The 57,568-nt window shown below is 61.0% G+C and carries 48 protein-coding genes and 1 pseudogene; 14 read left to right on the forward strand and 35 right to left on the reverse strand.

From position 1 onward, the window contains the following. Positions 1-95 precede the first annotated feature (95 nt). Together AC04PT_RS19165 and AC04PT_RS19170 are read left to right on the forward strand one after the other, a co-directional pair. Positions 96-953, forward strand: coding sequence for a 5-deoxy-glucuronate isomerase (locus tag AC04PT_RS19165; RefSeq protein WP_482875398.1), 858 nt, complete (start codon positions 96-98; stop codon positions 951-953). Then, positions 950-1,780, forward strand: a complete 831-nt coding sequence (locus AC04PT_RS19170) for a class II fructose-bisphosphate aldolase (protein ID WP_482875399.1) — start codon at positions 950-952, stop codon at positions 1,778-1,780. Before AC04PT_RS19165 ends, AC04PT_RS19170 begins: the two co-directional genes overlap by 4 nt. Before the next feature lie 97 nt (positions 1,781-1,877). On the opposite strand, the gene cuyB is transcribed toward AC04PT_RS19170, so the two are convergent. Genes cuyB through cuyA form a run of 3 tightly spaced genes read right to left on the reverse strand, consistent with a single transcriptional unit; the run spans position 1,878 to position 4,779 of the window. Continuing rightward, positions 1,878-2,570 carry a cysteate racemase gene (cuyB, locus tag AC04PT_RS19175; protein ID WP_482875400.1) on the reverse strand — a complete coding sequence of 231 codons (693 nt, stop codon included), beginning with the start codon at positions 2,568-2,570 and terminating at the stop codon, positions 1,878-1,880. Further along, positions 2,567-3,754, reverse strand: coding sequence for a DegT/DnrJ/EryC1/StrS family aminotransferase (locus AC04PT_RS19180; RefSeq protein WP_482875401.1), 1,188 nt, complete (start codon positions 3,752-3,754; stop codon positions 2,567-2,569). Before AC04PT_RS19180 ends, cuyB begins: the two co-directional genes overlap by 4 nt. A gap of 11 nt (positions 3,755-3,765) precedes the next feature. Continuing rightward, positions 3,766-4,779: a D-cysteate sulfo-lyase gene (gene cuyA / locus AC04PT_RS19185; protein ID WP_482875402.1), complete on the reverse strand. Its 1,014-nt coding sequence runs from the start codon at positions 4,777-4,779 to the stop codon at positions 3,766-3,768. 257 nt (positions 4,780-5,036) lie between these two features. Between cuyA and AC04PT_RS19190 the strand changes: the two are divergent. Continuing rightward, a pseudogene (locus tag AC04PT_RS19190) lies at positions 5,037-6,047 on the forward strand (IS30 family transposase). Between the two features lie 296 nt (positions 6,048-6,343). Here AC04PT_RS19190 and AC04PT_RS19195 read toward each other — a convergent pair. From AC04PT_RS19195 to AC04PT_RS19315, 25 genes are all read right to left on the reverse strand, one after another. Next, positions 6,344-8,071 carry a hypothetical protein gene (locus AC04PT_RS19195; RefSeq protein ID WP_482875403.1) on the reverse strand — a complete coding sequence of 576 codons (1,728 nt, stop codon included), beginning with the start codon at positions 8,069-8,071 and terminating at the stop codon, positions 6,344-6,346. Next, entirely contained in the window at positions 8,064-9,068 is a 1,005-nt protein-coding gene (locus tag AC04PT_RS19200) for a glycosyltransferase family 2 protein (RefSeq protein WP_482875404.1), read from the reverse strand. The genes AC04PT_RS19195 and AC04PT_RS19200 overlap by 8 nt, the downstream gene beginning before the upstream one ends. A gap of 153 nt (positions 9,069-9,221) precedes the next feature. Continuing rightward, positions 9,222-10,853, reverse strand: coding sequence for a PQQ-dependent sugar dehydrogenase (locus tag AC04PT_RS19205; RefSeq protein WP_482875405.1), 1,632 nt, complete (start codon positions 10,851-10,853; stop codon positions 9,222-9,224). A gap of 22 nt (positions 10,854-10,875) precedes the next feature. Next, positions 10,876-12,153 (reverse strand): hypothetical protein, encoded by a 1,278-nt coding sequence (locus AC04PT_RS19210; protein WP_482875406.1) that lies wholly within the window; start codon positions 12,151-12,153, stop codon positions 10,876-10,878. A 76-nt stretch (positions 12,154-12,229) separates the two neighbouring features. Further along, positions 12,230-12,988, reverse strand: coding sequence for a methyltransferase domain-containing protein (locus AC04PT_RS19215; protein WP_482875407.1), 759 nt, complete (start codon positions 12,986-12,988; stop codon positions 12,230-12,232). Continuing rightward, positions 12,978-13,355, reverse strand: a complete 378-nt coding sequence (locus tag AC04PT_RS19220) for a GtrA family protein (RefSeq protein WP_482875408.1) — start codon at positions 13,353-13,355, stop codon at positions 12,978-12,980. The genes AC04PT_RS19215 and AC04PT_RS19220 overlap by 11 nt, the downstream gene beginning before the upstream one ends. A gap of 1 nt (position 13,356) precedes the next feature. Beyond that, entirely contained in the window at positions 13,357-14,319 is a 963-nt protein-coding gene (locus AC04PT_RS19225) for a glycosyltransferase family 2 protein (RefSeq protein WP_482875409.1), read from the reverse strand. Positions 14,320-14,380: 61 nt separating this feature from the next. Beyond that, a complete protein-coding gene (locus AC04PT_RS19230; protein ID WP_482875410.1) occupies positions 14,381-15,331 on the reverse strand; it encodes a type II secretion system F family protein in 951 nt (316 codons plus the stop codon). A gap of 3 nt (positions 15,332-15,334) precedes the next feature. After that, on the reverse strand, positions 15,335-16,312 hold the full coding sequence (locus AC04PT_RS19235; protein ID WP_482875411.1) for a type II secretion system F family protein: 978 nt from the start codon (positions 16,310-16,312) through the stop codon (positions 15,335-15,337). Further along, a complete protein-coding gene (locus AC04PT_RS19240) occupies positions 16,305-17,732 on the reverse strand; it encodes a TadA family conjugal transfer-associated ATPase (protein WP_482875412.1) in 1,428 nt (475 codons plus the stop codon). Before AC04PT_RS19240 ends, AC04PT_RS19235 begins: the two co-directional genes overlap by 8 nt. A 21-nt stretch (positions 17,733-17,753) precedes the next feature. After that, positions 17,754-18,341, reverse strand: a complete 588-nt coding sequence (locus AC04PT_RS19245) for a L,D-transpeptidase (protein ID WP_482875413.1) — start codon at positions 18,339-18,341, stop codon at positions 17,754-17,756. Further along, a complete protein-coding gene (locus AC04PT_RS19250) occupies positions 18,338-19,489 on the reverse strand; it encodes a P-loop NTPase family protein (RefSeq protein ID WP_482875414.1) in 1,152 nt (383 codons plus the stop codon). Before AC04PT_RS19250 ends, AC04PT_RS19245 begins: the two co-directional genes overlap by 4 nt. 36 nt (positions 19,490-19,525) lie before the next feature. After that, entirely contained in the window at positions 19,526-20,128 is a 603-nt protein-coding gene (locus tag AC04PT_RS19255) for a TadE/TadG family type IV pilus assembly protein (RefSeq protein ID WP_482875415.1), read from the reverse strand. 47 nt (positions 20,129-20,175) lie between these two features. Then, on the reverse strand, positions 20,176-20,613 hold the full coding sequence (locus AC04PT_RS19260; protein ID WP_482875416.1) for a TadE/TadG family type IV pilus assembly protein: 438 nt from the start codon (positions 20,611-20,613) through the stop codon (positions 20,176-20,178). Between the two features lie 150 nt (positions 20,614-20,763). Next, a complete protein-coding gene (locus tag AC04PT_RS19265; protein ID WP_482875417.1) occupies positions 20,764-20,964 on the reverse strand; it encodes a hypothetical protein in 201 nt (66 codons plus the stop codon). After that, entirely contained in the window at positions 20,942-22,372 is a 1,431-nt protein-coding gene (locus AC04PT_RS19270; RefSeq protein WP_482875418.1) for a type II and III secretion system protein family protein, read from the reverse strand. Before AC04PT_RS19270 ends, AC04PT_RS19265 begins: the two co-directional genes overlap by 23 nt. Positions 22,373-22,464: 92 nt before the next feature. Then, a complete protein-coding gene (cpaB, locus tag AC04PT_RS19275; RefSeq protein WP_482875419.1) occupies positions 22,465-23,595 on the reverse strand; it encodes a Flp pilus assembly protein CpaB in 1,131 nt (376 codons plus the stop codon). Positions 23,596-23,850: 255 nt separating this feature from the next. Beyond that, positions 23,851-24,063 (reverse strand): Flp family type IVb pilin, encoded by a 213-nt coding sequence (locus AC04PT_RS19280; RefSeq protein WP_482875420.1) that lies wholly within the window; start codon positions 24,061-24,063, stop codon positions 23,851-23,853. Positions 24,064-24,634: 571 nt separating this feature from the next. Then, entirely contained in the window at positions 24,635-25,096 is a 462-nt protein-coding gene (locus AC04PT_RS19285) for a prepilin peptidase (RefSeq protein WP_482875421.1), read from the reverse strand. Positions 25,097-25,129: 33 nt separating this feature from the next. Beyond that, entirely contained in the window at positions 25,130-25,651 is a 522-nt protein-coding gene (locus tag AC04PT_RS19290; protein ID WP_482875422.1) for a tetratricopeptide repeat protein, read from the reverse strand. A gap of 123 nt (positions 25,652-25,774) precedes the next feature. Then, complete coding sequence (locus AC04PT_RS19295) at positions 25,775-27,481, reverse strand: hypothetical protein (protein ID WP_482875423.1); 1,707 nt, start codon at positions 27,479-27,481, stop codon at positions 25,775-25,777. Positions 27,482-27,575: 94 nt separating this feature from the next. Further along, a complete protein-coding gene (locus tag AC04PT_RS19300; protein WP_482875424.1) occupies positions 27,576-29,150 on the reverse strand; it encodes an NAD(P)/FAD-dependent oxidoreductase in 1,575 nt (524 codons plus the stop codon). Between the two features lie 13 nt (positions 29,151-29,163). Then, positions 29,164-29,664, reverse strand: a complete 501-nt coding sequence (locus AC04PT_RS19305; RefSeq protein WP_482875425.1) for a GtrA family protein — start codon at positions 29,662-29,664, stop codon at positions 29,164-29,166. Between the two features lie 135 nt (positions 29,665-29,799). Then, positions 29,800-31,296: an ATPase gene (locus AC04PT_RS19310; protein WP_482875426.1), complete on the reverse strand. Its 1,497-nt coding sequence runs from the start codon at positions 31,294-31,296 to the stop codon at positions 29,800-29,802. Between the two features lie 89 nt (positions 31,297-31,385). Next, positions 31,386-33,389: a hypothetical protein gene (locus AC04PT_RS19315; RefSeq protein WP_482875427.1), complete on the reverse strand. Its 2,004-nt coding sequence runs from the start codon at positions 33,387-33,389 to the stop codon at positions 31,386-31,388. A 723-nt stretch (positions 33,390-34,112) separates the two neighbouring features. On the opposite strand from AC04PT_RS19315, the gene repA reads away from it, so the two are divergent. The 5 genes from repA (at position 34,113) to AC04PT_RS19340 (ending at position 41,325) form a co-directional block, all read left to right on the forward strand. Next, positions 34,113-35,315 carry a plasmid partitioning protein RepA gene (gene repA, locus AC04PT_RS19320; protein ID WP_482875428.1) on the forward strand — a complete coding sequence of 401 codons (1,203 nt, stop codon included), beginning with the start codon at positions 34,113-34,115 and terminating at the stop codon, positions 35,313-35,315. Then, positions 35,315-36,277, forward strand: coding sequence for a plasmid partitioning protein RepB (gene repB / locus AC04PT_RS19325; protein ID WP_482875429.1), 963 nt, complete (start codon positions 35,315-35,317; stop codon positions 36,275-36,277). Before repA ends, repB begins: the two co-directional genes overlap by 1 nt. A 228-nt stretch (positions 36,278-36,505) precedes the next feature. Beyond that, entirely contained in the window at positions 36,506-37,597 is a 1,092-nt protein-coding gene (gene repC / locus AC04PT_RS19330) for a plasmid replication protein RepC (protein ID WP_482875430.1), read from the forward strand. Positions 37,598-37,844: 247 nt separating this feature from the next. Further along, on the forward strand, positions 37,845-39,503 hold the full coding sequence (locus tag AC04PT_RS19335) for a pilus assembly protein TadG-related protein (RefSeq protein WP_482875431.1): 1,659 nt from the start codon (positions 37,845-37,847) through the stop codon (positions 39,501-39,503). Positions 39,504-39,726: 223 nt separating this feature from the next. Next, positions 39,727-41,325: a pilus assembly protein TadG-related protein gene (locus AC04PT_RS19340; RefSeq protein ID WP_482875432.1), complete on the forward strand. Its 1,599-nt coding sequence runs from the start codon at positions 39,727-39,729 to the stop codon at positions 41,323-41,325. Between the two features lie 193 nt (positions 41,326-41,518). Here the strand turns inward: AC04PT_RS19340 and AC04PT_RS19345 are convergent, their stop codons facing one another. From AC04PT_RS19345 to AC04PT_RS19360, 4 genes are read right to left on the reverse strand one after another with little or no spacing between them, the layout of a single operon-like run. Then, the gene (locus AC04PT_RS19345) at positions 41,519-42,076 is read right to left on the reverse strand and encodes a sarcosine oxidase subunit gamma family protein (protein WP_482875433.1); all 558 of its coding nucleotides are present in this window, start codon (positions 42,074-42,076) and stop codon (positions 41,519-41,521) included. A gap of 9 nt (positions 42,077-42,085) precedes the next feature. Then, entirely contained in the window at positions 42,086-45,076 is a 2,991-nt protein-coding gene (locus AC04PT_RS19350) for a sarcosine oxidase subunit alpha (protein WP_482875434.1), read from the reverse strand. Continuing rightward, positions 45,073-45,375, reverse strand: coding sequence for a sarcosine oxidase subunit delta (locus tag AC04PT_RS19355; RefSeq protein ID WP_482875435.1), 303 nt, complete (start codon positions 45,373-45,375; stop codon positions 45,073-45,075). Before AC04PT_RS19355 ends, AC04PT_RS19350 begins: the two co-directional genes overlap by 4 nt. A gap of 12 nt (positions 45,376-45,387) precedes the next feature. Then, positions 45,388-46,641 (reverse strand): sarcosine oxidase subunit beta family protein, encoded by a 1,254-nt coding sequence (locus tag AC04PT_RS19360; protein ID WP_482875436.1) that lies wholly within the window; start codon positions 46,639-46,641, stop codon positions 45,388-45,390. A gap of 97 nt (positions 46,642-46,738) precedes the next feature. On the opposite strand from AC04PT_RS19360, the gene AC04PT_RS19365 reads away from it, so the two are divergent. The 4 genes from AC04PT_RS19365 (at position 46,739) to AC04PT_RS19380 (ending at position 51,419) form a co-directional block, all read left to right on the forward strand. Further along, positions 46,739-47,776 carry a GlxA family transcriptional regulator gene (locus AC04PT_RS19365; protein WP_482875437.1) on the forward strand — a complete coding sequence of 346 codons (1,038 nt, stop codon included), beginning with the start codon at positions 46,739-46,741 and terminating at the stop codon, positions 47,774-47,776. Positions 47,777-47,938: 162 nt separating this feature from the next. Beyond that, positions 47,939-49,180 (forward strand): aromatic ring-hydroxylating oxygenase subunit alpha, encoded by a 1,242-nt coding sequence (locus tag AC04PT_RS19370; RefSeq protein ID WP_482875438.1) that lies wholly within the window; start codon positions 47,939-47,941, stop codon positions 49,178-49,180. Between the two features lie 4 nt (positions 49,181-49,184). Further along, positions 49,185-50,276: an FAD-binding oxidoreductase gene (locus AC04PT_RS19375; protein WP_482875439.1), complete on the forward strand. Its 1,092-nt coding sequence runs from the start codon at positions 49,185-49,187 to the stop codon at positions 50,274-50,276. Between the two features lie 138 nt (positions 50,277-50,414). After that, the gene (locus AC04PT_RS19380) at positions 50,415-51,419 is read left to right on the forward strand and encodes a LacI family DNA-binding transcriptional regulator (RefSeq protein ID WP_482875440.1); all 1,005 of its coding nucleotides are present in this window, start codon (positions 50,415-50,417) and stop codon (positions 51,417-51,419) included. 81 nt (positions 51,420-51,500) lie between these two features. Here AC04PT_RS19380 and AC04PT_RS19385 read toward each other — a convergent pair whose 3' ends face one another. The 3 genes from AC04PT_RS19385 to AC04PT_RS19395 are packed head-to-tail and all read right to left on the reverse strand — an operon-like array spanning position 51,501 to position 54,659. Beyond that, positions 51,501-52,634 (reverse strand): Gfo/Idh/MocA family protein, encoded by a 1,134-nt coding sequence (locus tag AC04PT_RS19385; protein ID WP_482875441.1) that lies wholly within the window; start codon positions 52,632-52,634, stop codon positions 51,501-51,503. An 11-nt stretch (positions 52,635-52,645) separates the two neighbouring features. Then, positions 52,646-53,539 (reverse strand): TIM barrel protein, encoded by an 894-nt coding sequence (locus AC04PT_RS19390; protein ID WP_482875442.1) that lies wholly within the window; start codon positions 53,537-53,539, stop codon positions 52,646-52,648. Between the two features lie 16 nt (positions 53,540-53,555). Further along, positions 53,556-54,659, reverse strand: coding sequence for a Gfo/Idh/MocA family protein (locus tag AC04PT_RS19395; protein WP_482875443.1), 1,104 nt, complete (start codon positions 54,657-54,659; stop codon positions 53,556-53,558). 149 nt (positions 54,660-54,808) lie between these two features. Between AC04PT_RS19395 and iolD the strand changes: the two genes are divergently transcribed. Then, entirely contained in the window at positions 54,809-56,671 is a 1,863-nt protein-coding gene (gene iolD, locus AC04PT_RS19400) for a 3D-(3,5/4)-trihydroxycyclohexane-1,2-dione acylhydrolase (decyclizing) (RefSeq protein WP_482875445.1), read from the forward strand. Beyond that, positions 56,671-57,568: PfkB family carbohydrate kinase (locus tag AC04PT_RS19405; RefSeq protein WP_482875444.1), on the forward strand; the 898-nt coding region annotated here is incomplete at its 3' end. The genes iolD and AC04PT_RS19405, both read left to right, overlap by 1 nt.

The raw sequence follows: 57,568 nt of genomic DNA on the forward strand, positions 1-57,568 counted from the left end.
AGCCCGGTTGCGCGCCGGCGATGCCCCGATCCTCGCAGCTTGAAGACTTCCTCGCCGAACACCCCGGCCCGACCGACACCTGAAAGGAGAGGCCGATGCACATCGCGCCCCATGACAATGCCAACAAGCCCATCGTTGATGTCGATCACGACCTGGTGCCGCTGAACTACTTCAACATCGTCACGCTCAAGCAGGGCGAGACCTTCGACTACGCCGTGCCCGGCTACGAGACCTGCGTCGTCCCTGCCACCGGCACGGTCGATGTCGATGTCGACGGCGCGGGCTTTGCCAAGCTCGGCAATCGCGGCGTCGATGTCTGGGACGGCGAACCCGAGGGGGTCTATGTCCCCGTGGGCGCGAAGACCCGGATGACATGTGTCAGCGAAGCGACGGAGGTTTTCATAGCCGGTGCCAAATACGAAAAGGTTTTGGAGCCCTTCGACGTGCGAGAGGCGGAACTGGACCTCGTGCAATATGGCAGCGATGACACCAAGACCCATCGCAAGATCAAGCACATCCTCGGCGCCAATCAGCACGGCAAGGTCGGGCGGCTTCTGGTCAGCGAGCTCTACACGGTGGGTCAGGGGGGCTGGTCGGGCTTTCCATCGCACAAGCATGACACCGACCGGCACGACGATACGGGCGAGTTGATCGAGACGCGCCATGACGAGACCTACAATTTCCGGTTCCGCCCAAAACATGGCTCCGGCTTGCAGATGCTCCAGCGCGCCGACAACGAGCCGGGAGATGCCTACCACATCATGGACCGGTCCACGATACTGATCGACAAGGGCTATCATCCCTGCTGCGCGCTGCCGGGCTACGAGATGTACTACTTTACCATTCTCGGAGGTCTCTCGCAGCGCTCGCTTAAACAGTATTTCCATCCGACACATGCCGATCAATTGCACACGATACCTGGAATCATGGACATGGTGGCGAAGTTCAAATGAGCCTGGTGACGCTCGCCGAGGTGCTGCAACCCGCATTACGCGGCGGCTATGCGGTGGCCGGTCTGGTGACGCTGGGCTGGGAAGACATGCGCGCCTATGTGACGGCGGCGGAGGCCGAGGACTGCCCGGTGATCCTGCAAGCCGGGCCGTCGTGCCGCGAGCATACCCCCCTTCCGGTGCTGGGCGCGATGTTTCGCCATCTGGCAGAGGGTGCCTCGGTACCCGTGGTGGCGCATCTCGATCACGGCTACAGCGCCGAGGATTGCCGCATCGCGATCGACAGCGGCTTTACTTCTGTGATGTACGACGGGTCGCGCAAGCCGCTGGCACAGAACATCGCGGAAACCGCCGCCATCGCCGAACTGGCCCACGGCGCCGGCGTATCCTGCGAGGGCGAGATCGGCTTTGTCGGATATTCCGGCGGCGAAGGCTCAGCTGGGACGAACCCGGACGAGGCGGAGAGGTTCGCGCGCGAAACCGGGGTGGACGCCATGGCCATCTCGGTCGGCAACGTGCACCTTCAGCAGGACAAGGAGGGCGGGCTGGACGATGCCCGCATCCGTGCCATCGAGTCAGTGACCGAGGTGCCGCTGGTGATCCACGGCGGTTCGGGCGTCCCGGTGGCGCAGCGGCAAGCGCTGGCCCGGGGCTCGGCGATCTGCAAGTTCAACATCGGGACGGAGTTGCGTATGGCCTTCGGTCAGGCACTGCGTGACGCGGTGACGCGCGATCCGGACCGTTTTGACCGGAACCAGATCCTCAAGGAGACCCACGGCCCGCTGGTCGCGTCAACGCGGCGGGTACTCGAGGCGTTCAAACCTGCGTAGACTATGCTGTCTCGCCGTTTGGCGCTTGAGCCGTGGCTTGGCGGCTCTGGTATGGCCTTCCAAGCCTTGGACGCGGCTGCTGCGTGCGGACATGGCGTCAGTCTCCCCGGGTGTGGTCACGGATCGCTTCGGCCAGCACGTCGAGCGTGTCGATAAGCGGGACTGGGGCAGGAAGGTCCGGTGCGAGAAGCGAAAACTCGGAGCAGGCGACAAAGAGCATTGAAGCGTCCTTGTCGGCAAGCTCGGCGGCCGCATCGATGAGGGTGGCGCGGGCCTCAGCGGTGGCACCGTAAGCCTTGATGGATCGTATCGCGGCAAGCATACGGTCCCCGTCGTCCGGCCAAAGGGCTGAGATGTTGGCGCGCGAGAGGGCCGGGTCGAATACGCCGGTGAGGCGGACCGCCGGGGAGGCGAGGAAGCCGATCCTGTCTCCAGTTAAGGTTTCTGCCGCGCGGGCGACGGAGAGCGCGACCATGTCGAGGAAGGGGATGGAGACGGCAGCCTTGATGGCCGGCGCGTAGTGATGCGCTGTGTTGCAGGGCATGGCAAGGGCGGTGGCGCCGGCGGCTTCGAGGCGGCGGGCCATGTCCGCGAGGGTCGGGGCGGGATCGGCCCCGGTGCCCTCGATCAGGTGGGCGATGCGCGAAGGGACCTGCGGGTTCATGTCGATCAGAAGCGGCAGGTGGTCCGCGTCGTCCTTGGCCTCGACGGTCGAAAGCAGGCGTTGTTGCAAAAGGATGGTGGCTTCGGGGCCCATGCCGCCGAGGATGCCGGTCACGCGGCGGATCATGTAGCGACCTCGGTGACCGCTTCCACGATCAAGTCTCCGATCAGGGCGCAGTCGTCTTCCGAGAAGCTGAGCGGCAGACGCATGTCGAACAGCGTCGCCATGACACGATCGGTCTGCGGCAGGTCCTGAGCGGCAACGTAGTGCCAGGAATGGTGTGACGAGGTGAAACCGGCGGGTTCCTTCGCACCGAACCATTTGAGCTCGACACCACGGTCGGCGGTGGCGTGAAGCAGAGCGCGACACTGGTCGGACGTGAAGTCCGGCAAGCGGAACTGGATCGATGAGCCGACATGCGTTTCAGGGGTGGGTATCGCGATCGGGGCGATGCGGTTGTGCCCCTTCAGGGCGCGTTCGACGATGCCATACCGTGTATTCCAGCGGGCGACGTTGCGATCGAGTGCAGCCAGTTGCGGGCGCAGGATGGCGGCTCGGAGCGCGTCCATCCGGGCCGAGCAGTTCGGCATCTCGTAGCGGGCCTGCGCGAAGGCCTCCGGGTCAGGCCCCGCACCGTGGCGCTCATAGAGCATGTAGCTGCCCGACAGCATGGTGGCGCGGGCGGCCAGTTCCGGATCATTGGTGGTCAGAAAGCCGCCTTCGCCGGAGTTCATGTGCTTGTAGGTCTGGGTCGAGAAGCAAGCCACCTTGCCGAAGCTGCCCGAGCGGCGGCCGTTCCAGCGGGCGCCCATGGTGTGTGCGCAATCCTCGATCACTGTGATACCCGCAGCATCACATAGCGACATCAATCGCTCCATGTCGCAGAGGTGGCCGCGCATGTGGCTGAGCAGAAGCACGCGGGCGCGGCCGGACTTGGCCTCCAGATCATTCAGGTCGAGGCGAAGATTGTCATCGATCTCCACCAGTATCGCCTCGCCGCCCACGGCACGGATGGCGCCGGGAACGGGTGCGAGGGTGAAGCCATTGGTCAGCACCGGATCGCCGGGCCGGACGCCCACCGCGCGCAGGGCGATTTGCAGCGCCTGCCCGCCCGAAGTGACGGCAAGGCAAAAGCCGCTACCCTGCCAGTCGCGGTATTCCGCTTCCAACATCGCGACCTCGCCCGCCTCGCCCTCGGTGAGGTTGTAGCGGTGCAGCCGGCCCGATTGCATGACCGAAACGGCGGCGGCGACCGCCGCCTCCGGGATCGGCTCTTGCTGTGTGAACGTGCCGGTGAACCAGCGTGGCATGGCTGTGGCCCTCAGATCTCGACCCAACGGTCGGCGTGATCGAAAGCGAAGTCGTAGCCGCCGAGCGCCGCCGCGCCGCCCGTGTGCAGGAAGACGACCCGCTCGTCCTTGAACTTACCCTTCCGGGCGAGGTCGATCAGCCCTGCGGCGCCCTTGGCAGAATAGCAGGGGTCGAGCAGGATTCCCTCCAGTTCCGCGAACATGCGGATCGCCTCGATACCGCTTTCGGTCGGCAGGCCATAGCCCTCGCCGACGTAATCGGTATTAGCCATCACATCCTCGCGGTTCACAACGCCGGGACAGTTCAGCTTTTCTGCGGTTTTGCAGGCAAGGTCATAGACCATTTGTTCCTGCTTCGGCTGCGACGCGCGGGTGCCGATACCCAGCACCGGAATCTGCGCGTTCATGGCACACATGCCCGTCACAAGCCCGGCCTGTGTGCCGGATGAGCCGGTGGCATGCACCAGACGGTCAATCTTCATACCCGAAGAGTTGACTTGGTTCAGCAACTCGAAAGCGCAGTTGACGTAGCCCAGCGCGCCGGTCGGGTTGGAGCCGCCGCCGGGGATGACATAGACCTTGCGCCCTTCAGCGCGCATCTTCTCGGCCGCGCGCTCCATCTCACCGGGCATGTCGTGGCCTGCCGGGAACTTTTGAGTGGTTGCACCATGCAGATGATCGAGAAGCACGTTCCCGTTGGTGTTGTAGTTGGCGTTATTGTAGCCGGTGCGGTCCTCAAGAAGGATATGACAATCCAGCCCCAGCTTGGCGGCATAGGCGGCGGTCTGTCGGCCGTGGTTCGTCTGGGTCGCGCCTTGCGTCATCACCATGTCGGCACCCTGTTCGATGGCCTCGGCCATCAGGAACTCCAGCTTGCGGGTCTTGTTGCCGCCGGTGGACATACCGGTGCAATCGTCCCGCTTGATCCAGATCTCCGTGCCCAGCTCCCTGGACAACCGCTTCATCGGCTCCAGAGGCGTGGGCAGATGGGCAAGGTGGACGCGGGGAAAGCGGGAGAGGTGCATGTTAGGTTCCTTGTTTCGACAGAGCAGGACGGCTCAGGCGCGCATCCTGCTGCAATGGGGATCATAAGGCGAGGGGGCAAGGCAGCTTTTCCCTAGCTTCATGGAGAGTGAGAGGCCGTTTTAGGAAGAGTTGTCCCCCTCCGTACTGGCCCTAAATAACATAATGTTGATTATCGGGAACGAGCTCCGATGAAGGTGGATTCACAAATGAAGTGCAAATTCTGTATCAAGCCAGAGGTTTGCATGGAGATCGATGAATGGGAAGCCACTACTCTCACCTGACGCTTGAAGAGAGACGCAAGATCGACAAATGGCATGACGCCAAGATGCCGGTGCCTGAGATTGCGGATCGGCTGGGCCGTGCGCCATCGTCGATCTACCGGGAACTGAAGCGCAACGTCTACGAAGACACCGAGATCCCCGAGTTGAACGGCTACTACTCGGTGACCGCGCAGAACGCTTATGAACGCCGCCGCGCCATCCATCGCAAGCTGATCGTGAACCCCGCTCTGAAGGCCGCCGTCGAGGATCGCCTGAAAGCCGGGTGGTCCCCCGAACAGATCGTCGGCCGGATGCGACTGGAGCGCCACCCCATCCGCGTCCGTCACGAGACGATCTACCGTTTCGCCTACTCAAAGGACGGTCGCGCCGAAGCCTTCTATCGGCATCTGCCCGAGCATCGCAAACGCCGCAGACCGAGGGGTTATCGACGGCACCATCGCACCCACATCTTCGACAGTCAGAGCCTGTCGCACAGGCCCGAGACGGTCTCCGAGCGCAGCGAGTTTGGCCATTCGGAATGTGACCTGATGATGTTCCGCAAGGAACACGGCAAGATCAACGTCACCTCCCTGGTCGAGCGGGTCAGCCGCTACACGGTGGTGATGCGAAACGAGGACCGCCAGTCGAGACCGATCATGGAAGCCCTGATCGAGGGCCTCGCGCCCCTTCCCGCCGATGCGCGCCAGTCTATCACCTTCGCCCGCGGCACCGAATTCTCGGCCTGGCGCAAGCTGAAGGACGGGATCGGCGCCGACAGCTGGTTTTGCGATCCTTAGGCGCCATGGCAGAAAGGCACGGTCGAGAACACCAACAACAGGCTGCGAAAGTACCTTCCCCGCTCGACCGAACCGACCGCGCTGACAAATCGATATTTGAGGTCGATTTGCCATCGCCTAAATTCAACGCCGCGCAAATGCCTTGGCTATAGAACGCCTGCGGAAGTCTTTGAAAGCGAACTGATGGCCATTCGAAATGGAATAGAATAGAAATGATATCAGATAGTTGCACTTCGTCGTGAGTTCACAGAACGCCTCGTCGAGTCAAAGAAACCAATAGCCTCTGACGCCAGCTTAAGCGGGTCTAACTGTGAAACCACCGTAGTAGAAGCAGCATGGCGCGCGGACGCAATCGCGCAGAAACCAATGCTGCAAATCGAACTAAGGGCGCGTTTACTCGCATTAAACCCTTTTCTCCCAAGTTCGAACCCAATGCTGGATTACGCTCCAAGGCTCGAGAGCGTAGAAGGCTGATAAGTCATTGATCCCAATCGAACTCAGCCCATTCACAGATACCACAATGGCTGGAACGGGCCTTTCATCTTGTGTTCGAAGGGCGGCACCGGCAGGTGATCGCCCCAGCGCAGGACCACCTCGGCGTCGCGGGTGCCCGCGACCCGATGCAGACCCCGACCAAGTTCAACGAGATCGCCTGGACGATAGGAAACGCCGTCGATCTCGACCGAGCCCCCCTCGACGGTGTAGGCGCCAGGAACAAGATGGTCGAAGGTCAGCGGCTCCGTCCCGGGTGGAATTCGGCGTCCGGCGACCCAGAGAAGGCCCCAGTGATACACATAGTTGTCGCGCAGCGCCTTGGAGTCCTCGGGAAAGAAATACACGCCTTCGGTTTCTCCTTTGACGGCGCTGCGAAGGTAGAGATGGTTGCCGATCAGAAGCGGAATGGTCTTCTGCTCCATCTTTGCGCGTATCTGCGGCACGCCGCGCCTATGATAGCCCTTCAGCCCCCAGCCGGAGAGCATGAAGTGCATCGCGCGGTCGTAGTCCCCAAGCTGGCCGGAGAAGTCGATATAGGTGACAGGCTCGGGAAAGAGCTGCCGGGCGACAGCGTTGGTTTCGCGCTGGCTTTCCAGGATGCTCCGGTCGGCCTCTATCCGCAGGAAGGAGATCGCGGTGGCGATGAGGACCGTCAGCGCCAGCGTCACGAAGTATCCAATCTTGCGCAGAAACAGCCGCTCCATCCCCGGTGATAGGGCCACCAGCACCGGCGGCAGCAGGAAAACGAAGAAATATTCGTAGCTGTTGCGGTAGATCAGCAGCACGACGAGCGGCAGCAACAGGCCGGCCATTGCCACCTGTTGAGCGCGCGACACCTCCAGCCTGCGCCAGTTCCAGAGCGTAAGGACGAAAAGCACCGTGATATGCGGCGCCAGGATCAGCTGGAAGATCAGCGCCCGTTTCTGTGGCAGGAAGCCTTCTGAGAAGACGACGCTCCAGGCGGAAGTCACGGTGGCCGCGCCGGATTGCAACACGGGGGCCGCGATGAATGTGCCGTGCCAGGAAAACAGAAGCGCAAAGGCGGCGAAGCAGACCGCGAGACAGGCGAGGATCTGCGCGGCCACCCTGCCCTTGCGCTTTGCCTCGCAGAAGCGCAGCCAGGCGATGCCGGCGAAGGCAGGCGCGTAGAACACCGACTTGATGGTGACAAGAAGTGCCATCGCGGCGAGCGTACCGCAGGCCAGGATCGTGAGCGTGGTGAAGGGCCGGCAGGCAAAGAGCCACATGGTCCCCATCAGCAGGACGGTGGCCACGGGATCGAACCGGAACGACATGCTCTGCGTCACCACGTATCCGCCCGATATGTAGGTCAGCGCCACCAGAATCGCAGCGTTGCGCGAACAGAACTTACGCGACACCGCATAGATCGCGAGGGCCGTGCCGGTCTCAAACAGGACCATAACCAGCCGCGCGGCGTGGATGTGGTCGATCACGTCGCCGGGCAGAAGGGTGATCCAGCGGAAGAAATGCATCATGAAGCTTTGCAGCGACGATGTCAGCGTGCCGTCGACCAACTGCATCAGCACGTGATAATGGTGGAACTCGTCCCAGTTGATGCCGCGGTTCAGGGACGCGAAGACCTGCCCCGCGAGGATGATCGCCGCTGCATAGAGGCCAAGGACGACTGTCTGCCGCCCGGCGGCCGCCGTCTTTGCCCTCGGGTCGGACACGGCTTCGTCGGACAAGGGCGCCTCCGCCTCCGGTGCGAGGTCACTCATTGCCGGACACCTTCCTGACCGTTTCGACAGTGGTCTCGGGTTCGACCGCAGCGCTCCGGTCTTCCAGCTGCCTCACATGTTCCAGCGTGCGCTCGATCAGCTTGCGGTTCGCTCCGATCAGGTCGGCAAGGATCGCCATCAGGCTGGTGATCGTGCCCAGCACCAGAAGCGCGCCGCCGATGACCAGAGACTGAATATGCCCGGTGCTGTCGCCGACCAGCCAGAACCAGAGGAACCGCAGGATCGGCAGCAGCCCCAAGACGAAAGCCACCAGCCCGATCGCCGCGAAGGTCCGCAGCGGATTGTACATTGCATAGGCGCGCAGCATGGTGATCGCGGTTTGAGCGACGAACCCGGGCAGCGACCGGAACAGCCGCGAGGGGCGTTTTGCGGCATGGGTCCGGACAGGCACGCTATCGATCGCCATGCGTTTGCGACCGGCCTGGATCAGCATGTCGGTGGTATAGCTGAAATGGGAAGTGATGGTAATGCGCTGCGCCGCCTCACGGCTGAGGGCGCGAAAGCCGCTGACCGCGTCGGTGATTTCGGTGCCCGACAACTGCCGCACCACAGCGCTACCCAGCCGCTGAAGGCGCCGCTTGAAGGGCGTAAAATGCGGATTGTCGGCGACGCCCCGGTCCCCGACGATGATGTCCGCTCGACGCTCCAGGATAGGCCGTACAAGAGCCTCGATGTCGGCGCCCTCGTATTGGCCGTCGGCATCGGTGTTGACGATGATGTCCGCGCCCTCGGCCAGCGCCCGGTCGAGCCCGCTCTGGAAGGCGGCGGCCAGCCCGCGGTTGCGGCGGTGCGTGACGACATGATCGACGCGCCCGCTGTCCCGCGCGATCTTGCCAGTGCCGTCCGCGCTGCCGTCATCGATGACCAGAACCTCGATAACGTCAATCCCCGAGATATGCCGCGGCAGCCGCTCCAACGTCGCCGGCAGGTCACCCGCCTCGTTGTAGCAAGGGATCTGTATGATCAGCTTGGTCATCGCTCAGCCACCACAAGGCATTGGTCAATCGCCTCGGCATTCCTCGCTGCGCGTGGCGTTCCTGGCAGCCTAGCGGGGCGGTCATCCGTCGCGCAACAGGCGTGACCCCCGAGGCACAAGTTCGTTGCCCGCTGTCGCCGGTTGAGCTGCATCCTATTCTGCCTCCTGCCTGAGCGCGATCATCAGATCGGCCATGGCCGCCGCGGCCGGGGCGGTCAGGCCGGGGTTCGGCATCGAGGTGCCGGGCGCGAAGCCCTCTGGGTCGCTGAGAAAAGCGACCAGCGACGCGCGGTCCCAGGTTCCACCCTTTGCGCGCAGCGCAGGGCTGTAGTCGAACCCCTCCTGCGCGGCCACGCTCCGCCCGTAGACATGGCCGATGGCCGGCCCTCCTGCCCCATCGAGAACGCCGAAACCATGGCATTCCGCGCAATGGTCCAGCGCGTCAGTCAGACGCCGCTCCAGCGTCGCGTCCAACCCCAGCCCCGTCGCTTTAGCCGTCGCGAAGTCGAAACTGGCGTCGGTCTCATCGACCTTCAGCTTCAGGACACGCCGATCGTCCAGCCAAAGCGCTAGCGTGTCGCCATGCTGGTGCACATAGCGGATGCAAGCGCCCACAGGGATCCGCTCCGCGAACAGGACCCGGCCGTCGCGGATGCGCATCCGGATCAGCATGCGCCCAGCAAGGGTCCCTGCCAACAAATCGCCATCCCAAGCCGAATGAAACCTGTCGATCCGCGTCAAGGAGCTGACCGCGACCGAGGGCAGCCAGGCATAGACGGGTGGTTCGAACTTGGGATGTCGACCGTACTCGAGGATATTCGGCAGCGGCAATTTGTTATAGCGTGTGCCCAGCGACACCTGCGGCCAGCCGTAGTCCAGCCCCTCTCGGATGAGGTTCAGCTCGTCGCCGCCACGCCGACCATGCTCGACGATCCAGAGCGCGTTGTTTTCGCCAAGGACGATTCTCTGCGGGTTTGAATGCCCGCGGGACAGAATGCGCGCCTCGCCTGTTTTAGGGTCGATGGCGAGCACCTTGCCATAGTCGTAGGCTGGGTCCTGCGAGACCACGATCGGCGCATAGTTGCCATCCAGCGCATAGTCGCCTGACGCGAGGAATATGGTGCCGTCGGGGCCCACCCGGAACCGCCCACCCGCCATGTGACCGTCTATCGCACGGCCTTTCGGCTTCGGGGCGAGGCAAGGCTCGGTCGCGAATATCTGCTGCCAATCATCCTTGCGCACCACGATGTCCAACGCCCGCGTTGCGCCTTTCAATGGGGCGACGGCCAGCGCGGTGCGATAGCAATTCTCATCCGCAACCCATTTTGTGAAGGACACGATCAAGCGGTCGTCATGTACATCGACGTCATTGTAACGAAAGAAGTGGTTGCTGAAGACAAGGCTGGGCGTCTGTTCGGCGAAGTCGAGCATCGCATCCCAGCCATTCTCCGGCGCGTCAATATCCAACTGCTCCGCCTCATCGCCACTCACCTCGAAAAAGGTGCCGTCGTGGGTCATGACCAACAGGTCTCCGCTATACGAAGTCAAAGCACCTCCCGCACCCGATCGCCCGGACGGTACGCGCAGCTCGGTCACGTCGAAGTCAAAGAAGATCGACGACAGGCGGGATTGTATCGGCGCCGCATGCGCGGCAGGCTTGCGTCCCTCGACGATGTCCCGGATACGGTCAAGATGGATGAGCGCGGCTATCCCGCTACCCGCCAGCAGGCCGACCAGGACGATCCCCACGCTCAGCGCTACCAGTCTCCACCCGCGTCCGGTCATGTCGTGTGCACCCTTGTCATGTTCACCGAGCCACCTGGAACGCAGTCACGGCGCCATTACGCGCGACATCGAGGCCGGACATGACGGAGGATTGCCAGTCGAATGTTTCGGGGTTCGGACAGCTTGCGGGGACGCGCTGGCAGAGCCGCGGCGACTTACCCGAAAGGTTGTGCAGGCGATAGGGGAAGTCCTTGTCGTGGAAAAGCAGTGATCTACGGGCAGACGGCAGTGTCAACGGGTCGCCGTAGACATAGACCTCGCCGGGTGCGGCCGTTACCAAGGCCGCCAAGGCCCGTGTTTCGGCCTGCCAAGTCTCAAACCGCCTGAGGAAAAGCCCAGCATCGGCCAGTTGTGCAATGCACAGCAGAAGGATGACGACGCGGCCCGTCACATAGTCCCGGTACGCGAGTACGAAGATCGCCGCCAGCGCCACCGTCACGAAAACGAAGGCATAGGGCGTCATCCCAATGCCGCTGATCGCCACGAAAGACATGAGCGGCAAGGCGCACAGTACCGCTGCGCCTCCAAGGCACAACAAGGTCAAGGGGCTGTTCCGACCAAGCAGGACAATCGCCGGCAACAGGAAAAGCAGGTAGACAAACGACGACCGGAGAAAGATTAGCGCGTTTGGCCAAGCTTGTATAAAGGGCGACAAGAAACGGACGGTGAAGCTTTCGCTGATCTTGAACCGCCAGCTTTCCACCTCCGCAATCATGGCCCCGTCGGCGTAGGCGTTGAGTAACAGGCTGACGCAGACCGCGCTCACCACCCCTAGACCCAGCACTCCGACAGCGTGAAAAAACCTTCGGACCCCGTGCATTGCCTTGTCTGCAAAGCAGGTCAGAAGCGCCAGCACTGGGAATGTCGTATAGCAAAGAAACGTGAGCACCGCGGTGGGAAACAGCAATGCCAGACGTGTGCGCGGCGGCGCTCCGATGCTCAGGACACCATACATGGCCAGTATCGCTATGCCGGGAAGCAGCGTGTTGAACCAAAGCGCGTGAAGCACTGACAGAACATTGCTGGCCACCGCGAGCGAAAGCGCCAAGCCTATCCAAGGCCGCCCCTCCGCCAACTGCACTACGAAGGTGCCGCACCACAGGCTCCAACAGGCCATGTAAAGCGCGAAATTTATCGGCGCCGGCCAGAGCCAGTCCCGCGTGTGCCAGAGATACGTAATCCAGCGTAATTCTCCGACGGCCTTCGGGAAATAGCGCGCGGCGTCGCCTTGAAGCGCCGGATAGTCATCGTGCCGAACAAAGGGATCCACGAATTGCGGCCATGCGATGACTACCAACACCAGAAAGGTTACCACCGCGGCCACCAGCCAGCGTGGCCCTGAGATCGCCCGCGCGCGCGGAGATGCACCAAGCACGCTAGACCCCGGCATGGTCCGCACGCCTCAGCGCCCTGATCCTGGCGTTCAGCATCGCGATACCGTTCACCGCGCCGCGCGGCAGGCAGCGCACGATCGCGCGGCGCAGATGCCAAGCCAAGCTGCCACCCTGCGGCAGGCGTACTTCGCCGGGAACACGCGTCTCGAGGATCGCGCGTGATGCGCGCTCAGCCCCGGCGGCATTGAGATAAAGCAAACTGTTGTAGCGATACCAGGGCTCCACCCCCGGCATCTGTGCGACACGCGGGCGAATGAAATCGTACACGGCGTAGCCCTCGGAGGCGAAAAGCGACCGCCAGTAGTCGAGTGGCCGTTCGTTGACGTGCCACTCGCCGCCCTGCCCCGGCTGCGCGGCAGAAAACAGGATGCAATCGCCATGTGCCACCAGCGACCTGACCAGGGTTGCGGCGGCCTCTTCGGGCAGATGCTCGCCGACCTCGAGGCATTCGACCAGGTCGAACCTCCGACCCAGGCTCACTGGCGTGGTCAGCTCGGCAGCATGAAACGTGTCAGACGGGATGTGCAGGGTTTCCGGCTCCACGTAGGCACCATCGACGCCTCGGGCCTCTGATACTCCCGCCCTTTGCCATTCGTCCAGCCAGGTGCCACGCCCGCAGCCGATATCAAGGACGCTGGACACCGGCATCTCCGGGCTCAAAACCTGGATGAAGGCCCGCGCCGAGCTGCGCGCGCCGGACTCGATGTAGTCGAAGAAGCGTGGCGAGTAGTCATGGCTCATGCGCAACCTCCGGCCGATAGACCCATATGCGGAAGAGAACCCAATTCAGCACTGGTAGCAGTGCCGCCACGAGCAACGCTGATGCAAAGGCGCTGATCCCGAAGGCCGGTCCGAGAACGACCGTCATCATCGTCGAGAAGATGAAGCCAGCGCCGATGACAATGAGAAAGCGCAGGCCCTGTCCGCGCCGCAGCGGTGAGACCCCGTAAGTATAGACCGAATGCATCAGGTACTGGAGCGCCACCGCAGTGCCGTAGGCAAAGGCATTGGCCGCGAACTCGGCCAGGCCCAGGTGACGCGCCAACGGGTACATCACGACGTAATACCCGGTCACGCAAAGGCCGGTCACGATATACCTGATTGTCATTCTACCGGGCATCGGCATCACTCGGTTCGGACGCGATGTCCGCTGCCGGCCCTGTCTGTTCCGCAACAAGGTAAAGCGGTCTGTTCTTCACCTCCGTAAAGATCCGCGCCACGTATTCGCCGATAATTCCGAGCGACAGCAGCTGGACAGAAGAGAAGATACTGACCGTAAGCAGGATAGAAGCCCAGCCCGGCGCTGTGTTGAACATGAAATACGAGGCAAGCACATAGACGCCGACCAGCAGGCTCAGCCCGATGGACATCAGTGCGAACGCGATGGCAAGCCGTATCGGCACCGTCGAGAACGTGGTGATACCGTCCAGTCCGAAGCGGATCATCTTGAACAGTGAAAATTTGGTCTCGCCGGCAAATCGTTCATCGCGATCATATTCGAGGCCGATCTGACGATACCCTACGAAGGAGAAAAGACCGCGCAGGAACCGCGTCCGCTCCGGCATCGCCAGCACCGCATCAAGCACCCGCCGGTTGACCATCCTGAAGTCGCCGACATCGCGGGGGATTTTGTTGTCGGTCAGTACGCCGATCAACCGGTAGTACAGCAGCGCCGTGGACTTCTTGAACCACGTCTCGCCGTTGCGCACGCGTCTGCGCCCATAAACCACGTCATATCCCTGATCCATCAAGGCCATCATCTCGACGGCCAGTTCCGGCGGGTCCTGCAGATCGCAGTCCAGCATCACGATCCGGTCGCCGCGCGCGGCCTCGAGCCCGGCATCCAAGGCCGGCTGGTGTCCCCAGTTCGTCGATAACCTGATGCCACGCAGGCCGGTGATCTTATGGCTGTGATCCGAAATGATGTTCCAGGTGCGATCGTTCGACCCGTCATCGATCAGGATGATCTCAACTTCCACACCAAGCTTGCCCCGGGTCGCCTCTATGCGGCGCAGCAACTCGGGCAATGTGTCCTCTTCATTCAGACAGGGTATGACGAAGGACAGAAGCATTAACGGCTTGGCGGACCAGAGGCCGTATGACCGATTGTGAAAAAAACCCTGATGTGCAGCGTCATTTCGGCCCCAGTGAACTCAGCATTTCGAGGATGACCAAGAGGATTGGTGCAATGACGATGATCAGGCTCACCGGGAACATGAACAGGGCCATCGGGAAAAGCATCTTGACCGGCAGAGCATTGGCTTTCTCCTCGGCGCGAATGATCCGCATGGTGCGCATCTCCTTGGCAAAGGTTCGCAAAGTCTTGGTCACGCTGGCGCCCAATTCCTGCGATTGGCGGAAGAGGACCGCCAGCGTACGGGCCTCTTCCACCTGAATGCGATAGGCGAAATTCTGCAGCGCCTCATGGAGTGGCCGGCCGGCCCGAACCTCAAGACTGATGATGCTGAGCTGGATGCCGAAATCCGGTGTCGTCACGAGGAATTCCCGAGTGACCCGGTCTATGGCCGCATTGATGCTGAGCCCGGCATCGACGCACACCAAAAGCAGGTCCATGAAGTCCGGGAACAGCTTGCGAAACTCCCGCGTCCGCTTGTTGCCCATGGCTTCCAGAACCATCGCGGCGACCATGTAAAACAACCCGCCAATTACCAGCGCCACGGCCAGCAGAAGGGGAGCACTGACAGAGGGCAGGATGAAGGGGACGCCAAACTGTACCGTGAGAAATGTCCCAAGTGCACCGAACAGCCGGATCATGTTGAAGACGGTGACCGCGCGAGGCTTGAAATAGCCGGCCCGCACCAACCGCATGCGCGTGCTGTTGATGGTCTCTTTCTGAGTCACTTCCAGGAAGTAACGAATTTCCTCGTTGCCTGAACCGAGGAACTTATCGATCTCCTGACGCGACATCCCGTTCGGACGCCGCACCTCGTCGATGTTGCGATAAATGTCGCGTCGCCGATTGACGAAACTGATGACGGTGAAACTGAGGATCAGGACGGAGACGAAGACCGCCAGCAGGATTACATTTTCATTCAAACTGTGTTCTCCGCCCTGCCCGGCCAATTTCTAGAAGTCAAAGTTCACCAACCGCCGAATGATGATCATGCCCATCATGATCAGGAACAGACAAATCCCCACGATCAACGTGCCATAGCCGCTTTCCCAAACCAGATCGAAATAGGTTGGCACCATGGCCTGCAGCATGAAGAACAGGAAGAAGGGGAAACCGAGCATGATCCAGGACGTGATCCGACCTTCGGCCGAGATCGCCTTTACCTTGGCCTTGATCATCAGCCGGTCGCGGATCATCTGGGCGAGGTTTTCCAGAATTTCCGACAGGTTGCCCCCGGTCCCGCGTTGCACGGTCACGGTCACGGTCAGCAGGTTCAGCTCTTCTGCCCCCACGCGGTCGACCATGTTGAGCATGCCCTGTTCCAGCGAAGACCCGAAAGTCAGTTGGTCGTTCAGGATACCGAACTCCGAACCGATCGGGTCAGGCATCTCACGCGACACAAGCGCAATTGCGGCGTTCAAAGGGTGTCCGGCGTTCAGGCTTCTGACGATGATGTCGATAGCCGGAGCAAGCTGTGCGGTGAAGCGCTTGATGCGCCGCCGACGGACATTGAACACCAGCCCGACCGCCACCGCGACGCCGAAGATCACGGCAAAAGGCAGGCGATAATAAAGCGGCGCGCCCACAACCAAGGGTGAGATGATCAGTCCGATCATCATGAAAGCCAAAATATAAAGCACCCGACGAAACACGCTTATCTCGAGGCCACTCTGGCTCATGATCCTATTGAAGTACCCGCCCAGCGACTGGTTGCCGTCGCGACCGCCCATGCCGCGCCGTCTCAGTAGGTCCGAATAGGCCGTGTTTTCGTTCTTGGCACGCCGCTTAAGCGCCTGAAGGCGATTCTTGATGTCGCGGTCCTTACGCCGCGACGCGAAGGCCGAGCGCAGCACCGTGTCCATCATCAACAGCGCTGCAAGAAAGATCATCCCGTAGAGCGTGTAGGGATTGTTCAGAAGCTTATCAAACATCCATCAGGACTTTCGATGGATCAAAGGCGTTGTTGTCCAGATGCAGCCCCAGCGATGCAAGGTCTTCCATGAAGGATGGCCGGATCCCCGTGGCCCGGAATTCGCCATGCAGGCCGCCCTCTTCGTCGATGCTGGTCCGGCGGAAGGTCATGAGTTCTTGAATCTGCACCACGTCGCCCTCCATGCCGGTGATCTCGGCGATCGAGGTCACGCAGCGTTTGCCGTCGCGCAGGCGGGCCAGCTGAATGATCATGTGAACAGCCGACGTGATCTGGTTGCGGATGCTGAGCTGCGACATCGGCATCCCGGCCATGCCCACCATCTGCTCCATACGGCCCAGCGCGTCGCGCGGGTTGTTGGCGTGGATTGTCGACATGGATCCTTCGTGGCCGGTGTTCATCGCCTGCAACATGTCAAACGCCTCACCGCCCCTGACCTCGCCGATGATGATGCGGTCGGGACGCATCCGCAGCGCGTTCTTCACAAGGTCGCGCTGCAGGATCTCGTTGCGGCCGTCGACTGTTGGGGGGCGCGTTTCGAGACGCACCACATGCGGTTGCTGAAGCTGAAGTTCGGCGGCGTCTTCGATGGTTACGAGGCGTTCGTTGTGAGGGATATAGGCCGACAGCGCATTGAGCATTGTCGTCTTACCCGAACCCGTCCCGCCCGAGACGATCAGCGAGACCTTGGCTTCGACTGCCGCAGCCAGCAGTTCGGCCATCGAACGCGGGATCGCCTTGCTGTCGACCAGCTTGTCCAGAGAATAAGGCTTCTTGGCGAACTTCCGGATCGACACCTGCGGCCCGTCCACCGCCACCGGACGCACCGCCACGTTGACCCGGCTGCCGTCCTGAAGACGTGCGTCCACCAGCGGTGAGCTTTCATCAACGCGACGGCCGACAGAGGCCACGATCTTGTTGATGATGCGCAGCAAGTGGTCTTCGTCTTTGAACCGGACCTTTGTGCTTTCCAGGTTGCCAAAGCGTTCAACGAACACCCGGGTCGGTCCAACGATCAGGATGTCCGACACCGTATCATCGGCCAGAAGAGGCTCGATCGGGCCAAGCCCCAGCATCTCGTCGCCGATGTCCGAGATCAGCACATCCAATTCGTGCGAGCTTAGCGGGAAGTTGTTTTCCTTGGCATAGCTGCGTACCAGCGGGCGCAGCTCGTCGTGGATCTCGTCTTCCTCCATTGTGTCGAGGATCGAAAGGTTGATCTTGTCGAGCAGGAAACGGTGCATATCCACCCGCTCGTTGACGAAATCCGGCGGCTCATATTCCGAGTGGACAACGATCTTGCCCTTCTGGCCGTTTGCCTTCGGCGTTAGCGAATCGTCGAGCACCAGAACCTGGGAGAGGTCAACATTCTTGTCCGCCTTCACCTCGGGTTCGGACTTTCGGAAGAATCTACCGGCCATGCGTTTCCCCTTTTTCCCGCCTCAGCGGACAATCACCTTGGTTCCGTTGCGGACCTTGCCAAAAAGCTCAAGCACGTCCGTATTGGTCAGCCGGAAGCAGCCCGAAGTCTCGTATCCGCCGATGGTGCCCGCACTGTTCGTACCGTGAATGCGGTAGAGCGTGTCCCGGCCGTTGGAATACAGATAGATCGCGCGCGCCCCGAGTGGGTTGTACGGTCCCGGCGGCACGTGGGGTGGCAGCGACGGATCGCGCTGGCGCATCTCGGCTGGAGGTCGCCAGTCAGGCCACTCCTTTTTGCGACCCACATAGGTGGTCCCGGTCCAGGAAAATCCTTCGCGCCCTACCGAGATCTGGTACTTCTCGGCCTTGCCGCCGGTCAGCACACGATGCAACGTGCGCGCTTCATTCGAGATGATGATCGTGCCGGGCGCCTCGCTGCTTTGGAAGGGAACCACCTGCATGGTGCGCTGGCCGTGGCTGCGCGGGACCTTCTTCATCTCGGCGCTTGCCCGCCTCGGCACCAATGTCAAAGACGCGGCAACCCCGGCTAGACCGGTGACAAAAGCTCGACGAGTGACCGTCGATGACGTCAAATCGCTTGTCTTCATTGCGCCTCCTGCGGTTTTTCCAGACCGATCGATGTCATGTATTTTATCAGGCGCCTCAAAAATCCCGCTCTGCTGCTGATCTCGCTCGGCGGTACGCCGCGATCCATGCTTTCGCCCAGCAACCCGGAATCCTGCGGCAAGCTGTAGGTCGGCACGTCGCCCAGAAGCTCGCGCACCTTGCGCTTGCTGATGCGCTGGCCGAAGAGGCTGGATTCCCACTTGTTGAACACGATCGTGACGTTGAACTTGTCTCCACGCATGTCGCGGAGCATTTCCAACATCTCGAGCGTATGGCGCAGCGCCGGCAGGTTCAGCTCGGTCACCAACGTGCACGAGTTCACCTCAGCCAGGACGTCCTTCTTCCATTCGGTCTCGTAGTAAGGAATGTCGAGGATGGTCAGATCATGTTCGACGCTAACCGCATCGAGCATCCGCAGCACCAGTTCGTAGCCGTTCAACTCGGTGTTCAACTCAGGCCGCTTGAAAGAGTAGATGTAGAAACCGTGGTCGTGCCGCTGCTGGATGACTCGCAGGAATTCGGCGTCGATACGGCGCGGCGCCGAGGCGACGCTGCCCAGATTGAAATCGTTGACCATGTTCAGCAGGTAGCTGCAGTTCCCGGTCGAAAAATCGAGATCGAACAGCGCCACCGACAGCTTCTTCTTGCGGTGCATCTTCGTCGCGGCAAGGTCCGCCATCGACAACGCCACGGTGGACGCCCCGACCCCGCCGACCGATGACACCACCGCATGAACGCGGTTATGCGTGGCCTTGCTGGCCTTCACCGCGTTGGCGATGGATTCCATCAGGTCCTCGGCTTCCATGGGCTTGCACAGCCAGTCATGGATATTGAGGTTGAACAACTTGCGGGTCTGTTGCGGCGTCAGCGGTTGCGAGGCGACGATGACCGGAACTTCCGGCTTCTCCGAGCACAGGTCCATCAGCATGTCGGATTCGATCTTGCCGAGGTCCTCTGCGTTGACGATCACGATGTCGGCGCCGACTCGATTGAGCTCGTCCCGCGCGCTCTCTGGCGAGACCGGGATCAGGGTCAACCGCTGAGAGGTATCGAGAATGTCTTCGATGTCGCTTGAATTTGCATCCGCTGAGGTAACGATCAGAATGCGTGCTGCGGGAACTGTAACCATGTTATCTGTTCGTCCTCGGGTCTTCTTTTATGGGCTTCATGGGCAATTGGGCCAGCCTGCCGCGGTCGGTTCCTTGCAAGACAGCATGTCTTCGCTCGTGATCGATACGGTATGGGGCGGGAAGGTTATCGAGCCGATGCCCGGAAGCAGACCCGCCAGGAAAAGGTAATCGAAAGTCTTGTCGACAAGCTCCAGCCGGATAGTCACCACTGGTCCCTGCGGACGGCCGACGTAGCCCAGCCGGGATCGGACATAGGTCACGCGGATGTTGTCGGCGCTCAGGAAGCGGGCCGCATCGCAGATGCCGGGCTGGGTGCCGTTCGGCACTTGCTGGCACGATCCGTCGGACCCGGTCATGAGATAGGCCATTGCGGTACCACTGTCGGCATCGCAGGTCGCGCCTGTGCACGAGACGCTGGGCATGGCCGACGGCACGGCATCTCCGATTGGCGTCGCCAGATAGCCGGCGTCATTCGTCAACGCCGATATGTCGACCACCGGCCTTGAGACCGCCGCCAGCCGCGCGCCGATCTGCAAGCCCTTCACGGTCTGGTTCCACTGGATCATCATGAAGCTGAATTCGATCATCGCGGCCAGCATCAGCAGAACGATGGGCATCGCAAGAAGCGCCTCGGTCATCGAGATACCCGCTTCGTCCCTGCGAAACCCGGAAAGGTTCTGCCAGACTACCATCCCTGATACCTGATCTCGTAGGAGTAGGAGATAGTCGGAACCACCTTGAGAACCGCGTTGAACACTGGCGTCCCACGGTAGCGTACTTCGCCATAGACTATCAGCTTGTCCGTCATGCCGGGCGTTGCCGGCGCGGACGTGAATATGCTGTTCGGCGACACGACGAGTTCGGCGCTGTTGTCCCATCCGGGGACGCGCTGACTCCCTTCGTTCGGCCGGGGGTCACCGTAAAAGGCAATATGCTCGGCGATGGCGCGGTCACAGGTGTTGGGGGTGGCCGTGCCGCTCACCCACTGACGACATCGTGACAGATATCGCGCGGCATCACGCACACCGATCTGCAATTGCTCGCGCTGCCAGAGCATGTTGCCGAATTCGAGGATTCCGAAGGTCGCGATGGTGAGAACCGGAATGGCAATGAGAGTTTCCACGAGTACGGTGCCCGTCTCGTCGTTGGCAAATCGTGGCTGCCGTCGAAATCTCATGACTCGCCTGATCACACTCTCACTTCTTTAAAATTAACCAATGAAATGTGACTGCCAGAATACTCCGCCAGCCACGAAAAATCCATGCCGTAACGGCTAGCCGCCGTGGCCGACTGTCGAGTGGTACGCCGATGGCGGCCACGTTTGTAGTTCCTGGATCGACGTATTGGCATTGTGGGCATTGCCGGCCCGGAATGAAGCCGTATCCCAGTTGTTGAGATAGTCGGCACAGCCGCTCGCCATCGTGACGAGCAGCAGCGCCGCCCCCAGGGATTTACTTCTTCTTGATGATGCCATCTTCGAACTCCAGATCAATGATATGGCCATAGGGTCCGACGACACCATGCCCTTCGCGGAACCGACGCAGCAGCTTGCGGTCCACTTCCAACATCCCCAGGAGGAACAGCTCTACATCGTTGCTGGACCGGGTCTGATCCAACGGCGATGACAGAGGCGTATTCGGCCCCACCGGCGCAACCAACCGCGGCGTCACAAGGATCACCAGGTCGGTTTCCCGTTTCTGGAAGCTACGCGAGCTGAACAGGGTGCCGAGGATCGGCACCTGTCCCAACCACGGCAGTTGGTCGGTGTTGCGTGAGTTGTTGGCTTGCAGCAGGCCGGCGATCGCAAAGCTCTGGCCATTGCGCAGGGACACCGTTGTCTCGGCGCTGCGTGTGATGAACGCGGGCTGACCGTTCACTGTCAGCGACGGGTCGATATCCGAAACCTCGGGAGAGATCCGCAGGCGGATCATCTGGTCATCCAAGATTTGCGGTAGGAAGTTCAACCGCACACCGTACTGGCGATATCCTGTCTCACTGGCCACGTTGCCATTGTCGTCTGTTCTGGTCTGCGCGATGGGAACCTCGCCGCCGACGACGAAGTTGGCCGCAATTCCGCTTGTGGTGACAAGCTTGGGATTTGCAAGCCGGCGAGCCAGGCCCTTGGCTTCCAAAGCATTGATGACAAAGTCGATCTGGATACCGGCAATCTCCAGCAACGATCCGACCGCCGTACCGAAGGGAATGCCGAGCTGGCTGTTGGACGAGCCGCGACCGGTTTCGAAGGCAACCGTTCCGTTATCGCGCGTGCCGTCCAGACTAATTCCCAGCTCGCGGCCAGAGCTGCGATTGACCTCAAGGATACGCACGTCGAGCTCGACCTGCTGCGCTGCCTTGACCTTCAGCGCGTTGATTACCGGCTGATCGGTGAACTGCCCGGCAAGTTGAAGAACGCGCGCTTCGTCGACGTTGTCCTTGACGACACCGGCCAGGCGGATGCGGTTATTGACGTTCTGCACGCTGACCTGGGCACTGGGCACCGACTGGCGGATCGCCTGCTCCAGGTCGGTGAAATCGAGCAGAACCTTCACGTCGATCACTTCCAGAAGCTGCTTGTCGACGGAATACAGGGTGATGTTGGTCGCGCCTGTAGACTTGGCCTGGATGTACAGCGACCGGTCGGTCAGCGGGAACACATCCAGCACACCCGTGTTGCCGATCAGGATATCGGCAAAGTCAGCATTGGTCTCGACGGTGATCGTCGTCCCCGGGGCCAGTTCGATTCTGGATACTACACCATCGTCAATGATGATGCTTCGAACCTGGGCATTGGCCTGCCCCGTCATCAACAGCGAAAGGACACTCAGCACGGCAAATGCTGCGGCCACGTTTTCAAAGGCTTGCTTTATTCGTTTAAAATGCATCTCACGGTCCCATTTCGAGCCCCGCAGAAACCCTGATGCACGTCTTGAAGCGACAGCGGCAGATCCTCGCCTGCCTTACTGTCCCGATGTCCCTATTCGGACTGCACCAGCTCTTGCTGTTCCTGCTCAGCCTCTCCCATTCCCTCTATGATCACATTGCCATCTGCGTCGACGAGCTGTCCAAATCGGTTCACCTTGTACTCGGATCGCGCCCCGTTCCTGATCACGGCAACCGTGCTCTTGCTGGGAATGATCACCGGTGCAGGCACCTCTTTCTCGACTTCTACGATGACCTCTTTGATCACTTCTTTTTCGATTATTACAGGTTCTTGGGGCTCAGGGGCATTCTGCATTTCCTCTGCACGCTTAGAAACGTCTTGAGAGAGGCGTTTCAGCCACGTTTTGAAGGTATCGGGTTCCTGTTCGGCTTCCTCAGCGGCAAGCTTCTGAAGATTTGCCGCCACCAGATCGTCCGCGGGGTCGGGTTGTTCGCTCAGATCGCCGATGGTGACACGGTCAAAATCCTGGAAATCGGTCGATGTCAGGTTGCGCAGAGCCAGCGACAGGGTGCCGACCTGCGACGCGAGGATGAGCTTCTGGGCTTCCTTTGTGTCGACTTCGAAGGTCACGGTGCGCACGACGCTGGGGTTGTCCTTGCGGTCATCGGCGATCTGGTCGATGGCCAGCACCTTCATGCCCTGCAAAAGGACGTCGACATAGCCGCCCCGGGTCAACATGATGTCGACCCGGTCGCCCGGCAGGACGAAACCCGCCACGCCACTGACGTCGTTTACGCGGACAGATATGGCCTTCTTGCCCGGCGTCAGCGCAGTCGACAGTTTCGCGCGCTGGCCAGGCTCGGTCACCTTGTTCTTGAGAATTGGCTCGCCGACCGCGATCGCGGTCAAGGCGTAGCGCGCGGTATCTTCGGTGTCGCCGACGACGAGGTCGCTGATCTTTTGGTACGAACCCTCAGGTCGAAGCTCCTCGGACCATTCGATCTCTCGAACCTTGGCGACATTCATGACCTCGCCAAAGCCGATGGGTTCGGCCGCGACGACGATGGTGTTCTGCGGTTCGACCTTTACGGGCGTCGCCTGCTGGCGCTGCAGCATGTCGACCAGCTGCTGACGTTCCAGGTTTAGCCAGTTCTGGGCGCCGAACACGGCTGCCACGGCAAGAATGATAGCAAGGATGAAGCTGAATACGGTTGAAATGCGCAACGGACTGCTCCAGTCATTAAGGCCTTTTGGCCGATACGCATCTGTGACTGAAACATCGGTTCTGAATCGGTGCCGATCTTGTGTTCAGATCACAAACGTAAATGCGACCAAACTAAGACAATGTTAACAGAAATGTGCCCTCGCGTGTTATCACTTCATTCCTGTGAATGTGACCGCAAAGCCCATATGCCGGGCTTTGCGGTGTCATTTACGCCGGCTGTGAAAACGGTCGTACGACAACCGGCAGAACCCCTGTTACAGGGTGGGCGGCGCGTTCAGGTTTTCGATGAACGTGTTCCAGAGAGCCCATTGATCGCCAAGGGCTCCGCCAAACGCCAGAACTGCAAAGACGACCGCTGCGGTAAGAAGCCCGAGAAGGATCAGGTACTCGGTTAGAGCCAGTCCTTCCTCGTCATCACGAAAACGACGCGCAACGTCGCCGATGGAGTGGAAAATGTTGAGAGTCATCAAGTCGCTCCTAATGCGTTTGTCTTGCGCCCACCTGCTTTTAAAAAAACCGACTAAGGATTTCTCTACTTAAAGAAACTTCCCGCATGGGGCGCTAATGAGCGCGGGACTTCACGATGCTGCCAAGCAACCTTCGCAATATCAAGACTTTATTAAACTTTCCTCATTACCGCAAACTAACGCATCATTTGTCACGTTTGGGCCGCATTTGCGCCATATCGTGTACAAATGCTTGTGCGAACGTAACAAACGGTGAAATCAGATGCAGGCTGAGATTGCAGCGCTGACAGGATTTTCATTCATTGGTTGCAAGCTTCTGTTTTCGGCTATCAGGCCGAGGTCGGAGTGATTCGCCGCCGAAGGTCCTCTTGGACCGGGTTGCCCAATTTGGCGGCCATAGAACCCACCGGTGCAACCGAATATTTCGTCTGAGCGTAAGGCATCGGGATACTCACCACTACCATCCGCTACAACGAAGACACGTTCCTCCAACGCGCGCCCTCAGAAGCGCTCTGAAATCATGGACGCGGCTGCCAACACATGATCCATGTTGGACCTGCGGAATGTTATATCAAGTTCCAAGTGCCTGCGTCACGAGAACGGGCACTGCCGCCGCTGCCAAGACCACGGCATAGGGCACCTTTCCGCTGGTTCCCATGCGGGCGACGCGTGCGAATAAACCTCGGTCAGGCGCACACCGCTGGGCGAGACGGATCGACAGAAACATCAGGGTCGAGACTGCGAGGAGCAGAATGCAGAACGGACCAAGACCGTCGATCCCCAGAAACATCCCGATTGGAAGCATCAACTTCACATCGCCCGCTCCCATGGCGCGTCCTAACCACATGACCAGACCGATCCCAAACAGCAGACCGCCGGCGAACATATCGGACCAGAACCCGCTGCCGCCCTGCGCTGCCACAAGGACCGCATATAGGGCCAACATCGCCAGCACCGACTTGTTGCGGATTTGCAGGTGTTTCAAATCGTAGAATGCGATGAACAGCAATAGCGCGGCCGCAACCAAGGTCACCAGCCGCGCCGTTAACAATTCATCGCTCCTAGATCAGATGCCGTGCAGATCACCCGGCGCACGTCGCGGATAGGTCACCGAATTGCGCAGCATTTCGAGGTTGTTCGCCGTGGTCTCGTTCGATGGATCAATCTCGTAGGCCTTCAGGAAATAGATCCGTGCCTTCTTCAGATCACCGCGGAGCAGCATCGAATAGCCGTAGTTGTTCAGATACTGGATGCGGTTGCCGATGATCGGGCGAAGTTTGCCATACGCGTAGTCGGCCTTGTCGAACTTGCGCAGCATGTCCGCCGACGCGGCGAAGCCAAGCCAGGCGTTGGGATCAGTCGGCACAAGGTCCAGCGCCTTCTTGTAGGTCCTGTAGGAGTTGCCGTAGTTGCCTTCCTTGAACTGCGCCTTCGCCGCGATCAGGAGGTTTTCATCCGGATAGTAGTTGCGGTTGGCGGTATCGAGGATGGAATGCTTGCCGTCGCTGAACGCCGCGAAATCTGCGAAGGTCGTATTCTCGCACGCTGTCAGGAATGCAGCCACGAATATTGATAGCACTAATCTCATGTTGAACGCCCGTCCCTCATCACCGCTCAATTAATCCTGAGCGTCGGGTTTCGAAAATAACAGGATGGTTCCATTCCGCAGAGTGATCAGAGGCAGAATCCTCGCGATTGCGATAATTTCGCATCACCTGTCGCGGAGCTCGTGGCAGTCATGCACTCGCCAGGTTGTCTCATCCTTCATGCCGTTGCCGGTCCAGACGCCTTTCACAAAGCGCCCGAAATCCACCGGGAGCGTCCAAGTCTGGCCCGGGCCGCCAGTTCCTTCGTCCAGCAGAACCAGGAGGTCCAGATCCGGTAACGTCTTGCAGACCTGGGCAAGAGTTACTGCATCCTGTTTGCCCCCATCGGCGGGCATGTCCGGGCAGCCGGGCACACCGGACACCCGGAAGTCACCCGTGCCGAGAGGCCGCAGACCGTCAGCCCGCCGCGCAAACTCCATCGCCTGATCACGATAGAACACGACCCCGGCTTTCTGACGGCAGGAAAAGAATTGCGGGACATGGAGCCCGAACCACATCGCTTCACGCCCGCCCTCCCAATAAACGTTCGCGCCGCGGAGGGTCGCGGCCATGTAATCGGGCAGGACCGGCGCATCGGACCATTTTCTCCAATCAGTACGTGCGTCCCAGAAGCTGACAGCGGCGGCCACGCAGCCAAGCGACACTAACACCCGTGACCAAGCGCTGAATTGTCGGAAAGAAGCTAGGAACAGCGCGGCGACAGCCAAGGACAGATGCCGCCAAACCTCTGGTTCAGGCCGCAACGAAAACGGCAAACTTGCGACGACCATCGTGGCCACTGCCGCCAGCGCCGCCGAGGCCCATCGACCGTAAGCGCCCGGCAAAGCGGAAAACAAGACCGCCAGCCCGAACAGGCTTGAGGCAACCGGGGTTATCCCGACGATGTGTTCCGTGATCGAAGCCAGAACCGCGATCCGCCACAGCACCGCGTTCGGCCCCTGCATTGCCATCACCGCCGCCGCCAAATTGCCCAGTAGCGTCAGCAGCCAGAGCGCGCGCCAGGTCTGAAGCGCGACAATCAGCCTGTTCTCAAGGACAGATCCCCCGATTAGCGCTACACCAAAACCAAGCGCGGCAACCAAGAGGCAAGCACCCGCCATGGCCTTGATCGGCCCCTTGCACTGTGTGGCGGCAAGCGCAAGGGCCACGAGTGGAAGAACGGAATGCAGGTAACTTCTTGGCAGCCACGTGTCGGGGAATGTCACGTGAAGTGGATGGCGCACGATATGTGCCCACTCCGGATCAAGGCGCTGCAAGAGCCAATGGAAAGGCGGGATACCAGCAATCGCAAGAGCAAGGGTCAGCGCGGTTCCGGCGGCTAGCGTCACCCAGAACACCCTGACCGGGCGAAGCAGCAGCCGCAGCCCGACGATGCCCGCCGGCAGCGCCATGAGAGGGTGAATTATGGCACTGACCAGCCAAGTTGACAGACCCGCAGCGCTCTGTCCCCGGACCAGCAGTCCCAGGAACACCATCGCCGCGGCTTCACTAAAAATTCGCGGCGTCACGAAGGCTTCGGCATATTGCAGTGAGCCGAGACCGTATGCAGGACTCATCAGAAGGACACAGATCATGATGATCGGCAGCCGTTCAAACCCATATCCCAATGCCCGGACAAGATATGCGAGCGCGGCTGTCCAGACTGCGAGACCGGCAGCCCAACCCAGGAAATGAGCGTCTGACGGCCCCAGTGACGAGACCAGAGGCGCGTAAACGGCGTCAAACAGAGAGAAATTCTGTTGATTGCCGTACTTGAAGGTCAGGTCCTGATCCAGCGCCTCCGCCCCGCCGGACCGAAGCGCCTGTGCCATGTAAAGCTCGGCGTCGTGACGGATACCCTGATAAGGCCTCGATGCTATCAGCGCAGCAATGATCGCCGCCAAAGTACTGAGCCTGCGAACAGGCTCAGCGGGATTCATGGTAATCTTGTTCCGTGTTCACGCGCCACAACTCATCCCGCGTGTCGCGCCCTTCGGCGATACCGTCCACCGCGACCATGGCCGTCAGGATCGAATGATCCTGGTTGTTGTAGCGGTGCATCCCATTGCGCCCGACGCAGTACAGGTTCTCAAACCGCGAGACGAAATCTTGTATCTGGTCGAATCTGTCGTAGCTGCCGAAGTAGGCCGGATAGGCCTTTCGGGTGCGTACCACAACGTGATCGGCCACATCCCCTGCCCAAGCGACGCCCAGCTTTTCCAGCTCAGAAACACCAAAATGCGCCAGTGCATCGTCGTCCATGGTCCAGAAATCATCGCCCTCGTCGACGAAATATTCCATCCCGATCCAGATCGTTTCGGGATCGGCCACCAGATAGGGGCTCCAGTTGTTGAAAAGCTGCAAGCGGCCGACCTTGACGTCGGAATCTTGCACGTAAATCCAATTGTCCGGCACCTTCTCGGCCAGTTCGTGAGGGGCCACGCCACCATCCAGAGCCAGCCTTTTCAGCAACACGCCCACGGTGATGAAATCGCGATAAGGCAGGTCGCGGGCCACCTGTGCAACGGGCTCGGGTGCAGGTGGCTGCCAACCGCCGATAAGCTCTTGCACCGGCATCGACGAGAATACCATGTCGGCAGGCACCTCCCGGGTGCCATCCTCTGTCTCGACCGTCACCGATGTCATGCGCCTTCCGTCATGCTGTACCGCGACAACCCGAGCGCCGAAGGTCAATTCACCGCCGGCCTCGGTCACCTTGCGTGCCACCACCTCCCACAGCTGCCCCGGCCCGTGCTTGGGATAGAGAAAGCGTTCGATAAGACTGGTCTCGACTTGTTTCTGGCGCACGCCGCCGCTGTCCGATTTCAGCTTGCGAAGCATGTGGCGGATCAACGACTTGATCGACACCCCCTTGATCCGCTGGGCCCCCCAATCGGCGGGGATCTCGGTACATGGCACACCCCAGACCTTTTCAGTGTAGTCGCGGAAGAAGGTGGCGTATAGTTCACGTCCGAACCGATTGACGACAAAGTCTTCCAGCGTCACTTCTGGCTTGATCGGTTTCAGCCGCGCCATGCCGTAGCTGCCGACGATCCGCAGACTGCGCGCGAGGCCGAGGTTGCGAAAGGTCGCCGGCCGAAGCTTCAGCGGATAGTCGAAGAACTTGCGACCATAGAGAATGCGCGACACGCGATTGCGCACCAGCATGACTTCGTCGACCTTGTCAGGATCCGCAGCGCCGGGCGCCACGTCGCGGTGCTTGTTCTGGTACGAGACAGTGATGCTCTCACCCTCCCCTGCCCCGCTCTGCAGCGGCAGCACCTTGGCCCACCAGTCCATCACACGGTCCGACTTGGAAAAGAACCGGTGCCCGCCGATGTCGATCCGGTTGCCCTTGTAATTCACCGTCTTGGAAATGCCGCCGACCTGGGTATCGGCCTCGAAGATCAGCGGCTTGATATCCGTCCGGGTGATCAGTTCATGTGCTGCGGTCAGCCCCGCAGGTCCTGCGCCGATGATCACGGCGATGCGCTGCGCCACCTTCCCGCCCGCCCTACTGCCCGGCGCCGGCCGGTGTCAGCCGCCCGGCATACCTGGCGGCCCGAAAGCTGATCAATTTATGCGCAAAGAAGGAATAGAAGGCGGTCAATCCAACCGCGATGCCATGTGCCATGGTTTCAGACATGAGCAGCGAGGACAGCGATGCCGCGGCTTGGGTCATCAGACCAGCGGCCCAGGTGTCCAGTGCGTGCGCGATACCGGTGGTCAACAGCACTCCGCCGATCGATACGCCGAAGAAGTCACGCAATTCGCTGCGCGGATCGCGCCCCGAGGCCGGATAGGTGAACCGCCGGTTCAGGGTAAAGCTGACGCCCATCCCCGCAAGGAACGCCGTGGACACTGCAAAGGCGAAAGACGCTCCCTCGTCAAAGCCGAGCGGCCCATACAGGAGGTAGCCCACGATCATGTTCACGAGCGCTGCGAGGCCAGAACACAAGAGAAATCGCTTGATCAAGAATTGCTCCCACAGGAACGGATGACAAATGCATTGCAATTCTTAACCTTTTTGCGTTCTCAGACAACAGTTTTGCCAAGAACAGTGCGTTTTCAGTACGTCATACTTATAACGCGGACGCAATCCGTCCTGGCTGCCGCGTCAGCGCAAGGTCGGAATCAAACGTTCAGCCGGTCATTCTGGACGGATGTTGCGCTTCCTGCTGGCGGCGACGTTGCGCCAGGCGAGGTCCAGCAGCTCCATGCTGAGCTCGGGTTCGCGGTCAAGGTAGCGGCAGGCCGCCAGGATGTGCTGCGACAAGAAGCCGGGGTGCGCACCCGAGGTGACAAATCCGCCGTCCTCGTAGCGTTTGGTGAAGAATTCATCCATCACCGGCTGGTTCCACTCAAGGTCGACAGTCGCGCAGACATCTTGAAAGATCTTCATGTAGTCTTCGCGTGTCGGCGACGGCACGAAGATCTTGAAATAGATACGGCGCAGCGCGGCGTCGTCGCCCAATTCCTCGGGCAGCATGTTCGACGAGAACACCACGAGCTGGTCAAAGGGCACGGTAAATTTCTTGCCGGTGTGCAGCGACATGATGTCGAAGCCCTTCTCAAGCGGCACGATCCAGCGGTTGAGATAGGCCTGCGGAGTTTCCAACTGGCGACCGAAATCGTCCAGCACGAAGATGCCGCAGAGCGCTTTGAGGTGCATTGGCGCCTCGTAAAAGCGAGCGGTCTGCTCGAACCGCAGATCCAGCATGTCGAGCGTCAACTCGCCGCCCGCAATCACCACTGGTCGGTGGCACGGCATCCAGCGCGGGTCCAGTCGCGGCCCGTCCTGCGGCATTTCGAAAGGTTCATGCAGGGTTTCGTCGAAAAACTTGATGATCTGGTTGCCGACGAGGATGGCATGCGGAAAATAAACCCGGTCACGCAGCGATTTCCCCAGCGCCTCCGCCAGTGATGTCTTGCCATTGCCGGGTTCTCCCCACAGCAGCATCGAACGGCCGGAGTTGGCGGCCGGGCCAAGCTGAGCCTTGAGGATGTCAGGAATAACGAGGTGCGAAAAGGCCACATCAAGTTCGCTGCGGTGGATTTCCTCATTCATGATCGACTGACGCCGGATCTGGTTCTCGAACATTTCCAGCGTCACCGGCGCCGGGCCGACATACTGCGACAGCAAGTTGGCTTCGCGGGCCCATGCATGTCCAAGGTCGGTCAGCGAATAGCGCACGTCGGACTTGATGTCCTCGCTCTCGAGTCCTTGCGCTTCGACCAGCTGCTTCTGGCTCATGATCTTGATCAGCTGACGCACCACCAGCTTGGGCAGGCAAATCACCGTTGCTATCTGCAACGGGGTCATGGTGCCGCCTTCCTGCATGATCTTGCAGGTCAGGTTCAGAAGATAGCTTTCGGTCAGGCCCGTCCCTGCAATATCCTTGGGTGGGGACGGATACTCGTAGTTCTTGGACTCGCGATCAACGACAAGACCCTCGGTGTCGTCGTCTACCGCATCCTGAACGTCTGCGAGATCAGGTGTTTCGGGCGTCTCCAGTTCAGGTGTTGAGGTTTCGTGCGCGTGGGAATGGTCTGGTTCGGCGGCCTCCGGCGCAGGCACCGGTTCATCCAGAACAAGCGGTGTTTCGACTTTTTCGGCGGTGTTGCGACTGAAGACCTTCTTAAACACGGGCGTCACCTTTTCGCGGCCAGGCCCGCGCTGCGGGCAAATGATGATTCTTCAAAGGCGGGCCACCCGTCAAGGCAAAGGAGTGTTTCCTATTCGAGCGGCGCGTTCTGTAATGGCACGATTTCCTCCGACAGCGGTGCCTCGGAGTTAGACCCGTCAGTTGGCACCGGCGCTAACTGATCCGGTGTCTGTTGCGGGTCTAGTGGAACGTCCGGCTCCACCGGCGCGGGCGCGTCTCCGTCTACGGCGACCTCGGACTGGTCCGGCGCAGGCGCGTCGAGCAGATCGCTTCCCAACACCGGCAGTTCGTTTGACCTAAACAGCACCCGCAGGCGGCTGTCCGCGAGGGCGAGGTCAGTCAGCCCCTCGAGCGTCTCGCCACGTGCAAGGCGCGTGCCGGCGCTGTCGTCCGAGCCATAGCGCGATCCGCTACACACCACGACAAAGTCCGCCCCCAGTGTTTCCATGCCCGCGATCAGCGCTTCAGGCGTACCGCTGTGGTACTTTACGCCGTTGTCGTGGGCATCACTGCGGGTGTGATATGGGGCCGACGTCACCGAATGACCGGTGTAGAAGATCAGTGGCACCGAAAGTCCCAGCGGGGTCAGCGCCAGTCCGTTTGGTACTTCGTCCACAGCGCGCAAGTCCTGCGGATTGTTGCAAGCCTGATCCTGCGGGGTCCGGCTACTAGGCGGCAGGGCCTCGTTCCACTTGTAAAGTATCGGCGGGTAGAAGAAGAGTGCGGACAGACCGATCACTATGAACGGCTTGAAGATGCGCCGGAACCCACCCCAGGGACGGTTTACGAGGCGCTCGATCACCAAACCGTAGCCCAGCGGCAGCACAACCAGCCCCCAGATCAACGCGCGCAGCTGGAACGCTGCACCAAGAAGTCCCAGCAGAACGAACACTGCCACCAGGTCTTCGCCTTCGTCGCGGGGACCGAACAGCAGGAACGGCAACAGGATCAGGTAGGGCAGATAATGGGTGATTGCCGATCGGGGGTTGTTGGCAACCAGGTCCCAAGCGGCGGTATTCTCCAGTATTTTCGATACGATGTCGGCCTGCACTCTGTCCGGCATATTGACAAAAGGACCGGCCAGGCAGGGTGCCACAACGAAATAAATTAGTCCCGCGACGACCACGGCGGCCACCAGGGTCAGCAGGAACCTCTTGAATACCCCGACCAGATTGCGCGCCAATGCCGAGGCGAGAAACACGAAGACAAGTGTCCCTAGCGCCAACGATACGACCGGCAGCGCCATCCGGTCGCAATGAATTTCGCGCCATTTCCAGGGCGGCACCTCGACCGGAAAGAGCAACATGGCCAGCGCGCCGAAGGCGAGGCCAAAGGCCAGCATCCGGTCGCGCGCGCCATAGGTATCGCGCAGGAACCGAGTGACAAGGATCAGCAGGCAGACACCAATGAATGGCAACATTTCGAGGCCGACAGAGATCGAGATCGCAGCAAAGGCCCCGCCTGCAAACCCGGCGCGACGGTGCTGGTTGTCGACCAGAAGACTGCTTAGCAATCCGATCATGCAGACAAGTTGAACATTGTGATGATCGACCCGTCCGAGTGAGAAGTAACTGACGTTGAGCACGGGCAACAACGCCACGGCGATCATCGCGAAGGCGGCGGCCGAAGGCCCTCGGGCACGGTCGGCAGCCTGCGCGGTCAACCCGAGGAACGCGACGAAGAGCAGTGCCGGCCAGATCGCGGCGATCAGCCGTTCGGCCATGTTTGCGTCTGTAAACAGGCGCAGCGCAAAGGTCCCTGCCGCGAGGATGCCGTCGATCAGCCGCGACCAGTGCAGTTCCAGCCCTTGAGGCGGCAGGATCCGGTACTGGACGTGGTCATACCAATTTTGCCCTGCCAATAGGTCGCGCACGGAAAGCAACCGAAGAGCGTCGTCGTTGTCCTGTGGGTGGAACTCATTGAGAAATTCGGGGGCCAACGTGAACTGGAAGATGCCGTAAAGGATCAGTGCAATGACGAAGACGACCGGAATGCTGGCAGGTGAGGTGAAGAGGCCGCGGTGCTCTCGCGTCATAGAACCTGCTTTCTGAAATTTAGCTGCGCAATAGCGCAAAGCTAACGCAAGTCGGTAGGAACGTGCAACATTTTCGATTTTTCTTGGAACGGTATAGCGGGCTCTTGGCCGATGTCGGCGCAAGCTGGCACTGTGTTGAGGGATTGGAAACGCTCGGCGCAATGCGGCGGATGGCTCTGTAAGCGGTGCAGCCCAGCAACCTTTATGATTTACGAGCGCGCGGGTCTGATGCTGTTATCAGCCAATTCATTGCGCCTTTTTTGCGCTTATAGACCCAAAGACGCGGCGCTTTCACTAGGCCTTCGGCTCAATATGCGCCGCTACTTGCGGACATTGCAGGGTCCGATAACGTGGGTTCTTAGATGATATCAGGGCGCTTAGCTCGGCGCATCGCAGAAACGCAGGTTCTGCCTGGATTTGCGAGGTGCCGGAAAGGTCTAACTAGATGCATCAAACTGCGGCCTAGTGACTTGTTCGATTCGGCTGGCGGACGTATCGCGGGTTTTGGGCCTTCGCCTCAAGCAGGCACAACATATTGCACGTGTGCGACGGGCGGCACAATAATCACATTTCAAATCAATAACTTACGCGAGCTTCTGCTAAGACCTCCTCACCATTGCAATCCTAGGTGCCCATGAAAGAGCAGAAAAATATTGTGTGAAAGTAAGTTGCGTGTCATGAGTTCAATTGTCGCAAGGTTGCGGAATTTGCGCATTCTCGCGACGAAACAGAAAAGACCCACCAAGAGGTCACGAGGGCAGAATGGACACAAAGGCGGAATTTACCAACCCTGGTTCGATCGCGGCGTCAATTGCTTCCAATGCAATTCGACTGTCCGAGGCATTGGACTATCACATGCGCAATAGCTTCCAACCGGACAGCCGGAAGGTGCTGCGCAAGTTCCATCCAGCCGAAGTGTCGGAGCTGACCGGCATCAGCATGTCCAATCTGCGGACAAGGCACCAAGAAGGTGATTTCCCGGATGTCGAGACCGACACAAGGGGTCGCAGGCTCTATTCAGCACAAGAGATCGACCGCATCCGCCATGTGATGGCGCGCACCGGTCGCAATGGTGATGCCTATCTTCCCGGACGTCGCGAAGGAGACGCGCTTCAGGTCGTATCGATCGTCAATTTCAAAGGCGGCTCGAGCAAAACCACCACTGCCATTCACTTGGCGCAGCGTTATGCGCTCAGAGGCTACCGCGTCCTCGCCATCGACATGGATCCGCAAGCCAGCCTGACGACGATGTTCGGATATCGCCCGGAAATCGAATTCGCCGAAAGCGGGACCGTCTACGATGCATTGAAATACGAAGACCCGGTTCCTCTCAGTCAGGTGATCCGCAAAACATACTTTCACAATCTCGACCTGGCACCGGCCGGCCTCCTTCTGTCCGAATATGAAACCGAAACGGCCTATGCCTTACAGCACAAGGTTGATCCACCGTTCACCCAACGGCTTGCCATCGCGATGGACGAGATCGAGCAGGACTATGACTTGGTCATCATCGACTGTCCGCCTCAGCTGGGCTTCACGACCATGACGGCGCTGCTGGCTTCGACCGGGCTTTTGATCACGGTCGTACCCAGCATGCTTGACGTGGCCTCCATGGCACAATTCCTTGAAATGGCGGGCGAAACCGTTCAGACGCTCGAGAATGCCACCGGTCCGATCGACTGGAATTTCCTAAAATTCCTGATTGCGAGGTACGAGCCTACGGATGTGCCGCAATCGCAGATGGCAGGCTTCCTCAGATCTATCTTGCTGGATCAGGTTCTCACGTCTCCGATGTTGAAATCGACTGCCATTTCGGACGCGGGCATGACCCAGCAGACGATCTATGAACTGGAGCCGTCGCAGGTGGTCAAGAAGACGCTCGACCGGATCATGGAGAGCGTGAACGGTGTGGCTGACGAGTTCGAGAAGACAATTCAACAGGCTTGGGGACGCGAGGTGGATTGATGGCACGTAGAAATCTGTTCCAACCCCCTCCTCCGCCCGAAGACCCGCGGGATGATCCGAAGCCTCGGTTTCCGAACACTGGTGCGATGAGCGGCGTGAAGTCCACTCTCAAGGACCTCTCCAACAACGCGGTCAGGGAAATTCCCGTCGAGGCCATCGAAGACAGTGGTCCGAAGGATCGCTTGGCGTTCGCGGACGCCGATGTCGCGTCCCTGGCGAAAAGCATCAAATCACATGGCCAACAGGTCCCTATCATGGTCCGCCCGGTCTCGGACCGGCCCGGCCAGTATCGGATTGTCTACGGGCGTCGTCGGCTTCTGGCTCTGCGCTCAATCGGTCTGCCGGCAAAGGCATTGGTTCGGTCGCTGTCGGATCAGGAAGCGATCCTGGCGCAGGGGCAGGAAAACGCCCAGCGCCTTGACCCGAGCTTCATAGAAAAGGCTCTGTTCGCTACCGAGCTTGCCGAAGCCGGATATAAACAGGACGTCATTCTAGATGCCTTGGCCATCGACAAGCCGATGCTGTCCCGGATGACCAAGGTCGTAAGGACAGTCTCCGAGTCGGTCGTGCAAGTTATCGGCTCGGCACACGGAATCGGCCGCAGACGGTGGGAGGACTTGGCGAACACGGTTCGCAGCAACGATATAAACCTTCTGAAGGTAGTGGGGGCGCTCGATCTAGATGGGGCCCAAGGTTCGGATGAGCGGTTTGCCAAGGTATCGGACGCGGTTAGCGCCGTTGTCAAGGCGCAGGCGACAAACCCTGCGGCCCCCTCCCCTGCCCTCTCTGTAATGCTCAAAGACGGAACCAAGTTGGCTGAGGTCAAGGACACCGCGCGCGCCTTGACTGTAACGCTGACCAAATCGAATACACCTGAATTTGCCCGGTGGATGCGCGAGAACGCCGAAACCGAGCTGAAGCGCCTGTATGAGGCGTGGCAGTCAGAACACCATTCTGGCTGATAAAATCGAGCAGACAACAACAAACAGGAGCACGACAAGCAGCCAGAAAAGAAAGAGCCCCCCAAGGTCATCCCCGGAGAGCCCAATCCGTTCTTAGCACTTTCAGATGTACCAGCTTCTCCGACACAGTCAACAACAACCGATTCGGTTGAACTGTGATTTGCGGCCTTTTCTCTGAAAACCAGTGAAATCGGGGCATCTTCCCGACCGGTTGCCGTGAAAGAAAACATGGCATTCAATCAAGCATCCGCCTCGGTCGCAGAGCGGACGGGCAGTCTGTTGTCCGCGGACAATCCAATCCCTGAAAGACATATCGTCATGGAAACCTTGCGTACCGCGGCCCCCAGGTTAGGGCTCGGCGCCTCCGTGCTTGCAACGCTTGATGCGATGTTGTCGTGTCTGCCCCCGAAACGGAACCACCACACGGTATTCGCTTCGAACAATACACTGACATTCCGTCGCAACGGGATCTCGGAAAGGACGATCCGAAGGCATGCGGCGATACTGCAAGAGCATGGCTTGTTGGTCAGACGCGACAGCCCGAACAGAAAGCGGTTCGCACGTCGGAATGCTCTGGAGGGAAAGGCACTGCGCTTCGGGTTCGACCTCTCCCCCCTTTTCGATGCCCTTCATGAGATCGCACGGCAAGCGGCCGAGATCGCCCAGGAGCGTGAGGTGCTCGATTATCTGCGGATGAAAATACGGGCAGCCGCGAATGACATTCTGCAATATGAACCCGACAGTGAACGCGCCGCTGCTGCCAAGCGTGCGCTCCGCCGAAAACTGACGATTGAGCAATGCGAGCATATCCTTCTGGATCTGTCGCCGGCACCCGTAGCGGCAGAAGGAGATATGGAGACGATCGACTACGAAACGACGACCGTGTCCGGCAGATACGGCCAGAATGTCCGGCACCTTCATAGCTCAAATAAAGAAATTATTGATAAGGGAAGCCCCACGGACCAACGGCAACCCGCGATGAATGACACGGAAGCCGTATCGCTGTCAGAGCTTTTGACAGCCTGTCCTGAAACCACGCAATTCGCTCCGACAGCGGTCAAAACCGTCTGCGACGTCATTGCCCACGCCAGAATGATGGCACCGATGATTGGCATTGATGACCATGCCTATCGGGCAGCGCTTAGACGACTTGACCCCTTTGAAGCCGCCATAACCGTTTGGGCACTCGTGCAGTCGCATAGCAAGATCCGGAATATCGGCGCGTATTTCCGATCAATAACGTCCGGAGCCAAGAGCCGTGAATTCGATCCCAACAGGCTCATCAAGCGTCTTGCTCGTGCGCAAGTCCATACTGCTTGAGCCGATGAAATTGTCCGCGGACAATATGTGCCGATGTGGCAGCAGGGCAGGGCGCAACCAACTGCTTTCAAGTCGTGTCGCGGGCTCTGTAATGCGTGGAACCACGATGTACGAACGACCAGTGGCAATGCCACCTACCCAGTCCACGACACAATAGTTCTTCAAGAAATTCGGCGGATAGTGTAATTATTAAAGGGATAGCCGTGAATTTCGGTCTCTGTAGTCTAATTTTTATTCCAAGGTCGCTATGTCAAAACATTTTTTCCGCTCGGAGAACGGGTTTGTTCTTGTCCTTTCCCTTTTGCTCCTTCCTGTTTTCCTTACGTTTGCCTTGTTGATCCTCGACGTCACGCGGGGCAACAACGCGCACGGTGATCTTCAGGCCGCAGCTGATGCCATGGCACTTGCGGCAGCGCGCGAATTGGACGGTGAGCCGGGCGCGATAAATGATGCCCATGCTGCCATGACGCAGGTCGTCAATAACGTGAGCATGCTGTCGCGCGATACCTCAGATGCACGGCCGAAGCAGACCGACCTGTCCTATGTTCAGGGCAGCGCTACGGATGATTTCGACGTGGTATTCTTGTCGGATATTCCCGACGATGACACCGCCCCGATCCAATCAGTGTTTTCTTCGGCGGGCACCAACAGCGACACGGCCGCGTCGTATGTCTACGTCGCAGCGCGCTCAAGTGGCCTGGAGCCACTTTTTCATCGGGTGCTGGGGCTGACCGACAACGTGCCCGTCAGTGCATGGGCGGTTGCGACGCATAACCAAGCGGCGTGCCAAGTGGCCCCCCTGTTCATCTGCAATCCCTTCGAGGACGAAGGGCTGGCCTATGACGTCCTTTTAAACGCCTATAACGAAGGCCGGATGCATGGGCGCATGATCCGGATGATCGGGCAGAACAACAGGGGCGGCCAGCAGGGCGGGTCTGCGGCACCCGGCAACTGGGGCTACATCGACGTCAACAGCAGCAGCGGATGTGGTGGCGGCTGCGAACTTGAACGTGCCTTGGCCGGGTACAATCCGACTTGCTATTCCGGCAACCTCGTGGACACCAAGCCGGGCAAGACCCAAGGCGCCAAGGACGGCTTTAATACAAGGCACGGTAGCTATACCGGCAACTACAGGCGGACTGCCTCCGATTATCCGCCGGATGTGAACTTGCACAACTTCACGCATCAGGACCTGCCGGGAAACGGCGCAAACGCCGATGGCGATTCAGCCTGGGCCAATGCAGTGATGGTACAGCCGGTCAACGGCACCTCGGGGGCCTACATCGGGGCAGAGCCCGAAATCGGTGCCAATCAACTGAACAGCGAATGGAATTTGCGCGGCTGGTGTCAGGCCAGTGATGGGACTGTCCTGTTCAGCGGGACGACAGGCCTCCAAGGTGGCGAGTCCGTCACTGACTTTGGTGTCGTGGACAGCGCTTGCACGGATGGCACGACGAGCGGAGACTGGAAACCCGGCTATTGGTACCGCAAGCATACTGAGCACTGGGATGCGCACTTGGCCAGCAATCCGGCGGAACTGAACGAAAACTCCGAAATCCGCCGTACCTATCCCGGCGAAAACGGTGTCCTTGATGACAATACTCTTCCGTCGCGCTTCGACATCTACAATTACGAGCTTTCAATAGGGCTCGAGGATGCGCCGAGCGGCGTGACCGGCGTTCCGGGACGACGCGAGTTGTTCACCGCAATCCTCAATTGCGAAGACCTGGCCTTCAGCGGTGCGGGGACGGATTTGCCAGTGGTCTCTTACGGCACCATGTTCTCGCTGTCTCCGTGGGAGGGGTCTCAGGATCCGCTGGATTTCGAACTGACCGACCTCGTCGGCTTCACGGGCAGCACTGCACTGAACGAGAAATTCCGGGAGGAATCCGAGCTTGTGCGATAATCCACCCCGGCGCTCCTCTTGGAGGAGCATATATCGCAATAACTAAACTATAGCGTGTTTTCGCGCTACTTGCCCGTGTGAGAACCGCCCCTCAGGTGCCCGCCAGTCATTCCATCTATCCGCCAGATAATTGTTTTTCCGGGAAAAACCTGCATACTGCTATCGTTTCTGCGTACTCCGTGCATTTCGGGCATTTTCGTCCGGTCTTTCAATGGAGTTGGCTATGTCTAAACGATTTCTTCGCTCGGAATCAGGGTTTGTCCTGGTCCTGTCCCTGCTGGTCCTACCGGTCTTTCTCACATTTGCATTGCTGATCATCGACGTCACGCGTGGCAACAATTCCCATGGCGACCTTCAGGCAGCGGCGGATTCCATGGCGCTGACCGCAGCGCTTGAGCTGGACGGTGAAGCCGGCGCCATAAACGATGCTCACGCCGCCATGACAGCGGTCATCAACAACGTGAGCATGCTGTCGCGCGACGCGTCGATCCCGCAGTACGATCTGTCCTATGTGCAGAACAGCACCACGGATGACTTCGATGTCGTCTTCCTGACCGACATCCCCGCCGATGACGACCAACCGATAAACTCGGTGTTTTCCACGCTGGGCACCACCAGCGATGCGGATGCGGCTTATGTCTATGTCGCAGCACGCTCGGACGGGCTGGAGCCGCTATTTCACCGGGTGCTGGGGCTGACCGACAACGTCCCGGTCAGTGCTTGGGCTGTGGCAACCTATAGCCGTGCGGCGTGTCAGGTTGCGCCGGTCTATATCTGCAACCCGTTCGAACCGGGCACCACAGAGCCGGGCTATACCGGCAGCACGACTTCCGATTACGGCATGCTGAACAGCTTCAATTCAGGCGGATTTCACGGGCGGCTGTTCGACCTGTTCTATTCCGCGCAATCGGATTCCGGGGCCGGCAACTGGGGCTTCCTGCGCTTGCCAAGCGCGTCAGGGGCGAGCGATGTTCGCGACGCGTTGGCCGGAAACAACCCGACTTGCTACGAAGAGCTGACGGTGGATACCGAGCCGGGCAATTTCGACACCGCCGTCGCACCGGGCTGGAATGTTCGTTTTGGCCAATACGGTGGCGCGATGAACAGCAAGCGCGACGACGAGATACAGATGTACTATTCACCCGATATAAACGTCGCGCACGATTACGGCGACAATGACGTCATGCTGCTGCCGCCCCATGCCGACGGGTTCGCGAACGGCCGGTGGGCCGAATCGGGTGCGTGGAATCTGGACGGCGTGTGCCGTGTGCCTCCGGACGAAACAGACCTCACCCAGCAGGACACCGTGCTGGAACAACACAGCCACGCCAACGCAAATCCGGCGGACTGCGCCACGGACGGCGGAACCTGGGAGCCAGGGTATTGGGAAGTGCGACACGGCACTGCTTGGACCGCGACGAACGATCAGTTGGAAGACATCATCCAGCGTTATCCGGGCATGCCGGATGCCGATCGCACAACGTGGATTGCCAATGGGGCGCTGCCGTCGCGCTATGACATCTACCGCTACGAAAATTCACTGGGCACCAGCTATCAGATGGCAGCGCCGCAACATGCCGCCTATGCGCAGACAGACCGGCGAGAATCCTTCGTGGCTGTGGTGAACTGCAATGCCTCAGACATTCAGGGGCAAGCCGATGATCTGGACCTCGTGCTCAACATGACCATCTTCGTCGCCGAGCCGTCGGCCACAACCGGTGGGAACTCGTCGCTGAAATTCGAGATCACCGACATGACCGGCTTCACTGCCAGTTCGTCACTGGATGAGAAGTTTCGGACGGAGTCGATGCTGGTACGGTGAGGCTTCAGAGGCTTAATTGACCAAATGATGCAAATTGCTGGATGGCGGCCATGCGCGGCCTGAGCTTCTGCAGGACAGTCAACATGGCGAGCTGGGAGGGCAGGGTAGGGCGGTATGATGCGGCGGCCCGGATAAGGCCGCCCCGAGACGCCAAGTGAAATTCTTAAGATGCTGTCGACCAGGGCCGGCTGACCTAATGGCGCGCCTCTGCAGCTAGCTCGCTGCATCCGGTCTTGAGCAGGTGAAGCACGTGCGGCGCAAAACTGTGCCAAAGATCCATTCGGAATCCGGTTTCGCTGTCACGCCAGAGCACCACGGTGACCCCGTCGAAGTTGATCCGGCGGCCCTCGCCCAGCGGGATGCTCTCTGGATCGCGCGCCATTCCCAAGGTAAGCAGTTCGTCCGCGCTAGCGCCGTCGATCGCGTATGTGACCTCTCGTCCGGAGACGTCGACAAGGCTATGGGGCAGGCGGTCGTAGATCTCGGCGCAGGCGGATTGAAGCTTGTCCGCCATCGCCGTCGGTGCATGCAGGATCCATTCGTCGGGACCGAGGCGGAGCGCTTCGACCTCGCCTGCAGATGTGCGCTGGCCGATGCGGCCAGGCAGCGTCAGGCCGAGGGCAGCGTTCAGCGGCGAGAGATCACCCCGGGCGCGCAGGGAAAGTCGCGCGCAGGGGGGGGCAAGGCGGACACGGGCAGCGGAGGTCTCGGCGAGCGGCTGCGACGTGAATGAGGAAATGGGTGCGTTCATCGAGCGGCCTCAGATTTTCAGACGGGCGTTGTCGGGATCGAAAAAGACGGTGCTGGTGATCTTGGCAGCGATGGTGCGATCCGGCATCGGGATATGGACGGTCTCGCCCATGCGGTCCTGCCCGCCCTCGACCAGCGCCAGCGCGATCGGCCGACCCACGGCATCGGAGTGATAGGCCGAGGTCACATGCCCCACCATTTTCATCGGCTTCGCCTGATGCGGGTCAAAGACGATCTGCGCGCCTTCCTCCAGCTTGGCGTGATCCTCTGTCAGCAGTCCGACGAGGTGCTTGCGGCCCTTGGCCACCAGATCGGGACGCGCCATGCCGCGTTTGCCGACGAAATCGGGCTTGTTCTTGCCGATGGCCCAGCCCATGCCGGCATCGAGGGGTGTCACCGTGCCATCGGTGTCCTGCCCGACGATGATATAGCCCTTCTCGGCGCGCAGCACGTGCATCGTCTCGGTGCCGTAGGCGGTGATGTCATGCGCTTGCCCGGCCTCCCACAGGGCCTCCCACAGTCTGCGGCCCATATGAGCGGGCACGTTGACCTCAAAACCGATCTCGCCGGTGAAGCTGATGCGGAACAGGCGGGCGGGCATGCCGGCGACGGTGCATTCGGTGCAGGACATATGCGGGAAGCTTTCGTCGGTGATCTCCACGCCCTCGACCAGCGGTGCCAGCAGCTTGGCGGCGTTGGGTCCGTTCAGCGCGACGGTGGCCCATTGCTCGGTCGTGGAGGTCAACCAGACGTTCAGATCGGGCCACTCGGTCTGGAGGTAGTCCTCCATCATGTTCATGACCCGCGCCGCACCGCCGGTGGTGGTGGTGACGTGGAAACGGTCTTGTCCAAGTCGCCCGATCACCCCGTCGTCACGGATGAAGCCGTCGTCGCCCAGTAGCAACCCGTAGCGGCAGCGCCCCGGGGCGAGCTTGGTCCAGGGGTTGGTGTACATGCGATTCATGAATTTCACCGCGTCCGGTCCGACCACTTCGATCTTGCCGAGGGTGGAGGCGTCGAAGATGCCGACGCTGGCCCGTGTGGCGACGCACTCGCGGCGCACGGCGGTGTCCATATCCTCGCCCGGCCTCGGGAAGTACCATACGCGACGCCATTGGCCGACGGGTTCGAAGACGGCACCGTTTTCCTCGGCCCAGGCATCGATCTGCGTCTTGCGCGTCACTTCGAAATGCGTACCGCGATGATAGCCCGCGAAGGCCCCGAAACTGGTCGGGGTGTAGGGCGGACGGAAGGTGGTGAGACCCACCTGCGGCTGGCTCTTGCCCAGTGCGTCCGCGGCGATGTTCAACCCGTTGATGTTGGACATCTTGCCCTGATCGGTGGCCATGCCATTAGTGGTATAGCGTTTGACGTGTTCGATCGAACGCATGCCTTCGCGCACCGCAAGGCGCAGGTCCTTTGCGGTGACGTCGTTCTGGTAGTCGACGAAGGCCTTGGCCTTGCCGGCGCTGCGGTCGGTCGGCAACTCGGTATGGCTGGTGCCGGTGCCCGGCCGGTCCTTTGCGACGGTGTAAACGGTCGCTGTGGCGGACTTCCCAAGTGCGGCCGCGACCTCGCGGCCTTTGTCGGCACCGTCGTTCAACGCAGCCTCGATGCCCCAGAGCCCACGGCTCGCGCCCGCGATGACGCAATCCTCGGGCGTATCCTTTGGCAGGAACGTGGTGAGATCCTCGTTCCAGGCCAGCGATCCCTTGGTGTGCGAGAACAGGTGCAGGGAGGGTGTCCAGCCACCGGACATGCAGAGGCAGTCGCAGGCAAGGCTCTCGCCTTTGCCGACCGTGTCGCCCTGCACAAGGTTCACGCGGACCTGGCTGACGCGCAGGCGTCCGGAGGTGTCGGTGACGGTGTGCGACAGCTTAACCGGGATGCCCCGCGCCTTTGCCTCGGCCAGAAGATCGTCGCGCACCGTGGCGCGCGTGTCGACAATGGCCTGCACCGATGCGCCCGCATCGGCAAGGTCAAAGGCGGCGTACCAAGCGCTGTCATGCGTGGTCAACACCACCGGCCGGCGGCCGACCAGCACGCCGTAGCGGTTGAGGTAGGTCTGCGCGGACCCGGCCAGCATCACGCCGGGGCGGTCGTTGCCGTGGAACACGAGCGGTTTTTCCAGCGCGCCCTGCGCCAGCACCACCTGCTTCGCCCTGACACGCCACATGCGTTCGCGCGGCGTGTCGGCGGGCAGGTCGGGCAGATGGTCGGTCAGCTTCTCGACCATGCCGATCATGTTCTGGTGGTAATAGCCGATCGCGGTGGTGCGGGTCATGATCCTCACGCCCAAGCCTTCCAGCGCCGCCAGTTCCGCGGCCAGCCAGTCCCAGGCCTGTGTCCCGTCGATCTGCGCCTGGGGCTCAAAGAGCAACGTACCGCCCGCCTCGGGGTTTTCGTCCACCAGCACCACCTTGAGGCCGTCGACCGAAGCGGCCCGCGCGGCCGCCAGCCCGGTCGGACCGGCGCCGACGATCAGAACGTCGCAGTGCAAGTAGCGCGAGGCATAGGTGTCGGGGTCTTCCTCGGACGGGGCCACGCCAAGACCGGCGGCGGCGCGGATGAACGGCTCGTAGACCTTGTGCCAGAACGACTTCGGCCACATGAAGGTCTTGTAGTAGAACCCGGCCGAGAACAGCATATAGGCAGCATCGTTGACCGCGCCGATATCCCACTTGAGGCTCGGGTACTTGTTCTGCGAGGTGGTTTCTAGGCCCGGCCAGATCTCCTGCACCGTGGCGCGGGTGTTGGGCTCGAACCGCCCGGCGCCCCGACGCGTGCCGATCAGTGCATTGGGTTCCTCGGACCCGGCGGCGACCGGGCCGCGCGGCCGGTGATACTTGAACGAGCGGCCCATCAGGTGAACGCCGTTGGCCAGCAGGGCCGAGGCGACGGTGTCGCCCTGCGCACCTTCGAAGCGCTTGCCGTCGAAGGTGAAGGCCACGGGCTGCGTGGTGTCAACACGGCCTTTGCCCGGAACACGGTAGCTTGTCATTTCAGGCCCTCCGTCAGGCGGGAGAGATCGGGACGCGGTGCGCCCGCCTCATAGGTGGTGAGGAACTTGTCCGACACGGTGTCACGCACGGCGTTGAAGAAACGACCGCAGCCGTGGAAGTGCCGCCACCGTTCGAAATGCGGCCCCTTGGGGTTCTCGCGGATGAACAGGAAGTCCTGCCACTCATCGTCGGTCTGCTCCGAGGGGTTCTCGGCGCGGATGACGTGCGCTTGGCCCGCGTAGGTAAATTCGGCCTCGGGCAGCGTCTCGTCGCAGTAGGGGCAATGGATCAGAAGCATGGTCGGGTCTCCCTAGTGTGCGACGGCGGCGGCGGCGGCTTCGTCGATCAGCCGGCCGGTGCGGAAGCGCTCCATGGTGAAGGGCGCGTTGATGGGATGCGGTTCGTTCTTGGCCACGGTCCACGCAAAGGTGTGGGCCGCGCCGGGGGTGGCTTTGAAGCCGCCAGTGCCCCAGCCGCAGTTGACGTAGAGACCGTCCACCGGCGTCTTCGAAATGATCGCCGAGCGGTCTGGCGTCACGTCCACGATGCCGCCCCATTTGCGCAGCATCCGCATCCGGTTGAAGATCGGGAAGACCTCCGAGATCGCGGCGACCGTGTGTTCGATCAGTGGAAGACCGCCGCGCTGGCTGTATGAGGTGTACTGGTCGGTCCCCGAGCCGATCACCAGTTCGCCCTTGTCGGACTGGCTGATATAGGCGTGAACCGCGTTCGACATGACGACGCAGGGGAAGACCGGTTTGACCGGCTCGGATACCAGCGCCTGAAGCGGATAGCTCTCTAGCGGCAGGCGGACGCCCGCGGTCTCCATCACCACCGAAGTGTGGCCGGCGGCGGAGACGGCGACCTTTTTGGCCCCTATGAAGCCTTTCGCTGTCTCCACCCCCGCGACAGATCCGTCGGCGTGACGGCGGATCGCCGTGACCGGGCAGTTCTGGATGATGTCGACGCCGCGCGCCGCCGCGCCGCGGGCATAGCCCCACGCCACCGCGTCGTGACGCGCGGTGCCGGCGCGTTCCTGCAAGGCACCGCCCATGACCGGATAGCGCGCGTTGGGCGAGATCGACAGCGGCGGGCAGTATTCCTTGCACTCCTCGCGGGTCAGCCAGCGGTTGTCGACGCCGTTCAACCGGTTGGCGTGGATGTGGCGTTTGAAGCTTTGGACGTCGTGCACATTGTGCGCCAGCATCAGCACGCCGCGCCGCGAATACATGACGTTGTAGTTCAGCTCCTGGCTGAGATTCTCCCACAGGTCGACCGCGTGGTCATAGAGCCGCGCGCTTTCGTCATAGAGATAGTTCGACCGGATGATCGTGGTGTTGCGCCCGGTGTTGCCGCCGCCCAGCCAGCCCTTGTCGATCACCGCGACATTGGTGATGCCGTGTTCCTTGGCCAGATAATAGGCCGCGCCCAGCCCGTGCCCGCCGGCGCCGACGATGATGACGTCGTATTCCTTCTTCGGCTGGCTGTCGGGCCATTGCTCGGACCAGTTCTTGTGGCCGGTGAGGGAATTCTTCAGCAGGCTGAAGGCGCTGAAATGGGTCATGGGGTGGCACCTCGCGACAGAAATCTGACGCAGGGAGTACTGGCGCAAGGCGTGCACGGCGGGTATTATTGCGTCACTTGGACTGTAGGATTGCGTCATGCCCACGACCCCCGAAACCCCGCCGCGAAAGCTGCTCCGGGTCGGCTTTCTGCTGGCGGGCGATTTCACGCTGTCGGCCTTCGCCAATTTCGTCGACGTCCTGCGTCTGGCGGCGGACGATGCGGACCACTCACGCCCTATCCTGTGCGACTGGGCGGTCCTGTCCGAGACAATGGCCCCGGTGCGGTCAAGCTGCGGGGTCAGGGTGACGCCCGACACCGCGCTGCGCCGCGCGGGGCGCTACGATTACATCGTGGTGGTGGGCGGCGTGATGCGCGACGAGCCGGTGCTGAGCCGGGCCGAACGCGCATTCCTCGTGACGCAGGCACACGCCGGGACGCCGATCGCTGGCCTCTGTACCGGTGTCTTCATCCTGCACGAGGCAGGGCTGCTCGACGGCTATCGCTGTTGCGTGAATTGGTTTCACCATCAGGATTTCGTCGACCGGTTCGAAGCGGTGCAGCCGGTGTCGGACCAGATCTTCGTTGTCGACCGCGACCGGCTGACCTGCTCGGGCGGACATGGTTCGGCGCATCTGGCAGCCTTCCTGGTGTCGCGGCACGTCGGCGAATCGGCGGCGATCAAGAGCCTCAACATCATGGTCATCGATCAGGCGCTGCGCGGCGAACAGGCTCAACCCCTGCAACAGACGGCACGCCAGCCGAAGGACACGCTGGTCCGGCGGGCCATCCTCCGGATGCAACAGAACATCGAGTTGCCGCTGTCGGTGGCCGAATTGGCCCGCAAGCTTGGCGTCGGGCGCCGCACACTGGAGCGCCGTTTTCTTGCCGACCTTGGGCAGACGCCTGCGCGGACCTACCTCGACCTGCGGCTTGATCGCGCGGTGCAACGGCTGCGCAACACCAGCGACACGGTCTCGGAGATCGCTCTGGCAGCCGGTTTCTGCGACGGTCCGCATCTGGCGCGGGTGCTGAAGGCCGAGCGTGGGATCCTGCCCGGCGAATATCGTCGGGCGCAGGCGTCGAAAGGCGAGGATTTGCCTGCCGTCGGCGTACTTCTGAACGCCAGACAATAGCGCGGATCGGTCGCAAATTCGCTGCACCAAGTCGCAAATTTCGCCGTGCGATTCATTGCGACGTGCGATTGCCGGATCAACGGCACAGGGCGCGTCCCGGCCCGGAACTCATCGAAAAGACCCCCGTCCGGTCGCCCCGGAACGGCAACCATGAGGTGCATCATGCTCCGCGAATCCGATGTTCTGTCCACGCTCATGCGGCGCAAGCCCGAACATTCGCTCACCCAACCGCTTTATTGCGATGCTGGCGTCTTTCAGGCCGATCTTGAGCATATCTGGTACCGCGACTGGCTTTTCGCGATCCCCTCTTGCGAGATCCCCAAGGCCGGCAACTACGTGGTCCACGAGGTCGGCGCCTATTCGGTTGTGATCGTGCGCGGAACCGACGGCGAGATCCGGGCGTTCCACAACTCCTGCCGTCATCGTGGTTCGGTGCTGTGCAAGTCCAAGAAGGGATCGAATCCCAAGCTGGTTTGCCCTTACCACCTATGGACCTACGAGCTTGACGGCCGCCTGCTCTGGGCGCGCGACATGGGGCCGGACTTCGACGCCTCGAAGCATGGGCTGAAACCAGTGCATTGCCGCAACCTGTCGGGGATGGTCTACATCTGCCTCGCTGACACCGCCCCCCCGATCGAGGATTTCGCCGCCGAGACCGCGCGCTACCTTGCGCCGCACGACCTTGAGAACTCCAAGGTCGCCTTTGAGAGTTCCATTGTCGAAAAGGGCAACTGGAAGTTGGTCTGGGAAAACAATCGCGAATGCTATCACTGCGCCGGTAACCACCCGTCGCTATGCCGTACCTTCCCGGAAGACCCCCGCGCCGTAGGCAATGACGAGAGCGGCGAACTTGCGGGGGTGCAGCAAGAGCACCGCGCCCGCTGCGAGGCGGCCGGCGCACCCTCTGCCTATCGGATTTCAGGTCTGGGAGACTGGCGCTTCGTGCGCACGCCGCTGCTCGACGGCGGTGAAAGCTACACGATGAACGGCAAGGTCGCGGTGACGCGGCCCAACTCTTCGATGCCGTTCCGCGACGCCGGGGCGCTGCTCATGTTCCGGTATCCAGCGACGTGGAACCACTTCCTGTCGGATCACATCATCCTGTTCCGCGTCACTCCGATCGGACCAATGGAGACCGAAGTGACCACCAAGTGGCTCGTGCACAAGGACGCGGTGGAGGGGCAGGATTATGACCTTCAACGGCTCACCGAGGTCTGGATCGCCACCAACGACGAGGACCGAGAGGTGGTCGAGAACAACCAGCGCGGCATCCTCTCGCCTGCCTATGAGCCCGGTCCCTACTCGCCCACACACGAGGGCGGCAACATCCAGTTCGTCGATTGGTACGCCCGCGCCATGATCCGCGCGATCACCGGCGACGTCACCCCGATGGCGGCGGAGTAGACCCATGGCACTCGACATCAATCGCGATCTCCGCTCGTCCGCCGACGATGGCATCTGGACCGACGCCGAGCCGCTGGTCTGCTGCGCCGTGGTGCCCGAAGCGCCGAACTCTGCAACGTTCAGCTTCGTCGCCCCCTCTGGCGCGCAATTCCGATACGAGCCGGGGCAGTTCCTGACACTGGAATTGCCGGTGCCGGGCGGCACGGTGTGGAAGACCTACACCATCTCCTCGTCGCCCTCGCGGCCGTTGACCATTGCTGTCACCGTCAAGGCGCAGGCTGGCAGCGTCGGCACCCGCTGGATGCTCGACCATTTGCAGCCGGGGATGCAGATCAAGGCCACCGGCCCGGCGGGCATCTTCACAATGCCGCGGCGCGAACAGAAGAAGTACCTGTTCATCTCGGCTGGCTCCGGTATCACGCCGTCCTTGGCGATGACCACCTACCTGTTCGACCGCGGCACCGACATCGACGTCACCTTCGTGCATTGCGCGCAGCGCCCGCAGGACATCATCGGGCGGCAACGGTTGGAGCAGATGGCTTCGCGCGTGCCCTCGATCAAACTGTTCTTCATCGTCGAGGAAGACGACCCCTACCGCGTCTGGACCGGGCTGCGCGGGCGGTTGAACCAGCTGATGATCGGCCTAATCGCCGGTGACTACCTCGAGCGCGAGGTCTATTGCTGCGGACCCGAGCCGTTCATGGACGCGGTGCGCGAGATGCTCATCGCGTTGGGTTACGACATGGAGCGCTATCATCAGGAAAGCTTTGCCGCGCCGGTCAAGAAGGAAGAGCAGCTGCCGGACTATGACGACGTGGTGCCGGACGAGGACATCACCGCCAGCGTTGCCTTCACCCGCTCGGACGTGACCGCAGACTGCAAGGAGACCGACACGGTTCTGGCCGTTGCGCGCGGCGCCGGGATCGTCATTCCTTCGGGCTGCACCTTCGGTGTCTGCGGCACCTGCAAGGTCCGCAAGAACACGGGCGAGGTGCACATGGTCCACAACGGCGGCATCTCCGAAGACGATATCGAGGCCGGCTATATCCTCGCCTGCTGCTCGAAACCCATCGGCGCGGTCGAGATCGACGCTTGATCCCCGCGGTTGGACGGTCCGGCCCACTGTCCTCCGCAATGCGCTGTAAGCAAATGACACCGCTCCGCTTTAGGGCTGTCCCACTCTGAATTTCCCAGTAAGTTTGTAGAAAGACAGGTTTCTAAAGGCCGGGAGCGTATGGCAGTTACATTGAAGGAGGTTGCGGAGCGGGCAGGGGTGTCTCGCTCGGCCGTGTCGCGCACCTTCACCGATGGCGCCTCGGTCTCGGCTACAATGCGTCGCAAGGTCGAGGCGGCAGCGCGCGAACTGGGCTACAGCCCGAACGCACTGGCCTCGTCGTTGACCACCGGGCGGACCAAGCTGATCGGGCTGGTGTCGAATAACTTCCACAACCCGATCTTCCTTGAGGTCTTCGATCTGTGCACGCGGGGGCTTCAGGATCGCGGTTTACGGCCGCTGCTGGTGAACCTGTCGGACGAAACCGACCCGGCGAATTCGGTGCGGATGCTGCGGCAATATTCCGTGGACGGGGTCATCGTGGCATCGTCCACCTTGCCGCCGGGATTTGCCAAAGCGTTCCGTGACGCAGGCGTTCCAGTGGTGCATGCCTTCGGCCGCAATGCTTCGGACCCCGAGGTGCACGTCGTGGGGATCGACAACGTGGCCGCTGGAAGACTGGCGGCACGCACGCTGATTGAGCGTGGCTATACGCAACTCGGCTTCATGGGCGGGCCCGAGACCGCCACGTCGACGCAAGACCGGTTCAGCGGCTTCGCGGCAGAGATCGCACAGCATCGGGGCGTCCGTTTCAGCCATTCCTTCGCCGGGGCCTACACCTTTGAAGCCGGGCGCAATGAGATGTTGCGGCTGTTGCAGGACAGCCCCGCGCAAGCCTACTTCGGCGGCGATGATGTGCTGTCGATCGGAGCCTTGTCGGCGATACGCGACAGTGGCCTCACCTGTCCGGGCGACATCGGCGTATTGGGCCTGAACGACATGGAGATGTCACGCTGGGCTAACATCGACCTGACGACGATCCATCAGCCGATCCGCGAGATCGTGGCGTCTTCGGTTGAGCTGATGGTGGCGACGCTGGAAGATCACGACCGCCGTCCCGAGGCACGAATGTTCGCCTGCTCGGTGGTGGAGCGGGGCACACTGCGGCCTCTGCCGGGCGGCTGAGACAGGTTCGTGGTGCGATCCCGTCTCAACGCGCCTTAACGCAGTCCCGGTCTTGATCCGGGACCTCCAGGTCAGCCTGCGCTAGCGGTACATCGGCGGTCGGGCGTCCATCCATGCGCCGTTCTCACGCGCCGAGGCAACAGCCGTATGCACAGCCGCCATCGAGCGCACGCCCGCCTCGGCGCCGGGCAACCCGTCGCGTGTTTCACCGGCAATGGCGTCAGCGAGATCGCAGTAGATATTCGCCACCGCCAGCGGGAAGCCCTCAGGATGGGCGATGGAGACCCGGCTGAGGCGTTGCGCGTCCGCGTGCAGGCCAGCCTCGCCCTTTTCGATGATCTGGGTGCGCTCGCCGACGGGCGTATAGATCAGCTGGTTCGGCTGTTCCGAGGCCCAGCGCAGCCCGCCGGTTTCGCCAAATATCTGGATGTCGAAGCCGTGTTGCCGCCCGATCGCCACCGACGAGGTCCAGAGCCGCCCGACAGTGCCGCCAGACATGCGGAAGTTGACCATAGCGTCGTCTTCCAGCTCGCGCGAGGCGATGGTCGAGGCGAAGTCGGCCGAGAGCGTTTCGACCTCGTCGTCGCAGACAAAGCTCGCCATGTGCAGCGCATGGATGCCGCAGTCGGCGAACTGGCCCGACACGCCCGCCATTGCCGGATCGTAACGCCAGCGCACGCGCGGGTTGTCGGCGTCGGTGGCGTCACCGTGGTGGCCGTGGCTGAAATTGGTGACCACCAGCCGCACCTTGCCGATCTCGCCATTGCGCACCATGGCGCGGGCCTGCCGCACCATCGGATAGGCGGAATAGCAGTAGTTCACCGCGCAGACCTTGCCGGACTTCTCGGCCACGCGGACGATCTCTTCGCCTTCCTCGACCGTCATGGTCATCGGCTTTTCGCAGAGCACGTTGAAGCCTTCCTCAAGGAACGCCTTGGCGATTTCGAAGTGGGTGGCGTTGGGTGTGGCGACCGTGACAAGGTCGATGCGGTCATCACGGTTCTTTTCGCCCATCAGCATCTGTTTCCAGTCGCCATAAGCGCGGTCGGACGCGATCCCCAGCCGCTGCGCATAGGCGCGGCCTTCCTCGGGGCGGTGGTCCAGTGCGCCGGCGGCGAAGTTGAAACGTCCGTCCGCCTGTGCGCCCAGCCGGTGCGCCGGCCCGATCTGGCTGCCTTCGCCGCCGCCGATCATGCCCCAGTTCAGTTTTGCCATGGTCCTGACCCTTATTTGAAGCCGATGGATTCGAGGTATTCGCGGTTCTTGCGGGCATCGCCCAGCGTGTCCGGATTAAGAGTCGGGTCGCAGTCCTGCTCGACCGTGCACCAGCCCTCAAAACCGTTGTCCAGAAGCACCTTGCGGACGGCGGGGAAGTCCACGTCGCCTTCGCCGAGATTGCAGAAGATGCCTTGACCGCAGGCGTCGTAGAAGCCGGTGCGATTCTCAATTACCCGGGCCTTTACCTGCGGATCAATGTCCTTGAAGTGCATGTAGGAAATGCGCCCGATGAACTTCTTCATGAAGGCCACCGGGTCGAAGCCTGCATAGGAATGGTGGCCGGTGTCGAAACATATCTTGAGGATGGATTCATCGACTTCTTCTAGAAGGCGCTCAAGCTCCGGCTCGAAGTCCAGGAAACCCGCGGCGTGGGCGTGGATGCCCACGGTCAGCCCGTAGTCCTGCGTGCCGATCCGGGCACTTTCGGCGATGCGGTCGCGGAAGGCGCTCCATTCTGCCTTGTCCATCTGTTCGGCCTCACCCGCGCGGCCCGCTGTCGGCGCGCGGCGCGGCGAGATCGAATCGATCAGCACAAGGTGCTCCGCCCCGTGTGCCCTCAGCGCTTTCGCGGTGCGATGCGTCGCGTCCAGCACGTCATCCCAGGCGTTCGGATCGTGAAAAGGGCGAAAGACAACGCCGCCGATCAGGTCAAGCCCGTTGGCCTCCAACTCCTCACCGAGCACTTCCGGGTCCTCGGGCATGAAGCCGACTGGCCCTAGCTCGATCCCTTTGTAGCCGGCGTCCGCGCATTCCTTCAGCACGTGCTGCCAAGTGGGGTTGCGCGGATCGTTCGCGAATTCGACGCCCCATGAGCAGGGCGCATTGCCTATTCTGATGGTCATGTTCAGGGGGCTCCCGTCAGAAATCCGAAATGTCTGTCCAGGCCCCGGCGTCTGCCGAAGCCAGCGTTGCGGCGATCACGCGGTTGACCTCGTGCCCGTCGCGGAAAGTGGGCCACTTCGGCTTGCCCTCGGCAATGGCGGTCAGGAAGTCCTTGGCCTCGATGATGATCTGATCCTGATAGCCGGTGCCATGGCCCGGGCCCTGACAAAAGGGTAGGTAGTCGGGGTGCTCGGGCCCGGTGAGGATCTTCGTGAAGCCGCGTGTCGCGTCCGGCCCCTCCATCCGGTACAGCCAGAGCGCATTCTGATCCTCCTGGTCGAAACGGATCGCGCCTCTGGTCCCGGTGATTTCGTAGGCGTAGCCCATCTTGCGCCCGGTCGCAACGCGGCTGAAATACATCTGACCCATTGCGCCATTTGCGAAGCGGCACATCAGTTGCGCGTGGTCGTCATTGGTGACCGCGCCGCCGGGGCGCGTCTTGTGCACAGTCTGGTACATACCCATCACCCGCGCGATCGGTCCGATCAGCGCCAGTGCGCCGTTGATCATGTGCGGGGCGAGGTCCCCCATGGTGCCGTTGGCCATGCCGGAGGTGCGCCAATTTGCGGGTGCCTGCGGGTCGGCGAGGAAGTCTTCGGTGTGTTCCCCACGAAACCAAGTAATTTCACCGATCTCGCCGTCGGCGATCAGCTTCCGTGCGAACTGGCTGGCCGGAGTGCGAATGTAGTTGAAGCCCACCATGTTGACCGCACCGGCGGCCTCGGCGGCGGCGACCATGGCGGCACTGTCCTTCAGCGAGGCGCCCAAGGGTTTTTCGCAAAACACCGGCTTGCCGAGGGCAAAAGCGGCTTCGGCGATCTGGCGGTGGGTTTCTTGCGGGGTGGCGATGACCACGGCTTCGACTTTCGGGTCTGACACCAGATCCCGCCAGTCGACAGTGCCGCGCGCATAGCCATAGGCCGCGCGATAGCGCTCGGCGCTGTCGGATGAGGAGGCGCAGACAACTTCAAGCCGTGGCCGAAGGACGGTGTCGAAGGTCGCGCCGACAGAGGACATGGCAACTGCGTGTGCCTTGCCCATATAGCCGCCGCCCAGAATGCCGATGCCGATCTCGGTCATCATTTCCTCCCCATCGCGTTCCCGTCAGCATTCAGCGTCGCGATCAATATTGCAACCGGTTGCAAAATCACTAGCGTGAGTCTACACATGCCGCAAGCGGCAATCGCTTCACAGTGATGAATTCTTGGGGAGAACCAGCGCAGATGACAATGACCAAGGGTTTCATTCGGCTGACCACAGCACAGGCGATTATTCGTTGGCTCGCGAACCAGTATATCGAGATCGACGGCATAGAGCGGCGCCTCTGCGGTGGCGGTTTCGGCATCTTCGGTCACGGCAACGTCACCTGTCTCGGGGAGGCCCTGTACGGCGTGCGCGAGGAACTGCCGCTTTATCGCGGGCAGAACGAGACCAGCATGGGGTTTGCCGCTGCCGGATATGCCAAGCAATGGCTGCGCCAGCGCTTCATGTTCTGTACTGCATCGGCCGGGCCGGGCACGGCCAACCTGCTGACGGCCGCCGGCCTAGCCCATGCCAACCGCCTGCCCATGCTGATGCTCTGCGGCGATACCTTTCTCACGCGGCTGCCCGATCCGGTGTTGCAGCAGATGGAGAACTTCTACGACCCGACCGTCGGCGTGAACGACGCCTTCAAACCGGTCAGCCGCTACTGGGACCGCATCTGCCACCCGGCGCAGGTTATCCAGTCGCTGCCCGCCGCCCTGTCCACTATGCTGGACCCGGCCGATTGCGGCCCAGCCTTTATCGGTTTGCCGCAGGATGTGCAGGGCTGGACCTACGATTATCCCGAAGCGTTTTTCGCCAAGAAAGTGCACCGCATCAGACGGCAGTCACCCGATGCCGCCGAGATTGCCGACGCGGTCGCGGCTTTGCAGAACGCCGAACGCCCCATGATAATTGCCGGCGGCGGGGTTCAATATTCCCGCGCGGTCGACACGCTAACCGACTTCGCCGAGAAGCACCGAATTCCTGTGGTCGAGACCATCGCGGGCCGAGCCAACATGCTGGCGAGCCACCCTTTGAACACCGGGCCGATAGGCGTCACTGGGTCGGACAGCGCCAACGCGGTGGCCGAACAGGCCGACGTGATCCTCGCGGTCGGCACCCGATTGCAGGACTTCACAACGGGGTCCTGGACGGCCTTCGCCAAGGATGCACAGATCATCTCGGTCAATGCGGCACGGCATGATGCGGGCAAGCATATGTCTTTGCCCGTGGTCGGTGACGCGAAGCTGTCGTTGAACGCCCTGACGGAGACACTCGACTACACCGCGCCCGCCGACTGGGTCAGCTTCGCGCAGGACGAGCGCCAGAAATGGGACGCCTATGTTGCCGAAAACGTCAAACCCGGCAATCGCCCGAACTCCTATGCGCAAGCCATTGGCGTGGTGAACAGCCTGTGCGACACGCGCGACCGTGTGGTCGCCGCCGCCGGGGGGCTGCCCGCCGAAGTCACGGCGAACTGGCGCACGCTCGACACCGGTACAGTGGACGTTGAATTCGGCTTTTCGTGCATGGGTTACGAAATCGCCGGCGCCTGGGGCGCACGCATCGCGCAGATAGAGCAGGAGCCTGAGCAGGACACCATCACCTTCTGCGGCGACGGGTCTTACATGATGCTGAATTCGGACCTCTATTCCAGCGTCCTGAGTGGCAAGAAGCTGATTGTGCTGCTTCTGGACAACGGGGGCTTCGCGGTCATCAACAAGCTGCAAAACAACACCGGCAACGAAAGCTTCAACAACCTGCTCAAGGATTGCCCGACCATCCCCCAACCATTCGGCGTGGATTTCGCGGCTCATGCGGCCTCGATGGGTGCCGGGGCTGAGAAGGTCGCCAATCCGGCAGAACTCGGCGAGGCGTTCAAGCGCGCCAAGGCTTCGGACAAGTCCTATGTCATCGTGATGGACGTCGACGCCTATGAGGGCTGGACCACCGAAGGCCACGCCTGGTGGGAGGTCGGAACGCCACATGTCACCGACAGTGACAGGGTGCGCACAGCGCATGAGGACTGGGAAACCACCCGCGAACGTCAGCGAAGGGGCGTGTAATGAGTGCTTTGATCAAGGGTATCCGCAAAGGCAATTTCGCGGTCTTTGGCCGGGCGGGCATGGACATGTTTGCCCACCCGCCGGGCACCAAGGCCGAGCATGCCCAAACGTTTCGTGCCGATCTGGGCGGATCGTCCGCCAACATCTGCGCCGGGCTGTGCAAATTGGGAATGCAGTCGGCGCTGGTCACCTCGGTCAGCGACGACAATGTCGGGCGCTTCTGCACCAACCGCCTGCGACACTACGGCGTCGACACGCAGTACGTGAAGGTGCTGGCGGGCGAATATCGCGTTTCGCTGGCGGTCTACGAAAGCACGATGGATGACTTCCAGAACTGTATCTACCGCAACAACGCCGTCGATTTCCAAGTGACAGAAGAGGACGTGGACCGAGTTGATTACATGAGTTTCGGCGCGCTGATCACCGCAGGAACCGTTTTTGCCGCAGAGCCTTCGCGAAGTTCAACCTTCCGCGCTTTCCAGAACGCGCGGCAGGCCGAAATCCCGGTGATCTTCGACATCGATTACCGGCCCTACAGTTGGCCCTCACCCGAGGTTGCCGCCGAAGTGCTGACCCGCGCTGGCGAGGAAAGCGACATGATCGTCGGCAACGATGAGGAGTTCGGCTTCATGGCCGGCGGCATCGACAAGGGGCTGGACAAGGCCCGGGAGTTGGCCACCAAAGGCAAACTGGTGGTCTACAAGATGGGACAGGCGGGCGCGATCACCTTCGCCGATGGTGAGGAGATCCGCACCGGCATCTATCCAGTCACTGCCGTCAAGCCCAACGGCGCGGGCGACAGCTTTATGGCCGGTCTCCTCGCGGCCATCGCCGAAGGGCGCCCGCTGAAAGACGCCGTGCTGCGCGGCTCGGCCTGCGCATCGATGGTGGTCAGCC

The organism is Litorisediminivivens sp. KMU-197 (genome assembly GCF_056858395.1).

Coding starts and splice junctions, on each gene's coding strand:
- AC04PT_RS19365 (WP_482875437.1), top strand. CDS start 46,739: ATGCCCACGACCCCCGAAACCCCGCCGCGAAAGCTGCTCCGGGTCGGC.
- iolD (WP_482875445.1), top strand. CDS start 54,809: ATGACCAAGGGTTTCATTCGGCTGACCACAGCACAGGCGATTATTCGT.
- AC04PT_RS19295 (WP_482875423.1), bottom strand. CDS start 27,481: ATGGCACAGGCGCTTCGGTCCGGCGGGGCGGAGGCGCTGGATCAGGAC.
- AC04PT_RS19225 (WP_482875409.1), bottom strand. CDS start 14,319: ATGCTTCTGTCCTTCGTCATACCCTGTCTGAATGAAGAGGACACATTG.
- AC04PT_RS19350 (WP_482875434.1), bottom strand. CDS start 45,076: ATGACAAGCTACCGTGTTCCGGGCAAAGGCCGTGTTGACACCACGCAG.
- AC04PT_RS19355 (WP_482875435.1), bottom strand. CDS start 45,375: ATGCTTCTGATCCATTGCCCCTACTGCGACGAGACGCTGCCCGAGGCC.
- AC04PT_RS19240 (WP_482875412.1), bottom strand. CDS start 17,732: ATGGCCGGTAGATTCTTCCGAAAGTCCGAACCCGAGGTGAAGGCGGAC.
- AC04PT_RS19245 (WP_482875413.1), bottom strand. CDS start 18,341: ATGAAGACAAGCGATTTGACGTCATCGACGGTCACTCGTCGAGCTTTT.
- AC04PT_RS19205 (WP_482875405.1), bottom strand. CDS start 10,853: ATGACCGGACGCGGGTGGAGACTGGTAGCGCTGAGCGTGGGGATCGTC.
- AC04PT_RS19280 (WP_482875420.1), bottom strand. CDS start 24,063: ATGACTCTCAACATTTTCCACTCCATCGGCGACGTTGCGCGTCGTTTT.
- AC04PT_RS19290 (WP_482875422.1), bottom strand. CDS start 25,651: ATGAGATTAGTGCTATCAATATTCGTGGCTGCATTCCTGACAGCGTGC.
- AC04PT_RS19200 (WP_482875404.1), bottom strand. CDS start 9,068: ATGACCAAGCTGATCATACAGATCCCTTGCTACAACGAGGCGGGTGAC.
- AC04PT_RS19265 (WP_482875417.1), bottom strand. CDS start 20,964: ATGGCATCATCAAGAAGAAGTAAATCCCTGGGGGCGGCGCTGCTGCTC.
- AC04PT_RS19235 (WP_482875411.1), bottom strand. CDS start 16,312: ATGTTTGATAAGCTTCTGAACAATCCCTACACGCTCTACGGGATGATC.
- repB (WP_482875429.1), top strand. CDS start 35,315: ATGGCACGTAGAAATCTGTTCCAACCCCCTCCTCCGCCCGAAGACCCG.
- repA (WP_482875428.1), top strand. CDS start 34,113: ATGGACACAAAGGCGGAATTTACCAACCCTGGTTCGATCGCGGCGTCA.
- AC04PT_RS19220 (WP_482875408.1), bottom strand. CDS start 13,355: ATGACAATCAGGTATATCGTGACCGGCCTTTGCGTGACCGGGTATTAC.
- AC04PT_RS19170 (WP_482875399.1), top strand. CDS start 950: ATGAGCCTGGTGACGCTCGCCGAGGTGCTGCAACCCGCATTACGCGGC.
- cuyA (WP_482875402.1), bottom strand. CDS start 4,779: ATGCACCTCTCCCGCTTTCCCCGCGTCCACCTTGCCCATCTGCCCACG.
- repC (WP_482875430.1), top strand. CDS start 36,506: ATGGCATTCAATCAAGCATCCGCCTCGGTCGCAGAGCGGACGGGCAGT.
- AC04PT_RS19360 (WP_482875436.1), bottom strand. CDS start 46,641: ATGACCCATTTCAGCGCCTTCAGCCTGCTGAAGAATTCCCTCACCGGC.
- AC04PT_RS19180 (WP_482875401.1), bottom strand. CDS start 3,754: ATGCCACGCTGGTTCACCGGCACGTTCACACAGCAAGAGCCGATCCCG.
- AC04PT_RS19270 (WP_482875418.1), bottom strand. CDS start 22,372: ATGCATTTTAAACGAATAAAGCAAGCCTTTGAAAACGTGGCCGCAGCA.
- AC04PT_RS19335 (WP_482875431.1), top strand. CDS start 37,845: ATGTCAAAACATTTTTTCCGCTCGGAGAACGGGTTTGTTCTTGTCCTT.
- AC04PT_RS19215 (WP_482875407.1), bottom strand. CDS start 12,988: ATGAGCCATGACTACTCGCCACGCTTCTTCGACTACATCGAGTCCGGC.
- AC04PT_RS19340 (WP_482875432.1), top strand. CDS start 39,727: ATGTCTAAACGATTTCTTCGCTCGGAATCAGGGTTTGTCCTGGTCCTG.
- AC04PT_RS19255 (WP_482875415.1), bottom strand. CDS start 20,128: ATGACCGAGGCGCTTCTTGCGATGCCCATCGTTCTGCTGATGCTGGCC.
- AC04PT_RS19345 (WP_482875433.1), bottom strand. CDS start 42,076: ATGAACGCACCCATTTCCTCATTCACGTCGCAGCCGCTCGCCGAGACC.
- AC04PT_RS19385 (WP_482875441.1), bottom strand. CDS start 52,634: ATGGCAAAACTGAACTGGGGCATGATCGGCGGCGGCGAAGGCAGCCAG.
- AC04PT_RS19165 (WP_482875398.1), top strand. CDS start 96: ATGCACATCGCGCCCCATGACAATGCCAACAAGCCCATCGTTGATGTC.
- AC04PT_RS19375 (WP_482875439.1), top strand. CDS start 49,185: ATGGCACTCGACATCAATCGCGATCTCCGCTCGTCCGCCGACGATGGC.
- AC04PT_RS19380 (WP_482875440.1), top strand. CDS start 50,415: ATGGCAGTTACATTGAAGGAGGTTGCGGAGCGGGCAGGGGTGTCTCGC.
- AC04PT_RS19370 (WP_482875438.1), top strand. CDS start 47,939: ATGCTCCGCGAATCCGATGTTCTGTCCACGCTCATGCGGCGCAAGCCC.
- cuyB (WP_482875400.1), bottom strand. CDS start 2,570: ATGATCCGCCGCGTGACCGGCATCCTCGGCGGCATGGGCCCCGAAGCC.
- AC04PT_RS19390 (WP_482875442.1), bottom strand. CDS start 53,539: ATGACCATCAGAATAGGCAATGCGCCCTGCTCATGGGGCGTCGAATTC.
- AC04PT_RS19250 (WP_482875414.1), bottom strand. CDS start 19,489: ATGGTTACAGTTCCCGCAGCACGCATTCTGATCGTTACCTCAGCGGAT.
- AC04PT_RS19395 (WP_482875443.1), bottom strand. CDS start 54,659: ATGACCGAGATCGGCATCGGCATTCTGGGCGGCGGCTATATGGGCAAG.
- AC04PT_RS19195 (WP_482875403.1), bottom strand. CDS start 8,071: ATGAGTGACCTCGCACCGGAGGCGGAGGCGCCCTTGTCCGACGAAGCC.